This window comes from Pediococcus acidilactici DSM 20284 (assembly GCF_000146325.1).
Taxonomy (GTDB): Bacteria; Bacillota; Bacilli; order Lactobacillales; family Lactobacillaceae; genus Pediococcus; species Pediococcus acidilactici.
On record NZ_GL397067.1, the window covers coordinates 1,864,888 to 1,922,558 of the forward strand.

At 41.6% G+C, this 57,671-nt stretch carries 53 protein-coding genes (2 of these 53 only partly in view); 11 read left to right on the forward strand and 42 right to left on the reverse strand.

The window, feature by feature from the left end; genetic code table 11:
* On the forward strand, positions 1 to 482 hold the 3' portion of the coding sequence (locus tag HMPREF0623_RS08875; protein WP_004166768.1) for a GNAT family N-acetyltransferase. 40 nt of this gene lie to the left of the window's left edge; only the last 482 of its 522 coding nucleotides appear in the window; the start codon falls outside the window, past its left edge; it ends in the stop codon at positions 480 to 482.
* A gap of 204 nt (positions 483 to 686) precedes the next feature.
* Here the strand turns inward: HMPREF0623_RS08875 and HMPREF0623_RS08880 are convergent, their stop codons facing one another.
* The 11 genes from HMPREF0623_RS08880 to HMPREF0623_RS08930 form a co-directional block, all read right to left on the reverse strand.
* Positions 687 to 1,541 (reverse strand): GGDEF domain-containing protein, encoded by an 855-nt coding sequence (locus HMPREF0623_RS08880; RefSeq protein ID WP_004166769.1) that lies wholly within the window; start codon positions 1,539 to 1,541, stop codon positions 687 to 689.
* Positions 1,525 to 3,558: a cellulose biosynthesis cyclic di-GMP-binding regulatory protein BcsB gene (locus HMPREF0623_RS08885; protein WP_036671524.1), complete on the reverse strand. Its 2,034-nt coding sequence runs from the start codon at positions 3,556 to 3,558 to the stop codon at positions 1,525 to 1,527. Before HMPREF0623_RS08885 ends, HMPREF0623_RS08880 begins: the two co-directional genes overlap by 17 nt.
* Positions 3,559 to 3,589: 31 nt before the next feature.
* Positions 3,590 to 4,819 carry a glycosyltransferase family 2 protein gene (locus HMPREF0623_RS08890; RefSeq protein ID WP_004166771.1) on the reverse strand — a complete coding sequence of 410 codons (1,230 nt, stop codon included), beginning with the start codon at positions 4,817 to 4,819 and terminating at the stop codon, positions 3,590 to 3,592.
* A gap of 36 nt (positions 4,820 to 4,855) precedes the next feature.
* The gene (locus tag HMPREF0623_RS08895) at positions 4,856 to 6,406 is read right to left on the reverse strand and encodes a hypothetical protein (RefSeq protein ID WP_004166772.1); all 1,551 of its coding nucleotides are present in this window, start codon (positions 6,404 to 6,406) and stop codon (positions 4,856 to 4,858) included.
* Complete coding sequence (wsfD, locus tag HMPREF0623_RS08900; RefSeq protein WP_004166774.1) at positions 6,399 to 7,886, reverse strand: glycan biosynthesis hexose transferase WsfD; 1,488 nt, start codon at positions 7,884 to 7,886, stop codon at positions 6,399 to 6,401. Before wsfD ends, HMPREF0623_RS08895 begins: the two co-directional genes overlap by 8 nt.
* A 12-nt stretch (positions 7,887 to 7,898) precedes the next feature.
* Positions 7,899 to 9,026 (reverse strand): LptM family lipoprotein, encoded by a 1,128-nt coding sequence (locus HMPREF0623_RS08905; protein ID WP_002831001.1) that lies wholly within the window; start codon positions 9,024 to 9,026, stop codon positions 7,899 to 7,901.
* 284 nt (positions 9,027 to 9,310) lie between these two features.
* Complete coding sequence (locus HMPREF0623_RS08910; protein WP_002830999.1) at positions 9,311 to 10,069, reverse strand: ribonuclease H family protein; 759 nt, start codon at positions 10,067 to 10,069, stop codon at positions 9,311 to 9,313.
* 317 nt (positions 10,070 to 10,386) lie between these two features.
* Positions 10,387 to 11,694, reverse strand: coding sequence for an NCS2 family permease (locus HMPREF0623_RS08915; RefSeq protein ID WP_004166775.1), 1,308 nt, complete (start codon positions 11,692 to 11,694; stop codon positions 10,387 to 10,389).
* 284 nt (positions 11,695 to 11,978) lie between these two features.
* Positions 11,979 to 12,986 (reverse strand): aspartate--ammonia ligase, encoded by a 1,008-nt coding sequence (asnA, locus tag HMPREF0623_RS08920; protein WP_004166776.1) that lies wholly within the window; start codon positions 12,984 to 12,986, stop codon positions 11,979 to 11,981.
* Positions 12,987 to 13,567: 581 nt separating this feature from the next.
* On the reverse strand, positions 13,568 to 15,481 hold the full coding sequence (locus HMPREF0623_RS08925; RefSeq protein ID WP_036671458.1) for a M13 family metallopeptidase: 1,914 nt from the start codon (positions 15,479 to 15,481) through the stop codon (positions 13,568 to 13,570).
* A 51-nt stretch (positions 15,482 to 15,532) separates the two neighbouring features.
* A complete protein-coding gene (locus HMPREF0623_RS08930; protein WP_004166778.1) occupies positions 15,533 to 16,504 on the reverse strand; it encodes an asparaginase in 972 nt (323 codons plus the stop codon).
* Between the two features lie 108 nt (positions 16,505 to 16,612).
* On the opposite strand from HMPREF0623_RS08930, the gene HMPREF0623_RS08935 reads away from it, so the two are divergent.
* Positions 16,613 to 17,371 carry a potassium channel family protein gene (locus HMPREF0623_RS08935; protein WP_002830993.1) on the forward strand — a complete coding sequence of 253 codons (759 nt, stop codon included), beginning with the start codon at positions 16,613 to 16,615 and terminating at the stop codon, positions 17,369 to 17,371.
* 54 nt (positions 17,372 to 17,425) lie between these two features.
* On the opposite strand, the gene HMPREF0623_RS08940 is transcribed toward HMPREF0623_RS08935, so the two are convergent.
* Positions 17,426 to 18,079 carry an MIP/aquaporin family protein gene (locus HMPREF0623_RS08940; RefSeq protein ID WP_002830992.1) on the reverse strand — a complete coding sequence of 218 codons (654 nt, stop codon included), beginning with the start codon at positions 18,077 to 18,079 and terminating at the stop codon, positions 17,426 to 17,428.
* A 171-nt stretch (positions 18,080 to 18,250) separates the two neighbouring features.
* Between HMPREF0623_RS08940 and HMPREF0623_RS08945 the strand changes: the two genes are divergently transcribed.
* A complete protein-coding gene (locus HMPREF0623_RS08945; RefSeq protein ID WP_004166779.1) occupies positions 18,251 to 18,673 on the forward strand; it encodes a hypothetical protein in 423 nt (140 codons plus the stop codon).
* Between the two features lie 231 nt (positions 18,674 to 18,904).
* Positions 18,905 to 19,243, forward strand: a complete 339-nt coding sequence (locus tag HMPREF0623_RS08950; RefSeq protein ID WP_002830991.1) for a hypothetical protein — start codon at positions 18,905 to 18,907, stop codon at positions 19,241 to 19,243.
* A 979-nt stretch (positions 19,244 to 20,222) separates the two neighbouring features.
* On the opposite strand, the gene HMPREF0623_RS08955 is transcribed toward HMPREF0623_RS08950, so the two are convergent.
* The 8 genes from HMPREF0623_RS08955 to HMPREF0623_RS08990 all read right to left on the reverse strand — a co-directional run bounded on the left by HMPREF0623_RS08955 (position 20,223) and on the right by HMPREF0623_RS08990 (position 29,031).
* On the reverse strand, positions 20,223 to 21,311 hold the full coding sequence (locus HMPREF0623_RS08955) for a zinc ribbon domain-containing protein (protein ID WP_004166780.1): 1,089 nt from the start codon (positions 21,309 to 21,311) through the stop codon (positions 20,223 to 20,225).
* A 194-nt stretch (positions 21,312 to 21,505) separates the two neighbouring features.
* A complete protein-coding gene (locus HMPREF0623_RS08960) occupies positions 21,506 to 22,483 on the reverse strand; it encodes a ribose-phosphate diphosphokinase (RefSeq protein ID WP_002830125.1) in 978 nt (325 codons plus the stop codon).
* A 266-nt stretch (positions 22,484 to 22,749) separates the two neighbouring features.
* A complete protein-coding gene (gene fabV, locus HMPREF0623_RS08965) occupies positions 22,750 to 23,943 on the reverse strand; it encodes an enoyl-ACP reductase FabV (protein WP_004166781.1) in 1,194 nt (397 codons plus the stop codon).
* A gap of 149 nt (positions 23,944 to 24,092) precedes the next feature.
* Entirely contained in the window at positions 24,093 to 25,499 is a 1,407-nt protein-coding gene (gene glmU / locus HMPREF0623_RS08970; RefSeq protein ID WP_002830170.1) for a bifunctional UDP-N-acetylglucosamine diphosphorylase/glucosamine-1-phosphate N-acetyltransferase GlmU, read from the reverse strand.
* A gap of 8 nt (positions 25,500 to 25,507) precedes the next feature.
* Positions 25,508 to 26,344, reverse strand: coding sequence for a pur operon repressor (gene purR, locus HMPREF0623_RS08975; protein WP_002830171.1), 837 nt, complete (start codon positions 26,342 to 26,344; stop codon positions 25,508 to 25,510).
* 332 nt (positions 26,345 to 26,676) lie between these two features.
* A complete protein-coding gene (locus HMPREF0623_RS08980) occupies positions 26,677 to 27,465 on the reverse strand; it encodes a metal ABC transporter permease (RefSeq protein WP_002830987.1) in 789 nt (262 codons plus the stop codon).
* On the reverse strand, positions 27,458 to 28,138 hold the full coding sequence (locus tag HMPREF0623_RS08985; RefSeq protein WP_004166784.1) for a metal ABC transporter ATP-binding protein: 681 nt from the start codon (positions 28,136 to 28,138) through the stop codon (positions 27,458 to 27,460). Before HMPREF0623_RS08985 ends, HMPREF0623_RS08980 begins: the two co-directional genes overlap by 8 nt.
* Entirely contained in the window at positions 28,138 to 29,031 is an 894-nt protein-coding gene (locus HMPREF0623_RS08990; protein WP_002830984.1) for a metal ABC transporter solute-binding protein, Zn/Mn family, read from the reverse strand. The genes HMPREF0623_RS08985 and HMPREF0623_RS08990 overlap by 1 nt, the downstream gene beginning before the upstream one ends.
* 141 nt (positions 29,032 to 29,172) lie before the next feature.
* Between HMPREF0623_RS08990 and HMPREF0623_RS08995 the strand changes: the two genes are divergently transcribed.
* A complete protein-coding gene (locus tag HMPREF0623_RS08995) occupies positions 29,173 to 29,760 on the forward strand; it encodes a uracil-DNA glycosylase family protein (protein WP_002830175.1) in 588 nt (195 codons plus the stop codon).
* Positions 29,761 to 29,899: 139 nt separating this feature from the next.
* On the opposite strand, the gene HMPREF0623_RS09000 is transcribed toward HMPREF0623_RS08995, so the two are convergent.
* The 9 genes from HMPREF0623_RS09000 to HMPREF0623_RS09040 form a co-directional block, all read right to left on the reverse strand.
* Positions 29,900 to 31,441 carry a YfcC family protein gene (locus HMPREF0623_RS09000; protein ID WP_004166786.1) on the reverse strand — a complete coding sequence of 514 codons (1,542 nt, stop codon included), beginning with the start codon at positions 31,439 to 31,441 and terminating at the stop codon, positions 29,900 to 29,902.
* 119 nt (positions 31,442 to 31,560) lie between these two features.
* Positions 31,561 to 32,271 carry a Crp/Fnr family transcriptional regulator gene (locus tag HMPREF0623_RS09005; RefSeq protein ID WP_002830982.1) on the reverse strand — a complete coding sequence of 237 codons (711 nt, stop codon included), beginning with the start codon at positions 32,269 to 32,271 and terminating at the stop codon, positions 31,561 to 31,563.
* A gap of 68 nt (positions 32,272 to 32,339) precedes the next feature.
* Positions 32,340 to 33,767, reverse strand: coding sequence for an arginine-ornithine antiporter (gene arcD / locus HMPREF0623_RS09010; RefSeq protein WP_002830179.1), 1,428 nt, complete (start codon positions 33,765 to 33,767; stop codon positions 32,340 to 32,342).
* Positions 33,768 to 34,679: 912 nt separating this feature from the next.
* Positions 34,680 to 35,456 carry a (S)-acetoin forming diacetyl reductase gene (locus tag HMPREF0623_RS09015; RefSeq protein ID WP_004166788.1) on the reverse strand — a complete coding sequence of 259 codons (777 nt, stop codon included), beginning with the start codon at positions 35,454 to 35,456 and terminating at the stop codon, positions 34,680 to 34,682.
* A 33-nt stretch (positions 35,457 to 35,489) separates the two neighbouring features.
* Positions 35,490 to 36,833: an FAD-dependent oxidoreductase gene (locus tag HMPREF0623_RS09020; RefSeq protein ID WP_004166789.1), complete on the reverse strand. Its 1,344-nt coding sequence runs from the start codon at positions 36,831 to 36,833 to the stop codon at positions 35,490 to 35,492.
* A 243-nt stretch (positions 36,834 to 37,076) separates the two neighbouring features.
* Positions 37,077 to 37,838 carry a MurR/RpiR family transcriptional regulator gene (locus tag HMPREF0623_RS09025; RefSeq protein WP_036671463.1) on the reverse strand — a complete coding sequence of 254 codons (762 nt, stop codon included), beginning with the start codon at positions 37,836 to 37,838 and terminating at the stop codon, positions 37,077 to 37,079.
* Between the two features lie 60 nt (positions 37,839 to 37,898).
* Entirely contained in the window at positions 37,899 to 39,353 is a 1,455-nt protein-coding gene (locus HMPREF0623_RS09030; protein WP_002830976.1) for a 6-phospho-beta-glucosidase, read from the reverse strand.
* 12 nt (positions 39,354 to 39,365) lie between these two features.
* Positions 39,366 to 39,689: a PTS lactose/cellobiose transporter subunit IIA gene (locus HMPREF0623_RS09035; RefSeq protein WP_002830184.1), complete on the reverse strand. Its 324-nt coding sequence runs from the start codon at positions 39,687 to 39,689 to the stop codon at positions 39,366 to 39,368.
* Positions 39,690 to 39,762: 73 nt separating this feature from the next.
* Entirely contained in the window at positions 39,763 to 40,074 is a 312-nt protein-coding gene (locus HMPREF0623_RS09040; RefSeq protein WP_002830186.1) for a PTS sugar transporter subunit IIB, read from the reverse strand.
* A gap of 155 nt (positions 40,075 to 40,229) precedes the next feature.
* Here HMPREF0623_RS09040 and HMPREF0623_RS09045 point away from each other — a divergent pair, with 155 nt between their 5' ends.
* From HMPREF0623_RS09045 to HMPREF0623_RS09065, 5 genes are all read left to right on the forward strand, one after another.
* The gene (locus tag HMPREF0623_RS09045) at positions 40,230 to 40,925 is read left to right on the forward strand and encodes a GntR family transcriptional regulator (RefSeq protein ID WP_002830974.1); all 696 of its coding nucleotides are present in this window, start codon (positions 40,230 to 40,232) and stop codon (positions 40,923 to 40,925) included.
* Between the two features lie 317 nt (positions 40,926 to 41,242).
* Positions 41,243 to 42,238, forward strand: a complete 996-nt coding sequence (gene trpX, locus HMPREF0623_RS09050) for a tryptophan ABC transporter substrate-binding protein (protein ID WP_004166791.1) — start codon at positions 41,243 to 41,245, stop codon at positions 42,236 to 42,238.
* Positions 42,235 to 43,155 (forward strand): ABC transporter permease, encoded by a 921-nt coding sequence (locus tag HMPREF0623_RS09055; RefSeq protein WP_002830972.1) that lies wholly within the window; start codon positions 42,235 to 42,237, stop codon positions 43,153 to 43,155. The genes trpX and HMPREF0623_RS09055 overlap by 4 nt, the downstream gene beginning before the upstream one ends.
* Entirely contained in the window at positions 43,148 to 43,906 is a 759-nt protein-coding gene (locus HMPREF0623_RS09060) for an ABC transporter ATP-binding protein (protein WP_004166792.1), read from the forward strand. Before HMPREF0623_RS09055 ends, HMPREF0623_RS09060 begins: the two co-directional genes overlap by 8 nt.
* A 133-nt stretch (positions 43,907 to 44,039) precedes the next feature.
* Entirely contained in the window at positions 44,040 to 44,915 is an 876-nt protein-coding gene (locus HMPREF0623_RS09065) for an alpha/beta hydrolase (RefSeq protein WP_004166793.1), read from the forward strand.
* Between the two features lie 296 nt (positions 44,916 to 45,211).
* Here HMPREF0623_RS09065 and HMPREF0623_RS09070 read toward each other — a convergent pair whose 3' ends face one another.
* The 12 genes from HMPREF0623_RS09070 to HMPREF0623_RS09125 all read right to left on the reverse strand — a co-directional run bounded on the left by HMPREF0623_RS09070 (position 45,212) and on the right by HMPREF0623_RS09125 (position 56,332).
* Positions 45,212 to 46,648 (reverse strand): DHA2 family efflux MFS transporter permease subunit, encoded by a 1,437-nt coding sequence (locus HMPREF0623_RS09070; protein WP_004166795.1) that lies wholly within the window; start codon positions 46,646 to 46,648, stop codon positions 45,212 to 45,214.
* Between the two features lie 253 nt (positions 46,649 to 46,901).
* Complete coding sequence (locus HMPREF0623_RS09075) at positions 46,902 to 47,354, reverse strand: universal stress protein (RefSeq protein WP_002830192.1); 453 nt, start codon at positions 47,352 to 47,354, stop codon at positions 46,902 to 46,904.
* A 14-nt stretch (positions 47,355 to 47,368) separates the two neighbouring features.
* On the reverse strand, positions 47,369 to 47,848 hold the full coding sequence (locus HMPREF0623_RS09080; protein ID WP_002830967.1) for a universal stress protein: 480 nt from the start codon (positions 47,846 to 47,848) through the stop codon (positions 47,369 to 47,371).
* 138 nt (positions 47,849 to 47,986) lie between these two features.
* Positions 47,987 to 48,499, reverse strand: coding sequence for a TetR/AcrR family transcriptional regulator (locus HMPREF0623_RS09085; protein WP_002830194.1), 513 nt, complete (start codon positions 48,497 to 48,499; stop codon positions 47,987 to 47,989).
* A 9-nt stretch (positions 48,500 to 48,508) separates the two neighbouring features.
* Positions 48,509 to 49,360, reverse strand: coding sequence for a 4-(cytidine 5'-diphospho)-2-C-methyl-D-erythritol kinase (gene ispE / locus HMPREF0623_RS09090; protein WP_002830195.1), 852 nt, complete (start codon positions 49,358 to 49,360; stop codon positions 48,509 to 48,511).
* Between the two features lie 347 nt (positions 49,361 to 49,707).
* Positions 49,708 to 50,013 carry a Veg family protein gene (locus tag HMPREF0623_RS09095; protein WP_002830196.1) on the reverse strand — a complete coding sequence of 102 codons (306 nt, stop codon included), beginning with the start codon at positions 50,011 to 50,013 and terminating at the stop codon, positions 49,708 to 49,710.
* Between the two features lie 126 nt (positions 50,014 to 50,139).
* Positions 50,140 to 51,033 carry a 16S rRNA (adenine(1518)-N(6)/adenine(1519)-N(6))-dimethyltransferase RsmA gene (gene rsmA / locus HMPREF0623_RS09100; RefSeq protein ID WP_002830198.1) on the reverse strand — a complete coding sequence of 298 codons (894 nt, stop codon included), beginning with the start codon at positions 51,031 to 51,033 and terminating at the stop codon, positions 50,140 to 50,142.
* Positions 51,017 to 51,586, reverse strand: coding sequence for a ribonuclease M5 (rnmV, locus tag HMPREF0623_RS09105; RefSeq protein WP_002830966.1), 570 nt, complete (start codon positions 51,584 to 51,586; stop codon positions 51,017 to 51,019). Before rnmV ends, rsmA begins: the two co-directional genes overlap by 17 nt.
* A complete protein-coding gene (locus HMPREF0623_RS09110; protein WP_002830200.1) occupies positions 51,573 to 52,355 on the reverse strand; it encodes a TatD family hydrolase in 783 nt (260 codons plus the stop codon). Before HMPREF0623_RS09110 ends, rnmV begins: the two co-directional genes overlap by 14 nt.
* A gap of 280 nt (positions 52,356 to 52,635) precedes the next feature.
* Positions 52,636 to 54,660, reverse strand: coding sequence for a methionine--tRNA ligase (gene metG, locus HMPREF0623_RS09115; protein WP_036671466.1), 2,025 nt, complete (start codon positions 54,658 to 54,660; stop codon positions 52,636 to 52,638).
* A gap of 79 nt (positions 54,661 to 54,739) precedes the next feature.
* Positions 54,740 to 55,588 (reverse strand): DUF72 domain-containing protein, encoded by an 849-nt coding sequence (locus tag HMPREF0623_RS09120; RefSeq protein ID WP_004166800.1) that lies wholly within the window; start codon positions 55,586 to 55,588, stop codon positions 54,740 to 54,742.
* Positions 55,589 to 55,666: 78 nt separating this feature from the next.
* Complete coding sequence (locus HMPREF0623_RS09125) at positions 55,667 to 56,332, reverse strand: hypothetical protein (RefSeq protein WP_004166801.1); 666 nt, start codon at positions 56,330 to 56,332, stop codon at positions 55,667 to 55,669.
* A gap of 142 nt (positions 56,333 to 56,474) precedes the next feature.
* Between HMPREF0623_RS09125 and HMPREF0623_RS09130 the strand changes: the two genes are divergently transcribed.
* On the forward strand, positions 56,475 to 56,666 hold the full coding sequence (locus HMPREF0623_RS09130; RefSeq protein ID WP_004166802.1) for a PspC domain-containing protein: 192 nt from the start codon (positions 56,475 to 56,477) through the stop codon (positions 56,664 to 56,666).
* Positions 56,667 to 56,829: 163 nt separating this feature from the next.
* On the opposite strand, the gene HMPREF0623_RS09135 is transcribed toward HMPREF0623_RS09130, so the two are convergent.
* Positions 56,830 to 57,671: the 3' portion of a hypothetical protein gene (locus HMPREF0623_RS09135; protein ID WP_004166803.1), read on the reverse strand. It continues 115 nt past the right edge of the window; 842 of the gene's 957 nt are visible here — the last part of the coding sequence; its start codon lies beyond the right edge, outside the window; its stop codon occupies positions 56,830 to 56,832.

Genomic DNA, 57,671 nt, shown 5'->3' on the forward strand with positions numbered 1-57,671 from the left:
AATACAGTCTGGATTGGCTTACCAAAACTAAGGTAAAGGACATTTTTGCCCTCCGAAGCCATCCCCAAATTGCACAACAAGAGCACCGCCCGGCCGATCAGGAACTCACCGACACGGTTGCCTACGTTAACCAAGTAATGCGGCAAGTAATGAATAACCGCGCCTTGGTTTGGGGGATCACCCGCCGCGCCGACCAACAATTTATTGGCATCGCGGGATTAACTGAGTTTGCCGACCATCCTCAACAAGCCACCATCCAATTCACCCTGTCCAATGAAACGTTGCAGGTTGCCGCAATGACAGAGGTTTTAAAACGGCTAATTATTTTTGCATTTCAAGAATTAGAACTATCGCAAATTAACGGGGCGGTTGATCAGGAAAACGTCTCGCAAATTCAAGTGTTGAAAGAAGCTGGTTTTTCCCTTGTTAAAACGACCGGAACCATCCAGCACTACCAGTTATCTAGCACTGACAAATTCTAAACACCCTAATTACCAAAGCGCCCCGTCGCCGTTAGATTAACGTCTACTAAATAAAAAGCTCCCCATAGTTGTTAGATTTCTGTTATCCAACAACTATGGAGAGCTTTTTTAGTCAAAACTAATGCAAACTTCGTTCCAGCAAACAGAAATTTTTTACTAGTTTTAACCGTACAGTCAGTTATTTAAATGGCTCTTAATCAGTAGTTAAACATCATATTGCGTTTCTTTAATTCCATCATTCATTAAGTCATAAGGGTTGTCCATTTCTTCCGCGTCCCATTCTGAAACCCCAATAACCATGGAAATGGCTAAATCTGCCAATTCTGGACTTTTCTTAATACTTTTTTCAAATATATCTTTAGTACGTTGCGCCACAATTCTACCTCCTGCGGCATTACTATATAAAAGTACTGCCCATGTTGGATCGTTATTATCCAACAAGTAGGTAATGTCGTTACCACGGGTAGACCCCTTAATTACTTCTGAGGTAACTTTTAACAAAAGCTGGAGTTGACGTTCACTCATCATTCTTCGTAAATCATTAAAATATCTTATTTTAATAATCAAAGTGGTTACCGGAATATCAAACCGTCGACTAGTTTCAATGAATACCCCAGCATCTTCTACATATGCCACGGTTGTCCGTAAATTGGTTTGTTGATCAAAAGCACCCTTTTCTACTAATTCTGCGTATAATTCATTATTAGCCTTTTGTAAGGCGATTTGACTGCGAGCCATGGAATATAGTGCAACTGAGGCCAACATCGGTATTACTAACCAAAAAATTAGCGTCCACTGTACTTCACGATTCAACCCAAAATATTCATACAACATAACCACAGTTTGAAAGGCAATGAACACCATGTTTGCTAACAAGCTTGGAATAATCCCCATGAAGTAAGTAATAATTAAGATTCCCACTGTAATAATGAGGTAAACAATGTTTACAACTATATTCTGTGAAAGCACCATTAGGACAGCTGTAATAGCGAGCATTAATAAAAATGCAAGTAATCCAACGTCCCCGTATAAATGTTCTTTACTATTTTTGTTTCGCATCTTTAGGACCTCCGTTTAGCATTGCCTGTTTTCTAAAAACTAGGTAAACACCAAACCCGATTACCACAATTGCTAAGAAAACAATCCCGAGATAAATAATCAACTGACTGTTTTTGCTGATAATCCGTTTATGTTCTAAACCTCGATCAATGTATTTATTTTTCTTAAATCGATAACTATAATGCGCATTGTCTTGATCAACGACAATTGCATCACCCATAAATTGATCAATGTTTTTCTTAAAGTTAATTTGAGTCGAGCCTAAGTAGCTTGCCTCAGGAGTAGCTCCTGTTACTATCAGCATCCCTTTCTTATCATTTTCAGGCGAACGAATTAACTGTGCGGTACCAATGGTCTTTCCATAATCTTTTTCAATGCTGAGTTTTTCGTTAGAAACAAATCTTTTAAAATTGTCTGAATACTTAAAGTATAAGTCTTTATTTAGTGACTTAATTAGCGGATTATTAGTAGGCGTTCCCAGAACAATTAAATTATCATTGGCCATTACTTCCTTGCTAGGACGTTTAGTATAAAATTTTATTTTTCCAGTATTACTCTTGGCATAAGCTCCAATCAGATTAAATATATTCGTTAAACTTTTAAAGTCTATTGCGGTTAACTTTTTAGGCACGACTACCGCTAAATTGTCATACGTTTGATTTTTTATAAAAATCGTTGGGTAATTAGTAAATAGTAAGTCGTTACTTTTCTCTGACTTAACTCTCATTTCTGAATTCATATCTACTTCCGCCCAAGGTGTTTCAGAATTATCAGAAGCCGATTGATTTTGCATTTCCAAATCAAACGCCACCCGAACCACAAAGTTATTTCCTAAAGAAGTACCTTTGGGAACTTCTAGTGTAACTTCATCTCCGTTAGCCTTAGCAGCCGTTAATTTTTTACTTCCTAGCGTAATGTCATTGACGTATACCGTCACTAAGGAACGCTTAAAATCCAGGTTTTTGCTGTACCGAAAATGCAATTTCACCTTGGAACCATCTGCATTTGTCCGATCGTTGGGAAGGGAGACAAAGTAGCTAGTTTCGCGGTGTCCAGCCCCCTTAATTTTATCAATAACGTTTGTTAGTTTATACTTACCTTCATCTTGAATTTCGGATGTAAAGGTATCTGTCAAATACGAAACTGTCTCGATATTTTTATTCGTTTCATTCATTAATTCGGCATTAGCAAAAAATTGCGCAGCTTTTTTCAGCAATTTGTCTGTTTTAGCCGTTACAATTAGATAATCCCCGTTTTTGGTGTAATGTGTTTTGATTACCGCTTGGTTATCAACGTCTTTTTCGTTAACTTCTTTTTTCAGAGACTCAGGTAAGTGATCATATCTAGCAATATATAAAATATAATCACCCTTAGTAGCATTCATATCCGTGTCTCGAAAGACATTGATTTGGTCATTATCTGTAGTGATCACCCTTGATTCTCCCGCTAAAGCAGTCATACTAGCGGATAACTCACCTTTAGTTGGTTGATTGGGAGTAACAATTTTAGAATTCTGATACGTGATCGTATCTTGACCAGAAAAATGATCATAGAAAGAATGCAATGTGTTTTCGGGATCCTTTAATTCATATTTAAAATTCACATTGGACCCGGCTTTAATCGTTAACCAGTTAGCTGGCGTTTGCGCTAAATTGTAACTTTTAGAATCTTTCTCGTTTAAAATTTGTCCCTTAATTTCAAGCTTGTTAGTCCCCTCTAATAGTTCCAGAGGGATTTCAACTTCTTTACTCTGAAAGCCACTTCTGTGAGCAGGTCTAAAGGAGAAAAATTTAACACCGTTTAGCGAAATTGTAATGTCAGATACCTCTTTATCTGCTAATTGAGATACTTGATAATTAAAATTAAAAGTTGCCTTTTTAATGTTCCAGTAATCCATCTTGGTAAAATACATGCTAGTTGATGTAGACTTCCCAGATAACGTCATCGTGTCTTTTTGGAAGTTTTGTGTATAAGTTAAGTCCTCAGCGTGAACTTGACTCACATTAATCAACATCATCACCAACATAGTTAATGTCAAAACTACTATTTTACTTATAACGCTTGGTTTTATACCACTTTGCTTGTTTATGAAAGACTTGTTCACGAATATACCCCACCATTCCATATGCTGCAACTGCTAACCACATTTGACTATATACTAAATACATGAAAATTATATAAATAACGTTACTAAAACGCATTTCACCTTTTTCGGTCGTAATCGTTACAAAAGTGCTAATGATAAACATAATAATTCCAAATAGCCATAAAGCATTACTAAATCCTTGTAAATCTGAATGTGCTAGCCCCGCTACTGAAAGCACAAAAACTATGTCTGATAATATCAAGGCCGACATCAACAAAAAATATGTTGATAAAAAATATAGTAAATCAAACCGAATTGGACGACCTGCCTTCTTAAAAAGCAGTTTAGCGTTCTTCACAACCACGTAAATATTCCCCTTTACCCAGCGCGTACGTTGATGAAACCAAACGTCTAGGGTTTGAGGCTCCTGCTCCCAAGTAACGGCACGTGGCTGGAATTTAATTCTGTAGCCCATTTGGTAAACTCGAAAGCTAATCTCCGTATCTTCGGCTAAGGCTTTAACATCCCATCCGCCAATCTTTTCCAAAATTTCCCTTCTAATAACATAATTAGTTCCTGGGATAGTGCATAGCTTAAATAGCCTTTGTCGTCCTGCTTGAGCCATCCATTGAAACGAAAGGGTCTCAATGTTAATAAACCTGGTTAAAACAGTCGCTTCTTTATTTCTTGTTCTAAATTTTCCAATTACAGCTGCTAAACGATCACTTTGTAGAAGTTCCGCTACTAAAAGTCGCAATGCGCTTCGTTCCGGAGTATTATCTGCATCATAAACCGCAATAACACTCCCTTTCGCTTGTTTTAACCCAATATTGAGCGCGTTAGACTTCCCTTTTCCACCTGTAACATTATCCGTATTGATAACCTTCAAGCGTTCCTCACCAAAATCTTTTTGTACCTCTCTTAATAGTTCAGCTGAATTGTCACTTGAATTATCATTAATAACGATAATTTCATAACGGTCATGCGGATAATCAAAGCTAAGAAGTGATAACACCGTTTTAACAATTACAATCCCCTCATTATGGGCCGGCACCATCACCGTTACAAAAGGTATCTCTTCAGGAAGCTTTTTATCAGGTTTGGGAACTTCTTGTAGATACCAAGTATATCCAGCAACCGTTAAAATTAAGTTAATTATCAGCGTTCCCCAAATGGCAATAATTGCAACCATCAGGAAAAAATCTAAAATTGTGATTACTCTCTCCCCCTATCTCTTGAACATGTTTTTGTATATTTTTCTTCCGAACGCAATAAAAATGGTTAACACAAAAAAAATAATCGCAAAGAAAACCATGATGATTCGTCCTTGAACTCTGAAAAATCCTTTAAATAGTGCCGGTGTCTCTACTGATTTAGGTAAACTTTTCTCTTCGGCAACAGTTTTCACCTCAGTTACTTTACCATTTACTAAATATTGTCCGTTTTGATAAGCAATTAACGAACTTGCAACGTCAATCTTTGAATTAAAGTCTTCGGCTGGATTCTGCCACGTAAAATTCAATGCATGAATTTGTTCCTTTAAATTCTTTAATCTCACCTTGCTATCTGGCATATTAAAAGTTAAGGCGGTAGGCATCGCAAACCTGACATCTTCTTGATTTTTAATTTTGTTAAATCCTGAAGCCGCAAGTGCTAGGTAACTACGGCTACTCGTCTCACCCTGGTTATCCTGTTTCAAATAAACTACTTTTTTATTAGGAAATAGCATCCAATAATTTGCTTTTTTTAAAGCATTATTCCGTAAAACTTGATCCTGATCCCAAAAAACTTGCGCACTAATTCCGACTGGATAAACTTGATTTTGAGCCAAATTAAGTAAATAATTGTCGAATAACTCACTTAATTCAGTTGCGTTATTTACCGTCGCTCCTCCAATTACCGGAGCCTGCAGGAAGATTACACCACCACGGTCCTCAATTCTGCGTAAACTTCTAGTAAAGCGTTTATAAGCATCCATTTCGGTATTTTTCGCTACGGTTGTGGTGCTAACAGCAAAAGGCACCCCAAGATTTTCGCAATACGAACTTAATTCATCCAGCATTTTTAAATTACTGTAAGGTGTCACATTAGCGATTGTTAACAAAGGTTTTGTCTCTTGTTGTCGATCAAACAAAGTAGCAATCATTTTTCCAGCCGTAATCAACCCCAGCCCTCTATTATTCAAGAAGGGTAAGTATCCTTGATTGCGGTTGATAATCCCATACGCATATGACTGCTGATCTTTGTCTTGCGTTTTTAATTCACCATACCTTTGCGCTTTTTTTGGAATTCCAGTCAAAACGTCCATTCGATCCACAAACGGGATCATTTCAGTACTATTTCCATCTCTTAAAATTAATTGTTGTTGATAGATCGTTTTTAGTTTCACTTGCAGTTGTTGTTGTTCAATCGGATCAAGCCCTTCACCAATATGTAATTTAATTCCATCATATTGATCACGATCTTTAATAAAAGCCGGATTAACTAGCTGGGCTTTTTTCCAATTAATCATGGTTATTACTCCTTGATAGCCACGACTTAGTTCGCCTTTTTGATATTCACTCTCTTTGACGGTTGTGACCTTGAGACCTATTCCAGCTAATATTCTTTGCAAAGTGTCAATCTTTTTCTCACCTTGTTCAACAGTATTTTGAGAGTCATACACCAACAAAACATGATTACTGTCACGTTTGCTCCCATACACCGTTTGATTTGCTTGAATTATTCCACTGAAGGCAATCAAGAAAATAGTTAATAACGGAAAAAATATTTTACGCATCTTCGTTTTCCTCCCGTTCAGTTAGCCACAGTTGATCATTCAAGATATCAGAGATAAACATTATGAAAGTTAGGTCTAAACTAAGTGGTACCATGAACAAATGTTTTGCTAAATCTGCATCTCCATCTCCAATAATCGAAACAATTGGAACAAATACACAAATTGTCATCAATCCTAATACTAGGAAAAATCGCATAACTCCTAGAAGTCTTCCAGCCGTAAAATCGATATACGCACTAACTGCATATACGCCTATAAACGTTATCGCTAAAAGACACAAGAAAGCATACTTCCCGGGGAAAAAAGCTCCTGCTAACGAACTATAAAATGTAAAAAACGTACTCTGCTGCCCCGGCTTTTTACCTGAATCTTTGGTATAATCTCCCACAGCTTTGACCTGGGTGACCATGATATCTTTACTAGCAACATCTAGCAATCGCAAAAATTGATTAACATTTTTAGCATAATACTTAACAATCCAGGCAAAATTATATTTTGCCATTAAGTGCTTTTTAATGTATGGAGAACTTGGATCACTCGTATCAAATGTTTTTGCATAGTAGTCCTGTTCCCGCATCAAAGCGAATTGTTCGCTCAAGCCATTTTTGGCGATATTTTTGCTGGGGTCACCCGTTTCCATCAAGACGCCATGAGAAAATGCTTGATATTGATTAACATCGTTAAACTCTTTATTAATTAAACTGTACGTTAAAACTCCCGCTCCTAAAGTAGCCAGTAATCCACCGATTAATGCTAGTTTTTTGGCTTTTTTTAAACCCGGCAAGAAAAACAAACCAATTGAGATTACTCCAAAGCTTAAAGCTAAGGGAGCGTTTTGCTGTTTGCTAGTAATTAAAACTACTACGCTAGTAAAATATAGTAGTACCAGTTTCCAACGTTTGAAGTACTCTCCACGAGCCAATAATATAACTGAAGCAAATGCATACAAAAACGAGATCAACATCGCTGGTTCGGCAAAAAAGGAATTAAAGTATAAAACAAATGACGCATCCCCAAAAATAATCACCACTAAAATAGCAATGACATAGCTTCGAATACGTCGCCAAGATCCCGTAAGTGCCTTGGTTAGTAAATAAATTCCTGGCAAAAATGCTACATAATATACCACACCCAGAAAACGTATATCGAAATAACGCTGGCTATAAAATAATTTATTTAACATAATTGCAGCTTTGACAAAAAGTGCTTGAGAGGTAAAAACAGCAACATTATTTTCGTTAAAATATTTTAAAATCCCAAATTTAGTTACTACGTATCCAATATACTGACTACTTTTAGTTGGCAAACGATAAACGCCATTACTTAACATTGCACGGTAAAAATCCCCATTATCTGCGTAACCGTTAATTGGTGGCACAAAAAGAATCACAGCACAAATAACCGCTGCTAGCATAGTTGCCATTGCAGCGGGTGATACATGATTTTGAAATATCCTCCAACATCTTTTAACCGAAACCATTTTAGACCATCCCTATGATTGTGAAGCTAACAATGCTAGTAAATTATTAAATGAATAAGCATCATTATTTTTAGTATCGCCGAGTGCTCCATAAATTTCCGATTTTTTGTTTTGAACCTGATCTTCCCAGACCAATTTCATTGCCTTTTGGTAATATTTGTAGTTGCCACTTCTAGCAAAAATCATTGCAGCTAAAGCATAGTTACCCGTTGACTGGCTATGGTCAGCAATCGCTCCTGCGGTTGTATAGCTGTTGTATAACTTTTTATTATCAACCTGCATTTCTAACCAATTAGCTGTCTCAGTCTTCATCTTTCCTATCTCAGCTAAATGTAATACCGTGATTAAAGCCTCGGAAGTATTAAGATTTTCTGTACCATATTGGTTAGTCTTCCAATTGTAGTTTGGAGCATACAAAGGAAAAATATCCCCTAAATATCCTTGCTTAACTAGCTTTAACTGCTTTTGGTAATAATCACGTTCTTTCTTTGATACGGATTCAAAATACTTTAAGGTAGCTAAATCGTAGTAAGCTAGTGAACTTTTATTACTAGTTTTTTTGGTACGTACGTCATAAAAATCAAGCACTCGGTCTTTATGAATACTTGTTGTTTGAAGCATCGCAAACCGTTTTGCCGCTTCCCGGCGATATTTTTCACTATTCGTATTTTGTGCGTAGATTTGTAAAGCTCGAATGATTCTTAAATCATCTATCGTTGCGTTCACATCAGATTTCTTCTTGGTTTTATCATCGATTCGATAACTGAATTGTCGACCTTGATCAAAGTATTTCTTAGTATGCTGATAAAATTCACGAAAAGCTTTGTTTTGGTGTGTTTGGGCCAAATACTCTAACCATAGTCCTGACGACTCGGATAACATATCATGCCCGGTTGCCTTATCGGACTTCTTTTGTTCATTATTAAAGTTTGTATAAATACCAGCTTTTTGGACCATCGAATTTTCTAAAAAATTATGTAGCAATTCTACATTTTGATTATTCTGGTGGTATCGTGTCGCGATTGTTAAATTATTTGCATCTCCCTTAGGGACTTTAATTTGAGGTTGTTTTTGTCCACAACCGCTCATCGTAAAAATGCTCGCGAATATTAGCACTAAAAAAATAATCTTCTTATCCAAAATATCTCATCCTCTAAATATATTTACGCTTACGAATAAATTTTATTAAATACTTTTCTCAAATCACTTTACACTACTACGGACTATTGTACTAAATTCGGTACAACATTTCAGATGCTAATTTTTTGTACCACCACTTTTTGATCATAAAAAAAGCACCCAAATTTTAAATGGGCTGATTGTAATGCTCACTTTGTGGCTTGTTAGGAGAAAATTTTTCCTAGCAAACATGGCGAATTTTATACAATCATCCATAATTTGAGTGCTTTTTAGTCTAATTAAAATTATTTTGGAAGCTTATCATCTACGGGGACCATTCCCTTTTCTTCCATATAATCCATCATTTTATTTAATTTATGGTCAACAAAAATATTTCCTTGATTAGTGGCGTGACCTTTTGTCCATAAAAATTGTAAATCAGTGAATTGGGGTAGCAGCTTAGCAATCTGTTGCCACAGTTCCTGGTTAGCTACCGGGTCGCCGGTGGATTTTTTCCAGCCGCGGCGTTGCCATCCCGCAAGCCATTTCTTAGTGATGGCGTTTAAAATATACTTAGAATCAGAAATCACCGTGATTGGTGCGTCCTTGCCGACTTTAGCCAACGCCGTTTCCAACCCGCGCCAAAGGGCCGTTAACTCCATTCGGTTATTAGTGGCACCAAACTCACCACCCGATTGAGAATATTCTTGGTCATCTTTTTTCAACAAGTACGCCCACGCTGCTAAATCCGCTTGCCGCACGTGACCACCTTTTACGGTACCCGTATTGCGGGATCCGCCGTCCGTATATAAAAGGATCCGATCGGTTGGAACCTGAGGATCTTTTTGGGGGATTTGCGGCTGCTTTTGCGGGGTAGCTTTCTTAGCTGATTTAGCCTCCGTAACTTCCTTACCAGCTTGCCATTGTTCAGCTTCTTCTAACGTTCCAAAGCTTTTATAGCTTGCACCAGAAAATCCCTTAACCTGCGCTTCAGTTTCGGCCCAAGTCCGGTAAATTCCGGGCTGTTTACCAATTTTTACTACGTAATACTTCTGTTTTGCCATTTGCCACCTCAAAAATTAATTTTCAATAAAACCGAGTGCTCAGCACTATTGACGAATCTCCAATACCAGATTCTAATCTACCAAAGATTTTTCAATAATCCGTTATTAATTATGACTTTTTAACTTATGTTAGTCAAAAACGTTTTGCCGTTTGATTAAAAAAGGAGAGTGGGACAAAAGTCGCTAAACAAAAAACGATCCATGAGGTGAAGCTCCCTCATGAATCGTCTTTATTTTGGTTTTTTGACTTCAATAGCACCAAAACGTGTGCCAAAAGTCAGTTTGTTCCACTTTCCAAAACTGATTAATTAATTTTTTTAAACGTTAAGAATTGCGATAAACCCAATAAAAACGAAGAACAATCCGTACATCAACGGATGCACTTCCTTACCGCGCTTAGCAGCAATCATGGCAATTGGGTAACTGATAATCCCTAAGGCCATCCCATCTGAAATACTGTACGTCAACGGCATTCCAATAATAATTAAAAATGCAGGAATGGCAATTTCTAGACGATCCCAGTTAATTTCACGTGTCTGCTGTGCCATCAAAACTCCAACAATAATGAGTGCCGGCGCCGTTACTTGGGAAGTGACCACCGTTAGCAACGGGGAGAAGAAGATTCCCAAGATGAACATAATTCCGGTAATTACCACCGTGAAACCTGACCGGCCGCCTACCGCGATCCCAGCTGAGGATTCCACAAACGCACCCACAGGCGAAGTCCCTAATAACGAACCCGTTAGCATGGCGGTCGAATCCGACATCAAAGCCTTACCGACCCGGGGCATTTTATTATCCTTCATAAATCCTGCCTGAGTAGCCAGTCCTACTAAAGTTCCCGCCGTGTCAAAGAAAGTTACCAATAAGAAGGTAAGGACTACCACCCAGAGTTGGAGGGTGTTAATGTCACCAACGTGTGAAACCGCGGTTAGAAAAGTTGGCTTTAAACTTGGCGCGGCAGCTAGCAGGTGGGTCGGCGCGTGAATTACTCCAGTTACCATCCCGAATAGCGTGGTCAGAACCATCCCGAAGAAAATTGCCCCTGGGACCCGGCGAACCATTAGGATAATGGTAATCACCAAGCCAAACACTGTGATCCAGGTGGTTGGCGTGGTGAAGGACCCTAAGCCAACCATGGTGTCTGGATTAGCAACCACCAGACCACCTTGGCTCAATCCTAGAAAGGCAACGAACATCCCGATCCCCGCTGAAATGGCATGTTTTAAATCAGCTGGAATGGCGTTGATAATTAATTCCCGTAATTTAAAAATTGTAATCAACAAGAAAATCATTGAAGCCACGAATACTCCAGCCAAAGCGGTTTGCCAAGGCACCTTCATCCCAATAACTACTGAGTAAGCAAAAAAGGCGTTGATTCCTAGAGCCGGTGCGGAGGCAATCGGATAGTTTGCCAAAATTCCCATTAAGAAACATCCAATTGCACTAGCTAAGGCCGTGGCGGTAAAAATAGCTCCCTTATCCATCCCCGAAGCGCCTAAAACGTTTGGATTAACAAACATAATGTAGACCATCGAGATGTAAGTAGTGATTCCCGCAATAATCTCGGTTTTAAAATTCGTCTTCAATTGTTCAAATTGAAAATACTTAGCGATATTCTTCAAAACTCTTTCTCCTTTTAGTTCGATTTAAACAAAAAATCACGTTGATATAGTCTACTCTAATCCTTAAAATAAGTAAAGTACGATATAGCATAAAATTATTTACAGATAAAGTTCGTGTTTTGCCAAAAATGTGCCAATTGCTAATCACCTTACTAATCCCCTCAGCAAATAATTCCTACACAAAAAGCACTCTTCCAAGTTTTAAGTCTTGGAAAAGTGCCCTTGCTTTGCAAGCCTACAATCCTTGTTTCGTTACCTTAATAAATCTACGCCCTTCGCCGCATTTATAAAAGTTGAATTCTCGCATTTTTGCATTGTTCAACCATTGCTTGCGGCCAAATGCTGGCTTGTACTTCGCCAACGTGCGCCTTCCCCAACAGCAACAAACATAGTCGCGATTGACCGATTCCGCCGCCAATTGTATACGGTAGTTCTTCGTTCAACAACGCCTTATGAAAAGGCAATTGACTACGGTCTTCGGCGTTAGCCATTTTTAATTGTCTGCGGAGCGCGTCTTCGTCAACCCTAATTCCCATACTAGAAAGCTCCAAAACACACTGCAAAGGAGCGTACCAAAACAGAATATCACCGTTCAAGTTCCAATCGTCGTAATCGGGAGCCCGACCATCATGTCTTTTTCCAGACTTAAGGGGTCCACCGATTTTCATCAAAAAAACGCATCCTAACTCCTGCGTAATCGCCTTTTCCCGTTCCTCAGGACTTTTTTCAGGCCAGCGGTCTTCCAACTCCTGCGTCGTGACAAAATGGATTTTATCAGGTAGATGATAAACAGCCTGGGGATATTTATACCAAACTTCATGCTCCATATGCTTAATCACTTTAAAAATTTTACGGACGTGCTCCTTTAAAACTGCCGTAGTCCGTTCTTCTTTGGCAATAATTTTTTCCCAATCCCATTGATCAACGTAGATGGAATGCAAATTATCTAAATCTTCGTCTTTACGAATGGCGTTCATATTGGTATAAATGCCCTCATGTAAGTCAAAATCGTTGCGCGATAAAGTCATTCTTTTCCATTTGGCTAGTGAATGAACAATTTCAATTTTATGGTTTGGCAAGTCTTGCATTGTAAAAGAAACCGGACTCTCCGTCCCGTTAAGATCATCATTAAGCCCCGTGGAGTGGTCGACAAACATTGGTGCCGAAACTCTTGATAAGTTCATCTCCTTACCAAATTCGTCTTGAAAGGTTTCGCGGATAAATCTAATCGCCCTTTGAGTTTCGCGTACGGACAATTTTGGTTCATATTTTTCTGGAATTATTAAATGCATCTTCCTCACTCCTTTTGAGATTAATTACAAAATAAAAAGCCTTCCGCCCCTAGAATACTAGGGACGAAAGACTTTCGCGGTACCACCCAAGTTACCCATTCATCAGAACGGATCACCTCAAAACACGTACTAACATACGCTCCGGTGGTAACGGACCGGCAACGTCCAAGCCTAATCTGTGCGCGCTACATTTCAGCCTGGAGCTTACGGGAGTGTTATTCAACTAAATCGCCACTAATCAAGTTTCCACTATTTCTTGACTCACTGTTAGCGCAAAATAATTTACTCGTCTCCCACGCTTTTTTTATTTTGTGGCACAATGATAACACAATTAGAAATCTAATCAAACATTTAGTTTTAAAATAGCTAAATTTTACTTAGTCGCAGTTTTTTGCTGGCCCTCCTAAGCTAACCCGACCATCCGCCAATAATATTGCTATCGTTAGTCCCACTAATGCAGTATTCAAGCCTATTTTCCCAAGCTGCTAACCTAAAAAGCCGCTTAGCGAAGTTAACACTTCACCAAACGGCTTTTTAATCAACTAAATTATTCAGTAATTTTCCTGCACTAAGTCCTGAAATTACCAGATTTGCACCCGTTTTTCTGGAGCCATGTACATTCCATCACCGGGTTCTACGTCAAAGGTGTCGTAGAATTCTTGGAAATTTTGAACTTGAACGTTTGCCCGCAGTTTGGATGGGGCGTGAACGTCAATAGCTAGCAGTAGCTGTTCCCGTTCTGGGGTTGCCTTAGTCCGCCAAATCCGCGCCCAATTTGTAAAGAATTCCTCTAAGTTAGCATCGTCAGTATCCTTAGTCGCCTCTAATGCCGCACTAAGTCCGCCATCATCAGCAACGTTTTCCGTTACCACCAACTTACCGTTAACTTTGCCGCCCGCAAATGGCAGTCCATCAAATTCTTGAACCATGGCTTCGGATAGTTCATGGAAGTGATCTAAATCAGCTTGCGTCCACCAGTTGTCCATATTGCCATATTCGTCAAAGAGGGCCCCGTTAGGATCAAAGGCGTGCGAAATTTCGTGAGCCATTACCGCACCAATTCCACCGTAATTTTGGCTAGCAGTTTGTTTCAAGCTGTAGAACGGCGCTTGCAAAATCGCTGCTGGGAAACAGATTAAATTGCCTTCCGGAGAGTAATAAGCATTCACCGTATCCGCACTCATGTGCCATTCACTGCGGTCAACCTTTTTACCGTACTTGGCTAACTGGTCTTCAAGGAAAATCCGCGAGAAGTTTTGTACGTTTTCAACTAAACTGCCACCCTGAGCTGCAGTTTTCGTTTTTAATTTCTTATAAACTGGTTTCAGTTCATCTGGATAACCCACCAAGATCTTCAAAGAACGTAACTTAGTAATCGCCTTTTGTTTGGTGGCTTCCCCTAGCCAGTCGTTGTTTGCCAAGCGCTTTTCGTAAACGTTTATCATGGCAACCACCATTTCGTGAACGTCTTTTTTAGCTGCTTCCCCGAAGTAACGGTGGCCGTAGTATTCGCCTACCACTTGGCTAAACGTCCGGCGTGCTAGATAAAAGGCACTCTTTTCTTGCGGCATGGAAACTTTCTGTCCGGACAACGCTCGTCCGTACATTCCGCCAATTTGTCGGAACTCTTCGCTAAGATACCCCGTCAATGAACGGACCATGTTAACGTACGCCCAGCTCTTAAAGTCGGCAAAAGTCTCGTCATTAGCCACTTGGTTGAGGTTTTCATAGAAACGAGGTTCGGTAACAATAATTTGTTCTGGTTGCGTACCTAACAATTCTTGAACTAATTTTTTAACATCAATACTTTGAACTTTATCCGCAAACTGCGTAAATTCCATTGGATTATAGAGTTTCGCAACGTCACTAAGTTCTTCCGAGTTTTTACGGTATGGTGCTAAGCTAGCGTCAAACCGTTTGGCTTGTTCAACAATCTCGTGCGCCTCTTCAGGTGACTTACCAATCTTTACCAAGAGCTGGTTCATCATTTCGGTAAAGATTTTCATTAGTTGTGGTCCATTGGGGTTATCGGCGTCGTAATAAGTTTTATCTGGCAAAATCAAGCTAACGCCCCCAGCCCACAAAACGTTACGTTTGTCAGCACCGTCACCCTTTAAATCGGGTTCAATTCCGATATCCACCGGTAAATCAACCCCGTTATAGAATAATTCCTTTAGGTTAGCGTTGACGTCATCCCAATTTTGCAGTTTTTCAATTTGTGCAAGGTATGGCAATAACGGAGCCACTCTATCCGCATCCCGTTGTTGAAAGTCCGCCGCCATTTCATAAAACTTAATAAATTCGGCCAACTCGGGAGTATCTGGTTCAACTTCGTGATTCCGCATTTCGGCAAAATCCTTCATTAACTGTTTATCAACTCCGTCAACGAGGTCCATAAAACCTCCGGTCGAGGAATGGTCGTCTGGAATTTTAGCCGTTTTTAGCCATTCTCCGTTGACTGCATCATAAAAATCTTCTTTAACTGAACTTGTCATTTTCTTTCCTCCCATTCTGTTTTTCCACAGTTCTATTATACACGGGCTTCATTAAGAAACGGCGTCATGCATGTAGCGGGCAATTTCTTCGCCGTTCATGTGATTGCTTAACCCCACTTGGAGTTTGATCCGCGCCTTTTGTCCGTTAAGTCCCTGGCAGAAGATCACTCCCATCCGTTCTAAGTCAATGCCGCCGCCAACGTAATCGTAAATTGGTTCAGCAAGCCCGTTGTAGCATCGGGAAACCATTACTACTGGAATTCCCTTTTTAATCAATTTTTGAATGGGTTCTACCACTTCAACTGGCAAATTTCCCGCACCAAGTCCTTCAATAACGATCCCCTTAGTTTCTGGGCGATCTAGCGTCTCAAAAATGGCTCCTGGAATTCCTGCGTAAGCCTTAACTAAGTAAACACCAGAAACTAGCTCGTCAATATCACAAACTTGTTGGCTAATTAAGGCTTGGAAGAAACGAATATCCCGTTTGTATACAATTCCTAACGGTCCAAACGTTGGCGTCCGGAAAGTATCTACGTTAGTTGTGTGGGTTTTAGTAACAAACCGGGCGGTGTGAATTTCATCATTCATGACTACTAACACGCCCTTGCCCGTAGCTTCGTCGGAAGCCGCCGTTAAAATCGCACTTTGGAAATTATAAACACCATCAGAACCAAGCTCGTTAGAAGAACGCATTGCGCCCGTTAAAACAATTGGAATCACGCTTGGAATCGTAAGATCAAGGAAATAAGCCGTTTCTTCGAGCGTATCGGTACCGTGGGTAATTACGATTCCGTCACATTCATCATTGTCGATTGCCTTTTTGACTCGTTTTTTAATTACCAGCATATCTTCTGGGGTAATGTGTTCTGAAGGCTTATTTAATACGACTTCGTTTGCCAAATCAATATTTTCGTTAATAAATTGGGTATCCAATAACGGATTTTCTTCGTTAGTCTTTACCTTATCATTACTAGCCGACATCGAAATTGTTCCGCCAGTGTGTAATGCCAATATTTTTTTCATCTGCTTTACCTCTTCTAGGATTAATTAGTCCTATCATATCATTTCTAAACTATTTACACCGGTCAGAAATGCGTTAAAATAATTCTATTAATTTAGGAGATTTTACTCATGACGAAAACAAAAATCAATTGGCAGCTAAGCTACGACATTGGAATTGCGGGCATCGCCCTCTTTTCATTCCTAATCGTCGTGGGCTCGTTTTTGGATCCCCATGCCATCCGTTTAAGCGCTCCACCATTAGCCCATTTATTAAATGTTTTACTGCTCCTTTATACGATCGATTTTTTCTATCGCCTAGCCATCAGTAGGCACTGGCAAAGATTTCTCTTTGATAACACTTTTGATTTATTATCGTTAATTCCGCTGCATCCGGCCTTCGCTATTTTTCGAATTGGCCGGGTTTGGCGACTAATTCGGCACCACCACTTACTCTGGCGATTTGGTTTGGATGGTAAACTTTCCAAAACTGTGCACCGTTTTGTTTACTCATCAGGATTTTTGAACCTTTTTACCGCTAGTATGTTCATCTTAGTATTGAGCTCCTTGATGTATTCCATAGTGGAGAAGGTCCCGTACCCATCCGCGCTTTGGTGGGCAATTACCACGGCAACGACGGTTGGATATGGCGATATTTCTCCCGCCACCAACGTCGGTAAGTTTATCGCCGCCTTCTTAATGATCGCCGGGGTTGGTTTTATCGGTTTGTTAACCAGTACAATTACGGGATTTTTCACGAGTCAAACTACCGACGCTAATAAAGATGATTTTAGTCGGCTATTTGAAAAAATCGACCAGTTGGATCATAAGGTCGACCACTTGCAACGCGAACTTAATTTAGAACGTAAAAAAAATCGGCATAAAAAATAGGCTGAGGAAATTGGGCATTATCCCAATCCTCAGCCTGTTTTATTACTCAGCTAATTATTCAGCTTCACTACCTAGAGCCTTAGCTACAACGGCAGCAACTGCACCACCAACTAGTGGAGCAACCACGTAAACCCAGAAGTGGGATAACGCACTGCCACCCACTAAAATAGCAGGTCCAAAACTCCGTGCGGGGTTCAATGAACCACCAGTTAAGTTTAAGGTTGCGATGATCATCAATGCCAAAGTTAGGCCAATAATCAATCCAGCAAAGCTAGCATTGCCGTATTGCTTGCTAGTAACGAACAGAATTACTAATACAAACAAGAACGTAACCAATGCTTCGGTAACTAACGCAGGGAACGCCGAAATTTTAGTGAAATCAGTTTGACCCAAGTTAGCTGTGGAAGCACCCATTGCGGAAAGGAAGTACTTCACCATTCCGGAAGCCAAAACCGCTCCGATAAATTGGGAAATCACGTAATAAACGGCATCTGCACCGCTAATCCGTTTGTTAATCCACATTCCAAGAGTAACTGCGGGGTTAAAGTGTCCCCCTGAAATTGCTCCTACTGAATAAGCCATAATGGTTACGGCTAACCCAAAGGCTAATCCAATTCCAACTACGTTTGCATGAGCAATTGTTACTGCTGCCGTTCCTACAAAGACCAATACAAAAGTACCAATAAGTTCTGAAATATACTTACGCATATAAATGGTCTCCTTTCTATATAGTAAATAATAAAAAATAATGCAAATAGCATTGTATACCAATTTAGAAGCATTCTCAAATTAAGAGATTTATAAAGTAGGGGTTTGTTAGAACGGTTGGTTAATATTTATGCTAAAATATTACTAGAAATATAATCAGGAGGAGTTTACATGGCAAATTTTGACGTAAATATTATCGACCAACCCACCGCGAAGGCAATGCTTGTAGAATTTAAGAGCCAACGGCAGGATAACGTCCCCGTTTTAAAGCACCCTGGGCACTATATTCTTCCTGATTACAAGCTAACTCGGCAACGAAAAGCCTTCAAGATTCGCAAACATACTTACCTGACTAAAAAGTTTCGTTCTTACGTCGCTTTAGATTCCGCAAACGGACACACCCTTTGGATGCGCAACTTTGGTAGTTTATCGGAAGCAGTTTTTTGGCTTGAAACCGGAATGAAAATTGGGGATACGGATACCGATGCTCGCTTTTCATACAAGAAATGGAAAGTTGCTCACGAAGAAGATATTGAAAAGCTAAAGGATGAATTACGAGCTAAAAGTAAGGCTAAGGAAGCCAAAAAAGGGTAATTACTTAACGATGTTTTAAGCAATTTTTAAACGGTATTGCACTTTTATTTGGTAATTTATATACTATCGGGGCGAGAATTTTTTCGAGCCCCTATTTTTATCAATTAATAATCTTACAAAGATAAAACAATTTTTACCGCAGAATTTAACGTCTTACAAAAACAACCTTTTTGTCACCTTTTCAATTGAAAACTGATCTATTGCCTAAACTAATTTAAGGAGAGCAGATTTATGTCTACCGAAAATAAATTTTTAAGTTCACTTTCATATTTCAGCATCTTTTTTCTACCAATTATTTTTCCAATTATCGTGATGGTACTTACCAGTAATGTCCAGTATGCACCTGCTCATCGACACGCAATTACGGCGTTTTGGCTTCACCTCATTCCCGTCATTTTGTTGCCGTTAGGTTTTGGGTTGGGAATTCTCGCTACTGCGCACAGCTTTACGGGAAATCATTTTCCAACCACCTCTTTGGTACTGTTCTTAATTGTGGGATTAATGGGAATTGTGGCTTTGGCCCTCTTCATTTATAACATCTATAAAGGTGTGAAGATTTGGGTGGAATAGTTTAGAGCGCTCCAGAACCCGGGTAAATCTTGAGGCTTAACAGAATTAAGGTATTAATCGTGAATTGCGATTAATACCTTAATTTAGTTATCTGGAGAGATTTGGGTTCTGGAATGCATTTCGCCTATATCACATTAACGTGTTGAAATTAAATATAACTATCAAAACTCGCTAATCGCCTCCACGACGCTTAGTAAGTTTTAATTTAGCATTGAAATTTACTACCAAAAAATATTTTTTGGTAGTTTCGAGTCTTTATATTGCAACCGCTTACAACTTGTGATAATATTCTAATTGAGGAAAGGAAATAGTTCCTCTTCAATCAAAAACTTCTCAGATTGCCTTGGTTCTCAGATTGCCAGAACCGACGAAAAGGCAAGAATATTAGCTCTATTCGCTAATCAGTTGCATCATGAGCGTACCGTGAAAAAGTTTTGACGTTTAGAGACGTCGTAATGATTAAGTGTTTACGCACGATGGATTGATGAATGGAGTGGCAATCATCTTTTTAAAGAGTAATGTTCAACGTCATCTCCAAGCATTGAATCAAGTAGGTGTGTCCAATGACATAAATACTTCGCTTAGGTAATTATCCTAGGCACTGTTCCAAATAAAAACCCAATAGTTCACTGGAGGTCTATCGTTTCGAAGAATATCTTAATGAAACTCCAAGACCGTCTATTTCACCGTTAGCCTGAACGAGTGTATCCTTCGTCAAACCCTTTGTTTGATTAGACATGCAGCAGCAGACGTAATAACAAAACCTCAGGTAGGTTAGAAGCACGACGGCTGAACAATTGAATATGTAATTGAAGTTGAAGGTGTAAAGATCGATAAATTTTCCAATAAAGAGATCACGATTGATTGGGAACGCCTTTCCTCTTAGTGGGATTCTAGTGTGAGAAGTCTAGAATCCTTTTTTGTTGCATAAAAAAGCATATTACCATCGACCTAGGCTAGGTAGCGGTGGTAATATGCTTTATTTTCGAGTACGCGTTCTTGAATGCATTAATAATAAGATAATACTGCAAGCAACAATTAAATAGCCGCCCCATCCCCAACGAACTCCGTTGAACATGTTACCTAGGCCAACTAATTGGGCTTCATTTTGGTAAATCAAAAAGAACATCATTCCGTACCACAGCAAGTTTAGGTAACTCGCCCATTTGGTCAGCCAATGGAATTGCAAAAGCGCTCCAAGTAAGAGCAATGCGGGAATCACCCATAAAAAGTGAGCAAGCTGATCGTCTCCTAACGTCTTCAAAATACTCATAAGGGAAGTTTTAACGTTATACCCGGCAGTGGGTGCCGAAGCAAACGGTGCCCAGTAAGCAGCCATTCCGGTAATAATGGCAATCCCCATAATGAACTTGTTTTTCAACGTCCAGCGTTGCTTCCCTTTACGTACGTCAGTGCCATTAGTTGGTTTAGGATTATTTACCCCTGACGAAGCCCCTTCTTTCATAGATTTCGGCTCCGCAGTCGCTTCCGCTGCCTCTGCTTCCGTTGGATCGGAATTTTGTTCGGCAGTTGGAGTGGTGAAATCCTTTTTACCACGTTTTTTTAGTAACGCCGTTTGCAATTTTTGCCAAACCTGACGACCTGCTTCGCCCCCCTTTTGAAGGGTTGCTTTCACAGCCTGGTCTGCACTACGGTCACCAGCGCCCACTCGTTGAGCGTAGAAAAATGCAGCAACAACTGCCACTACCAGTAAAACTACCCCAACCATTTTACTTAGCCAGTAAAAAATTGTTCCAATTACTAACAAAACTAGCAGAGCCGTTAACCAATTGCCTCCGATCCATTGCAACGTAGTTAATGCACCCTCCTTGAGGTCCGTAGAAGCACTGCTTTTTCTGCGAGCGCGACTAATCGTTGGTTCTTCTTTCGGTTTGGTATCCGCGCTTTCTTTCAAATCGTCTAATGGTGTTTCTTGCCAATTTTTATGCAACTCTGCACGAGAAAGCCGGGAGCTTTCACTTGATGCTGTTTCGATTTTAGCCCCACAATTAGGGCAAAAATGTGCCTTTTCAGGTAATTCTTCGCCACAGTTCAAACAAAATTTCATAATTCACTTCTCCAATTAAAATTATTAATTCTATTGTAAATGATTTAGGGTCCAAAAATCGGCTTGTTTACCAAGTTTTAAAAATTGAATGAGTTTTATCTTTCAAAGTAGCCGGTACATAAAAAAAGAGGCTAAGAAATTCATTCTTGCCTCTACATTCATTTATTCTTTTGCTATCGGTACGCCAACCCGTATTAGTGTTCTGTACTAAAACGATTGTTAAATAATGGACTAACCGGTTTGTCTTCGTGAATTAAACGAATTGCTTCCCCGATCAAAGGTCCTACCGAAATGCTTGTGATCTTATCAATTTTCTTTTCTTCTGGAAGTTGAATAGAATCCGTCACAATCAATTCCTTGATTGGCGAGTTTTGAATTCTTTCGATCGCTGGACCCGATAAAACTGGGTGTGTACAACTAGCATATACTTCAGTTGCGCCCGCATCGATCAAAGCTTGTGCTCCCAAAGTAATCGTTCCGGCCGTATCAATCATATCGTCAATCATGATACAACGTTTGCCCTTAACTTCACCAATAATGTTCATTACTTCTGCAACGTTTGCGCGTGGACGACGTTTGTCAATAATTGCAATTGGTGCTTTCAAAAATTCTGCCAACTTACGTGCGCGCGTAACTCCACCGTGGTCAGGAGAAACTACTACCGCATTTTCATTCAAGCCCCGTTCAATGAAATGATCAGCTAACAATGGTGCACCCATCAAGTGATCGAGCGGAATATCAAAGAAACCTTGGATTTGTGCTGCGTGCAAGTCAAGTGCGATAATCCGGGTTGCACCCGCACGTTCAATCATGTTTGCTACTAACTTAGCAGTAATCGGTTCCCGCGAACGGGCCTTACGATCTTGCCGAGCATATCCATAATATGGAATTACGATGTTGATTGTCTTGGCACTAGCACGTTTCAAAGCATCAATCATGATCAACATTTCCATCAAATTATCATTAACCGGCGCAGAGGTGGATTGAATAATGTAAACTTCATCCCCACGAATACTTTCTTCAATATTAATACGAATCTCACCATCACGGAAACGATCAACCGATGTTTTCCCGAGTTCTACACCAACTGCCTTGGCGATTTTTTCCGCTAAGGGCTTGTTCGAATTCAAAGCGAAAATTTTAAGCTTTGGATCGGAATAATGTTCAGACATGTTTGCCTCCAAAAGATTATAAGATATTGAGTTTATTCAATTTTTCCATATAATATCATAATTCATTTACGACTATAAAAGCAAGTTACTTCCGGGGAGTTTCTAAGTTTTCTTCCTTAAAAAAACGTTTTTTTCTTTGTTGCAGGGTGTTTTTTGCAATTATCTTAAAAAGTTTCCTGAAATGAAAATTCATGAACATTTATCCAGATTCATTTAACACATATACTTTTATTAAACTAAACTCTAAAATTTGAGTACCTCTTTTATTATGGTTTTAGATTTAATAAGTCAGAAAATTCAAACTCATCATTCTCTAAACCATCAACCGCAAATCCCGCCGTATTAAGAAATTCTTTTCTAAATTGAGCATAACCTGTCATCGGACTTTTAAAATTATCTGCATTAATTTGTTGGTATAGGGCTGCCGTTTTTGCCTGCGTCGAAGGCCGTAATTCATAATGGTCTGCGCGTAGTCGTCCTTTTGGATCGTAAATTGGATGTTTCCCATAGATCATTTCCCGGTAAACCCGATCTTTATGCATAATTGGTGTTTCATGCGTAGCCTCATCGGTCATCACTTTGTACAAAGCAATCATGTACTTTGGCATGATTGGAATGACCACGCTTGCCTTAGTAGTCACTACGGTTGATACGCAAACTAGCGCTCGACCTTGGAGTGGCTTCAATTCCTGATTAATCCGCTCGGCGGATCTTTCAGCTTGCGTTTTTGCCACCCCTAAGGTTCCTTCATGATAAAACGGATACGTCATTTGTGGGCCAATGTAAGAATACAGCACCGTTTTAAAGTCATCTGCTAATACATGGGCTTCCTTTAACGCTTGGATCCACCATTCCCAGTCTTCACCGCCCATTACTTTAGCAGTTCCTTGGATTTCTTCTGGAGTCGCTGGTGCAATCGTTTCGGTGAATAACCGTTCGTGTTCTAAATCAATATTTTCGCCAGTCATGCTTTGGTCGATTGGTTTTAAGACCGACCGCCATACTTTCTCGGACCGGGGGTCGTTGCGCTTCGGCGCTGCTAAACTATATACAAGCAGATCAATTTTTCCGCCAAATTCATTTTTAATGTACTCAATCACCCGTTGTTTCATGGTGTCACTGTACGCATCGCCGATAAAGTTTTGCGCAATCAACCCAGCTTGCTCAGCAAATTGTTTGAAAAAGATACTGTTATACCACCCTGCAGAACCTAATTGTTCAGGACTTTTTGGCCCCCGTTCATAAGCTACGTTAATGGTATCTGCACCGCTGCCAAACGCCGTGGTAATTCGGGTAGCTAGGCCATAACTTGATGAACCGCCCAAAATTAACACTTTTTTAGGTCCCGCATATTTCCCCTTAGACTTTACGTAATTAATTTGATTTAAAACTGCTTGCCGGCAACCATAAGGATTAACCGATTTAATAACGTTTCCAACGATTTTTGGCTTCACTTTCATTTTGATTTCCTTCTTTAGTTTTTTCCGTTGCCTTAGCTACTTAAATTATAGAAAACTTTTTCTAAACATAGAAGTCACACCGCTTAAAATTTCCACCACAAAAAATCCCCCAAGCAACCTGCGTGCTTGAGGGATCAACTTAGTAATGATTAGTCACGTTGATTTTCTTTTTCAGCTTCTAAAGCTGCTTCGTAAACCGGAAGTTTTTTGAAATAACCTTCCTTGTTAACTTGCCGGCCCCGGGCAATGCCCATTTCGTATTGGTTAACGTCGCCAGTAATGGTTGAACCAGCAGCTACGTAGCTGTGGTCCGCTAATTTAACTGGGGCCACGATGTTGGCGTTGCTACCAATGAACGAGTAGTCACCCACCGTAGTGTGATGCTTGTTGATGCCATCGTAGTTAACGAATACCACGCCACAACCGATGTTGATATCCGTACCTACATCTGCATCCCCAACGTAGCTTAAGTGGCCCATTTTAGTCCGGGCCCCCAATTTAGCATTCTTAACTTCACAGTAATTACCGACGTGGACAAATTCGCCAATTTCAGCTTTCGGGCGCAAATGGCTATTTGGTCCAATATTGCTGTCGTGGTGCATGATGGCCTGTTCAATTTGCGAAGAGGTGACCGTAACCCGGTCTTCAATAGTCGAATCCACAATCTTAGAATGTGCGCCAATCACGCAATCCGAACCAATCTTGGTTTGACCTTGTAGTTGAACTCCTGGTTCAATTACGGTGTCAGCGCCAATTTCAATCCCGTAATCAATGTATGTATTTTCCGGATCCACAATGGTTACTCCATTACGCATGTGCACTTCGTTGATGCGTTGTTGCATTACCTTAGTTGCCTTCGAAAGGGCCACCCGGTCGTTAACTCCCATTGATTCGCTAAAGTCATCCATCTCGTAAGCTGCGACAATTTCGCCAGCCGCCTTCATAATTCCAATTACGTCAGGAAGGTAGTATTCTCCTTGAGCATTGTCATTTTTAACTTGGTGCAAAGCCTTGAACAATTTCTGATTGTCAAAACAGTAAACTCCGGTATTAATTTCCGTGATTTCTGCTTCTTCACGAGTGGCATCCTTTTGTTCAACAATCTTATCCACCACCCCAAGGTCGTTACGCACAATCCGGCCATATGAGAAAGGATTATCGGTCCGCGCAGTGAGAATTGTAGCCGCAGCGCCCTTTTGACGATGATATTCAAATAAGTTTTCAAAAGTTTTAGCGGTAAACAACGGCGTATCGCCACTAACAATCATTGTAATCCCGTCTTTGTCGCCTAAAATGTCTTCAGCTTGTAAAACGGCGTGCCCCGTACCAAGTTGTTCCTTTTGAACCGCGTATTCCGTCCGGTCCCCAAGCAATTCCCGAACCTTTTCTGCACCGTGACCAATTACGGTAACCACGTGGTCCATATCCGTTTTTTCAACTTGAGTTAAAACATGATCCACCATCGCTTTACCGCAAACGGGATGTAATACCTTATATAATTTTGACTTCATCCGGGTTCCTTGACCCGCTGCTAAAATAATCGTACTTTTCACCATTGCTACAATTACTCCTTAGTGTCTTCTTTAAAATTTCTTTCAAAATAGTTTCCGGCCTTGATTTGAACTTGTCCGGCTTGGGAAGTGTCCACGTTCAACAATGAAGTGAAGTCCTCAATTGCCCGTTGTCCTTTGTAAGTTCCTTCAGCTAGTACCGAAATTCCAATCAATTCTGCTTCGAATTCTTTCAGCAGATCGACCATTGCATGAACGGTGCCGCCACCCTTCATGAAGTCATCCACAATCAAAACCTTCATTCCGCGCTGTAAACTGCGTTTAGAAAGCTCCATTTTTTGGATACGTTCCGAAGAACGGGATACGTAGTTGACCGAAATTGTCGAGCCTTCCGTAATCACCGATTCGTGCCGCACAATGATGAACGGAACGTTTAAATAGTTGGCTACTGCTTGGGCTAGCGGGATTCCTTTAGTTTCCACGGTCATTACCGCATCGACGTCGGAAAATACGTACTCACTAGCTAGCATCCGTCCAATTGCACGCAAGGTGTCCGGGTGCCCCAATAAATCGGACATATACAGATACCCACCAGGCAGCTTACGATCCGGATCCGAAAGTTGTTCCGTGAGATCCTGAATAACCTTTTGGGCTTCTGCTTTCCCAATTCCCGGTAAATATTTAATTCCACCAGCCGCTCCATTAGTAATTTCAATGGTTCCTAACTGTCTTTTTGCTAAAGTTGATTTCATAATTGATAAATCTTCACTAATCGAAGATTTAGCGGATGAATATCGCTTAACGAAAAATCCAGAAGTTATTAGTGTGCGGGGATGATTAATAAGGTAGTTAGTCATATCAATCAGCCGTTCACTACGCTTCAGTTTCATTGCTTTCACTCCACTTCGTTTGTCTATTAGATATTTGTTCTCATTAACCAATATCATACCACAGTTCAAGGATAATGTTCGGGTTTAGGCGAAAACCTTAATATAATTTATTGCAAAAATTCATAAATGTAAAAAGAACCGGAAAACAGCCCTTTTCAATCGTTAAATTACTATGTATTGGGTGGTAACTGCCATTTACTGCTTGCGTAGCCCCATCACACTTAGGCACCCCAATTCCTCCATCCAATTAAATAAGGGAATCAATCGCTAAACTTGCGACCAATCCCCTTAGCTGGTTAATTTTTAAATTTCGTCCCCAATTTTGAGGTATTCTAATCTTTTCTCCCCAGCAACATCGCTGAAAAGTACACCGTGCATTCAATTAAGGCGATGAAGAAACTTACCGGCCAACTCGTTACGTAGCCCAAGTATAGTCCTAGCCAAACGCCTACCAAAGCTGCGCCTACCGCAAACAGCATCATGCCACTCACCGTTTTAGCCACAATTTTTGCGGCCGCTGCCGGTAACGTTAGTAACACAAAAATTAACAGTGAACCCACAATTTGGGCTGCCGTACTAACGCTCAACGCTAATACTACTAAAAAGATAATTGAAATAAAATTTGTGTGAATCCCCTTTACAGAAGCACCCACGTGGTCAAACGAATCAAACTTAAGCGGTCGGTACATCAACAAGATGAAGGCTAAGGCCACGATGGTGAGCAACAATACTTGGCGAACTTCTGACCGACCAATTCCAATTACGCTCCCAAACAAAATGTTAGTAGCGTAACTAACGTTTTTGTTAGAAATTGAAAGAAATAAGATTCCAAGCCCCAAAAACAAACTTGAAACTGCTGAAATTGCCGATTCTCGTCGTGATGCTTGTACACTCATTTTACCAATCAAAATTGAGCTCACAATGGTAAACAGCAACATCCCCGTTAAGGCTTGCCATCCCATAAAAATTCCGAACGCCGCCCCAGAAAAGCCAATTTCTGAGAGCATGTGGGACAAGAACGACATGTTGCGCCCCACTACGTAGACTCCCATAATCCCACAAATAATGGCGATAAAAGTTCCGGCGATGTAGGCATTTTGCATAAATTCAAAACTAAACATTGGGCAAATCCTCCTCACTGTGAATATCGCTGACTTCGCCCAACGCGTACCGGTCTTCTTTCAACAATAAGTACTTGTCGGAATATTTTTTCATTAAATCGAAATCGTGCGTAATTGATAATACCGTTAATCCGTGCCGCCGATTAAAATGTTGCACCAAGTCGAAAAGTTCGTATTTACGAACACTATCCAAACTTGCAGTTGACTCGTCCAAGATTAACAAATCCGGCTGATCGACCAGTGCCTGAGCTAAATACGCCCGTTGCTTTTGTCCACCGGACGCCCGACCCATCCGGGTATTTTGAATTTCTACCAAACCCGTTTCTTGCAAAATTTTGTCTAGTTGTTGGCGTTCTTTCTTGGGTAACCACGGTAACCGACTTTCTTGCAAATTTAGGGCTACAAAGTCCCGAATGGATAATGGGTAATCTCGGTCAATATTTCTAAACTGAGGCACGTAACCAATGTTCACTGCCGACCGAAATTTAATCTCCCCGTGAGTCGGCTTAACTTGGTGTAACAACGTCCTAATTAAAGTGGTCTTCCCCACCCCGTTTTCACCAATTACACTTAAAAATTCGCCCCGGTCAATGTTGAAGCTTAAATGATTGAAAAGTTTTTGTCCCGGGAACTCGACCGTTAAGTCGTGTACTTGTACCAATGTCTCCGTCATTAATCTTTCCCTCTTATTATTTTACTGATTTGATTTAGTTGGCTAACCATCCACTCTTGATACGACTTACCGTCCGGCATCGTCTCCGTAACGTTGATAACGGGAACGTGATGTTTTTTAGCCATTTTTAAAACTTCATCAATTACCTTATTACCAGTCTGTTGGTTGTTAACGATGAATTCCACTCGGCGCTGCTTAAGATCTTGTTGCAGGCTTTCAACCGTTTTTGGTGAAGGATCGGTCTCGTTTTCGATTGCAAGCGCAAATTTCCGGTCGCTAATTTGGTAGCCTAACTCCCGCAAGGTGTAATCATAAACCGGTTCGGTTACCGCAACTTTTTTCCCCGAACTTTGTTGTTTAATTTCGTCAATCTTCTTCTGGATTGGCTGCAGCGATTTAACGTATTTTTGGGCGTTTCGCTGATAAAATTCGCGATGTTGCGGGTCTTTCTTACTTAACTGTTTAGCCACCTGGTTTGCTAGACGTTCCATAGTTGCCAAATCGTACCACAAATGAGGGTTCTCGCCATTCTTTTTGTTCATCAAATGTCCAAGATTAATCACCTGAAGTCCCTTTTTATGCGGGGTGATCCGTTGCATCCAGGCATCCGTTCCCATCCCATTTTCAATTACTAAATCAGCATCCACCATGAGTTTAGCCGTCTTGGTCGTTGGCTCAAAATCATGCGGATCAGTCGCCGCATTTTGAATAATATTCGTCACCTTGACGTACTTACCGCCAACTTTCTTGGCCACGTCTCCATAAAAATTAAGCGAACTAACTACTTGAACCTTATCCGAATGTTTTGGCTTAGTTACCGTACATCCCCCAAGCAAAAATACTCCCGCTAGTAACAAAACTAAACCTGCTAACCAACTTCGCCTTCCGCGCATCTTCTTCCTCCTAAAGAGTAATCATTACTATTTACTCTGACAATTATAACAAAGAATGCGCTAGTTGCTAGCGTTATTCTCAAGATAACGTTTTCAATGATGTATACTGGAGGTAGTTTCCTAATAGAAAGGAGAATTTGTTTGGATTATCAAATGCCGTTTTTCAAAGAAATCATGCAGGATCCGCAAAATGCCATCTTTACTGAAAAGGGTTGGCACCCCATTTACATGCTCAATCCCCAGGCGCGAATTCTCATCGTCGGCCAAGCACCCGGCAAACGCGTGCAGGATACAGAAATTATCTGGAATGATAAAAGCGGCGATCGGCTTCGGGATTGGATGGGCATTTCGCGCGAGACCTTTTACAATTCTGGAAAAATTGCCGTTCTGCCAATGGACTTTTACTATCCCGGAAAAGGCAAAAGCGGGGATATCCCTCCTCGTAAGGCCGTCGCTGAAAAATGGCACCCCCAAATGGTGGCTGCCATGCCTAACATCCAATTAACCTTGTTGATTGGCGCTTACTCGCAACGTTATTACTTAAAAACCACTCCGAAGACAACCACCACGGAATTGGTAAAAAATTACCAATCATTCTTACCAAAGTATTTTCCACTAGTCCATCCTTCACCCAGAAATAATATCTGGCTGGCAAGAAATCCGTGGTTTGAAGAACAAGTGGTTCCCGATTTAAAACGCCGAGTCGCGGCTATTTTACAAGATTCCTAGCGTCTGACCACCCTTTACTAATTTTTACTGTAAACAATCTCTGCAACTAAAATAAGCATTCTAAACCCAACACCGTTATCTTTACAAAGCATTAAAAAACAGGAGCTAACTAAGCTCCTGTTTTTATATCGATACGTTTTTAATACATCAAGACTTGGGCCACTAAAATTCCCCCACCAAAAACAAGTAAGAAAACCACTACCGGCCAAACAAACTTGAACCAGTGGGAATATTTCATGTCGAGCATTTGGAGGGTAGCCATTACCAACCCGGTTGGGGCAAGGAACAACATTGCATATTGCCCGAATTGATAGGCCGTAACCACAACAAAACGTGGAATCTGTACCGTATCTGCTAACGGCGCCAAAATTGGCATTGAAAGTACCGCTAGACCAGAAGACGATGGCACGATGAAGCCCAGGACGAAGTAAATAAATAACATCACGATAATAAATACCGGCCCGCTCATGTGGGCAACTAACGACGAGGAAAAGTCTAGGATTGTATCGGAAATCATTCCTTGGTTTAAAATCAAGTTAATTCCTCGAGCTAACCCAATAATCAACGATACCCCGACTAAGCTCGAAGCACCGTTGACAAACGCGTCAACGACACCTTTTTCCCCAATTCCATTTTTACCAGTCGCCGTTAAAATCATGATCAAAATGGCAAAGGCCAAGAACGAAGCCGCCATCTTAGGGAACCACCAGCCCTGGGTCATTACTCCCCAAACCATCAAAGGAAAACCAGCTACGAATAGCGCTAAAACAATTTTCTTTCGTAAGGTAAACGCTGCTTGTTGTTCATCATTATTTATTACCGACCATTTTTGGTTAAATTCATTCCGGTCTTCGTAAGAGTACGAAGCTGCCGGATTTTGTTTAACCTTCTTACTGTACCAGTAGAGGTAGCCAATTACGAACAACGCCGCCACTACACAGCCAAAGGCCCGCCATGGTAAACCTTCCGTGAAGCTAATCCCCGCCGCGTTGGAGGCAATTACTACGGAAAACGGGTTAATTGTTGAAAAGGCCGTCCCAATTGAACTAGCTAAGAAAATGGCTCCCACACAGACAATCGAATCGTAGCCCATCGCAATGAAGACGGGCACGAGGATTGGATAAAAAGCCACCGCTTCTTCTTCAATTCCGCATAACGTTCCGCCTAGAACCATTAACGTCGCTACTAAGAAAATTAACAGAAACTCATGCCCCTTCGTCTTCTTCGTCAGCGCTAGCAAACCGGATTCGAAGGCTCCGCTTGCCCTTACCACACCAATTAAGCCGCCTAACACAAAGATAAATACCATAATGTCGACAGCTTCGATAGTTCCGTTAACCATGCTAGAAGTAATTTGATCAACTCCTGCAGGATGCTGCTTCAAGCGCTGGTAGGTGTTGGGAATTGAAATTTCTTGGTTAATGCTTCCCGACGTGAACTTCTGAATGTTAATCTTAACACCCAGTTTATCCAATTCTTTTTGGGTAGCTGGTACCTTTTCAACCTGTCCGTTAGGCTGTTTTACCTGTAGAGACGAGTTTGCTTGGTTGTACGCCAATTTTGCGTAACTCCCTGAAGGAACTACCCACGTAGCGATTACCGCCACAATCGTCAAAATGAATAAAATTACAAACGCTCCCGGCATTTTAAGCTTAAAACGCTGTTTTCCCCTTGTTAACATAATGGCACACTCCCTTACCAAAAAATGGTCAACCTCGCAAAAGTTCTTTAAAAATAAGTCCCACGCCAGTTGACCACCTTTTTTAGTTGTATTTAATTGTGTGCCTTCAATTTTGTTAGTTAGTCGTCATCTTCATCCTGAAAAAATTCAGGTTTAAAAACAAACCGTTTATGTTCATAATCAATTAAGTTTTGTTCCACCAAGTATTTGACAATCTGTCCGGCAGTCTCCCGGCTGGTTCCGCTCATCACTGCTAATTCCTTAATGCGGAGGGGATACGGAATTTTAGAACTACCATCCGGCTGGAGCTGTCCTAAATCAGCTTCAAAAGTTTTCAACGCTTGAACAATTCGTTGTCGTGCGCTTGGGGTAACTAACTGCTGAATCTGATCTTCTGATTCGCTAATGATTGAACTCATTTCCTTAACCACCTTGACCAATGCCGCGTTATTTTGTCGTAACAACGATTCAAAAACTGACATTGGAAAATAGACAATTTCAATATCGGTCATTGCCTGGGCTGTGTACGGATAATAACATTCCGTAAACATTCCCCGATAAGGAAAAGCAAGATCGGCCTTAATGTATGTATAAAAAGTGAATTTATCGTTTGCATCGGTTCGCTCCGCTCGTACCAAACCTTTAATCACAAAGTACAAATTTTCTCGATCATCGCTTTGATCAAATAAAACCTGTCCCTTGGGAAATTGCTTTACGTGCATTTGGTTAATAAGCTGTTGCAACTCTGCATCGGTAAAATCACTAAATTCCGGTTTAGTTTTTAAATACTTTTTCGGATTATCCCGAATGGAATCCTGCTCGTTTGTCATATCATTACTCCTAGCTGATGATTCTTAGCTCTTAAATCAAGTAACCAAAGTTCTAATATAACACATTCCTAAAGCGAGATTCCGCCCGTAAACATTAGACCCACACTCAATAGCGCACCCGCGGTAAGCAATCCGGTCACTAATTTTTCTTTGTGCGACAAGCGGACTGCGCAGCCATTTTCCTGACGAGCCTTCCCGTAGAAGTAAATACCTGGTAAGTAGGCAATTAAACAGAGTAATAAGTACTCAATCCCTGCCATCCAAATCCCCACGACTTCAAATACTAACGCGAAAACTCCAATCATTAGTTGCGCCCGATTTCCCTTTACGTTTAGGTGTTGATAGGAATACTTGATTTGGTACGCTGCTACTAGGATATAACAGACGATAATCGAAGCCGTACAAAGCGAATAAGCAAAGTTATACGCACGCGAGGTAAACAACAAGGTAAACAGAAAGCCCTGGACTAAAAACGCAGTCATTACTAACGCAAATGTTGGTGCATTATGCCGGTTGACCTTACCAAAATACTTTGGCAATAGCTTTTGCTTAGCCATTAGCAAAATGGTTTCTGCTGGTAGCATTGTCCACGACAACCACGCACCTAAGATGGAAACGATTAGGCCGATGCCAATCAGGTAACCGCCCCAAGGACCTACCATCTGGGCAAAGACGTATAATAGCGCTGGCTGATGAAGGTCCGCCAACTGCGTCCGGGTTAGGTAGCCATATGGCAAGATTGAGATTAGCATGTAAATTGCTAATAGACTAATCAAACCAAACATGGTTGCCTTTCCGGCAGTTGACTTCTTCTGCGCCCGTGCGGAGAGGGTGGAAGCCCCTTCGATCCCAACGAAGACCCACATCATCACCATCGTGCAGTTTTTAATTTGCTGCATTACGTCACTGACTACAAAGTGGCTTCCTACGTTATCCCAGAAAGCTTGGGTAAAAAGATGCCCATCAAATAAAATAATTGCAGTTACGATAAAAACGAACAACGGGACTAGCTTACCAATGGTAACCACCATGTTAATAATCGCAGCGCCTTCAATTCCCTGACTGACAAAGTAGGTTAAACACCACAGCAAGACGCTTGCTAACAAAATTGAAGGTAAGTTTTGTCCTGATTTAAAGACGGGGAAGAAATACCCCAAAGCACTCATCATCATGGTTGCAAACGCCACGTTGCCAAGCCAGGCGGACAACCAGTATCCCCAGCCACTAATAAAACCTGCAAACGGTCCGAATCCCTTTTGCGCATAGGAAAACATGCCTTCCAGCTTCGGTTCCTTGAGCAGTAAGTTATTTAATGACAAAGCTAACATTAAAATTCCAAAACCGACAATTAACCATGCGATTATCACCGGTCCCGGAGCCGCTGCACGTGCTAGATCGGATGGTAGGCCAAACACCCCACCCCCGATCGATGAACTAATCACTAGCGCACATAATGGCAATAAACCAATTTTTTTGGGCGGCTTTTTTTCTGACAAGTTGATCACCTCTAAAAAGTTTGTGTCCGTGAGCAGAACATTCAGCTCACTTAATAATTTGACTGTTTACTTAAAATTTAGTTGTTTAGCGGCGATCATTAATCACGATTGATGAAGCAATCCGAATCGATCTCACTAGTAGCAACGTTTTAGCTAGTACTCTTAAATACGCGTAAAAATATCTAACTAGTTAAATACGACAAATGCTTTCGGTAACCCCTCAATCAGGACACTGAGCAAATTTTTTATTGTTTTAAACTAACCGTATCGAAATAATTGGCGTGATAATTCATCCGAGCCCGGGCTACGACACATAGTTAAAACAATAAAAATAGTTTCACTCCATGGGTCTATTTTACCGATTAATAAAACCGCTTTCAGTGGAGATTTAACGTTCTAAATGTTAGCAATTTATCATTTTTATTAAAGTAATTGTACAAAACAAAGGAAAAAAAGGCGAGGATGGTGCTCAATTGAGAGCGTGGAAAAGCCCGGTTAAATCTTGAGGATTAATGAAATTAAAAAATTAAGCGTTTACGCTTATTTTTTTAATTTCATTAACCGGAGAGATTTGGGCTTGGGAACGCATTTTGACTATCTTCCATAAAAACACAGACTTAGTTTAATTATGCAATTAATCGCAGGTTTGGCGATTGATTGCATAATTTTACTAACCGGAAAAGATTGGAAACTGGAGCACGTTTAGTCTGCATTGCAAATTAAACTTTTGTTCACCGGAGAAATTTGGGCTTGGGAACGCATTTTGACTATCTCGCAAGCCCACCATTAATTAAATAACAATCGCTAAAATTTCATCCGTCACCATTGTTTTACAATTCTCCGTCACAATAAAAAAGTCCAGAACGATATAATTCTCGTTCTGAACTAGTTCAAAGCTAAATTAAAACTGACTTACTGAAACTGCATTCCGCCATCCACAATGATGGTTTGTCCGGTAACGTAATTGGAATCCGGACCAGCTAAGAACGCAACGGTCGCAGCTACGTCTTCCGGTTCCGAAAGTCGTTTTAAGGTGATGTCCTTTGCAAACTGTTGCATCCCCCACTCGTCATCTTTGCCAGCGTTTTGACCGACTTGATGAGCGATGTCCATCATCATTGGGGTTTTTACAATTCCAGGTGCGTAAGCATTCACGGTAATTCCCTTGTCTGCCAAATCTCGCGCAGCTACTTGCGTAATTCCCCGGATCGCGAATTTAGTACCCGAGTAGAGTGCCAAATTAGGGTTTCCCACTACTCCGGCCTGCGAAGTCGCGTTAATAATTTTGCCACCGTGGCTTAACTTTTCAAACTGTGCAACTGCAGCTTGAATGCCCCACAATGGGCCAGCAACGTTAACATGATATACCTTATCAAATTGCTCAGGAGTGATGGTTTCAATTGGTGTTGTGGGACCTAACCCAGCGTTGTTAACTAACACGTCAAACCCGCCTAGTTGGTCACTAACCTGAGAAGCCGCCTTAAACACGTCATCTCGATTAGCAACGTCAACTTCAACAGCAATGGCAGTTTGTCCGCGGTCGTTGATCTCATCCGCTACTTGTTGGGCGGCTGCGGCCTTTAAATCCGCAACTCCCACTGCGAAACCATCCTGTGCTAAACGCAACGCAATCGCTTTACCGATCCCTTGCGCAGCTCCCGTAACCATCGCTACTTTTGATTTGTTCATGCTCAGGATTCCCTTCTGCTTAAAATCAGTCTACTATTTCTTAGAATCTGCCTTGGCAACGGCCGCCATTGCTAACGCATTAATGTAGTTAAGCGGTTGGTCGTAATTTGGTTGGAAGAACATGTCCACCATCGACAAGTCGTCAATGGTCATCTTGTTTTGAATTGCCAACGAAATCGTGTTTGCAGATTGTGCACAGTCATAATCGCTGTAGAACGCTCCTCCGAGGACAACCCGGGTCTTTGGATCCCAAACCAAGCGCATTAAGATTGGGGTAGTGGTAAGCATGAATTCTGGACGATAATCCTGTTCAAGGGTTACCGAATCAACTTCCACGCCCCGTGCTTGTGCGCCACCTTCGGTCAAACCGGTACTTGCCAAAGTCTTACCAAAAAGTGCTACCGCAGAACTTGCTTGAGTACCCAAGTATTTTACGGTTGGTTTTTCAATGTTATGTCCAATTAGGATTCCTTGACGAACCGCGTTAGTTGCCAACGGAATGTAATCGTCTTTGCCAGTAGGATTGTAGTGCACTACTGAAGCATCACCTGCGGCAAAAATATCCGGGTTCGAAGTTTGCATATATTCATCAGTGATGATTGCACCGTTTTTGAGCATATCAACCTTGTTCTTTAGCAAACTAGTATGTGGTCGGAAACCAACGCAGAGAATTGCGTAATCTGCTGTATAACTACCCTTATCAGTCTTAACGGTAATTTGATCAGTTCCGCTAAAGCCTTGAACCATTTCGTTCATTGCTAATTTAACACCGTGGTCAGTGTAGTCTTTGGCAACCCGGTCAGAAATTTCAGGGTCAAAGTTCTTTGCCAATACGTTTGGTAAACCATCAATCAAGGTAACTTCACGGCCAGTGATTGCATATTGTTCAGCTAATTCAGCGCCAATGTAGCCTGCACCAATTACCACTACGGACTTAACGTCGTCGTCAATCCGTTTTAATTCTGCCGCGTCGTTCCAGTTCTTGCAAAGCTTGATTCGTTCGTTATCAATTCCATCAATTGGCGGAATTACAGGCGATGAACCAGTCGTCATAACTAGCTTATCGTATGTATCGGTAAACTCTTCATTTGTTGCGAGATTTTTAACTTTTAAAGTTTTTGTATCGGGGTCGATATCTAAAACATCATGCTTCATTTTCATGGTTGCACCAAGTTCAGTCAACGCTTCTGGCGATGAATAGAACATTTTCTTTGGATCAGAAACGTGGTTCCCTACCCAAAGCGCAATCCCACATGATAAGAATGACAAATTATCATTACGTTCGTAAACCGTCACGTCGTAATCGGGATGTTCTGTTAAGATTTGTTGTGCCGCAAAGGTTCCAGCGTGTGTACAACCAACTATAGCAATTTTCATAAGTAACCAACCTCCTAGTTGTTTATAACTAAATAGTAACCGTTTTCAACCGTTTGTCAACTACTACACAAGTCTTGGAAACGCCCGCTTTATCCCGGCTATTGAACCTAATAGTTAACACTGTTGATTTATTGGGAATAAATTAGCACATTCGCTTTTGAAAGCATAAAAAAGTTGGGACTAAAATTCACAAAAAATTTTCATTCCCAACTCTTTTACTTAAAATTAACCGTTCTCATAACACTATTTTTTAACCTTGGTAGTCACCTTATTATTTTTCATCAGCTCGCCACACCGCTGACCAATTTGTTCTAAAACGTAAACTACCGGCACTTGGGAAGTGAAGTCTAGCGTTCCCACTTTCTTTTCCGGAATGTCGTATGCCAGACAATGGTCGCAAACCCGTGCAAGGGTTGAAAGGTGGTTGGCCGTTACCGCAACGGTAGTCGCCCCATTTTGTCGGTAATAATTAGCTTGTCGCAAAATTGCATCGGACTCGCCCGAAACGGACAAAAACATGATCAAAGTTTTAGTATAGTCCCGGCCCTCAATCGGTTGCGGCTGATACGGATCCATAATTGCCAAAGAAAACAATCCATAATTAGATAACACTCGGGCACCGTACTGTGCGAGACTGCTACTCGATCCCATCCCTAAAAAGAGGCGGGTATGCGCCTTTAAAAATAACTGCGCTATCGCGGAAATTTTTTGCCGGTACTTAGGCAAATTAGCCTGCGTTAAAAATTGGGCAATTGGCCCCCATTCTTGTTCTACCTGTCCAAACCGGTCGGGTTTATCATGATGTCGCAACGCATATTTGAAATCAGAAAATCCTTCGTAACCCATTTTCTTCAAAAAACGCAAAACCGTAGTGGACGATACGTGACTTTTAGCTGATAAATCTCGAATCGTCATCGTTTTACATTCTTCAAGATGACCCGCAACGTACTTATAAACAAACATTTCTAATTGATTGAGGGTCTGAATTCGTTCGTAACTAAACACCTTGATCACCTCCTTAAAACGGTATTAACCTTATGGCCTACGGGACGTCAGCGGCTTTAATTAATTAGTAGTTAAATTCGCCCCGTTTGAAGCAATTACCTTCTGATACCAAGCAAATGAATCCTTCTTAGAACGCGCTAGGCTTCCATGACCCGCATCATCTTGGTCGACATAAATGAAGCCATAGCGCTTGGCCATTTCACCCGTGCTAGCTGAGATTAAATCGATGCAGCCCCACGGAGTGTAGCCAATCAAATCAACTCCGTCTAACACGACGGCCTTTTCCATCTCGAGAATGTGGTCATGGAAATATTTAATCCGGTAGTCGTCATGAACCTGGCCATCGGCGGTCTTTTGATCGTAAGCGCCAAAACCGTTTTCCACGATGAATTGTGGTTTATGCCAACGGTCTTGCATCCAATTCATGGAATAACGCAAACCGATTGGATCAATTTGCCAGCCCCAATCTGATTTTGCTACGTACGGATTATCTACTAAATCAGTAGACTCGCGGTAGGCGTAGTCGGAATCGTCATCGTTAGCTTTTGTCGTAAATGACATGTAGTAACTAAAGCCAATGTAATCCACCGTGCCCTGCGCTAAAATTTTGCGGTCTTCATCACTGATTTCCACGGAAATACCACGCCGTTGCCAGTACTTCAACAACCATGCGGGATATTCACCATTCGCTTGAACATCACCGTAGTAATAGCGGGTCTGCATTGCCCGTTCAGCCTTCATAATATCCGCTGGTTTAGCAGTAAGCGGGTAAATTGGACACATGGCAATCATTGCCCCGACTTGATAATCTGGGTCAATTTCGTGAGCCAACTTGACCACCTTCGCGCTTGCAACCATTTCGTTATGGGCCGCCTGGTACATTAACGCTTCTTTATCTGGAGTAGTTTTCGTAACTAGCAACCCCGAGTTTTGGAGAAGCGGGTGCGGATCGTCATAATCAGCTTGATTATTAATTTCATTAAAAGTCATCCAATATTTAACTTTACCGCGATAACGTTCCATTACCGTCTTGGCAAACCGGACGAAAAAGTCGATTAGTTTTCGATTAGTCCAACCGCCATATTCCTTTACTAGGTGATAAGGCATTTCAAAATGGGACAGGGTGATAATTGGCTGAATATCATGTTTTAAAAGTTCATCAAAAACGTCATCGTAAAACTTTAATCCGGCCTCGTTAGGTTCCGTTTCGTCGCCGTTAGGGAAAATCCGCGTCCAAGCGATCGAAGTCCGAAAGCACTTAAAGCCCATCTCAGCAAAAAGAGCGATATCTTCGCGATAGTGATGGTAGAAATCAATTCCCCAATGGTTAGGATAAATCTCCCCATCCACCACTCCATCGGTAACTTTACGCGGAGTGTCTTTATTACCTGCCGTCATGACGTCCGCAATGCTAACGCCCTTCCCATCGGCTTGCCATCCGCCTTCAAACTGATGGGCTGCAACTGCGCCGCCCCATAAGAAACCAGCGGGCATCCGATAATTTTTTTCCGTCATCAAATCTCCACCTTACTTTTCAGCTAATTTCTTATATAAGTCCACAATTTCTCCGGCTAAATCCCGGAAAGTGATGGCATTCATGATGTGGTCTTGGGAATGAACCGTTAATAAAGTTACCTTGGCATGGTTGCCGTTGGCTTCTTCAGTCAACATCCCGGTTTGGGCGTTATGTGCTTCAGTTAAAAAGCCGTCGGATTCCTTCAATTTTTCATCAGCACGCTTAAAATCGCCTTCCTTAGCAGCGTTAATTGCTTCAAAAGCAGAACTCTTTGCGTTCCCTCCGTTAATAATTAATCCCATAATTGCTTGCATATCTTGTTCTTGTTCAGCCATTTAATTTACCCCTTTCGATACAAAAAAGCGCTCCAGTTAAGTGAAAGCGCTTTTAAAAAATTCACAAAGTTACTTAGTTCCCCATTGCTGATAAAGCTTCTTTGAGAACTTTTTCGCCGTTCATCATGCCGTAGTCTTGCATATCAATAACTTCTACTGGAATATCTAATTTCTTTTTGAAGTTGTCTTCTAGATAACGAACTTGCGGTCCAAGCATCAAAATGTCTGGTGATTTTTCGGATAATTTGTTATCCGCATCGGATGCCGCCGTTGCGAAGATTTCTGCGTCAACGCCTTCAGCTTCCGCAGCTTTTTGCATCTTGGAAACTAGTAAACTAGTCGACATTCCTGCCGCACATACTAACATAATTGTTTTTTCAGCCATATGAATCACTCCTGTAATAAATTTAATTTAGGCGGTTGACTATGAAACCGCTTACGTTACAATTGAATTATAAAACGTAGGTACAAATTTTACAAGTGCCAAACATTTAAATTTGTCACCAGGTTATTAAGACCAGATAAAGAAGGTGTCACTAATTGTATACATTTATTGCAAATGATTTGATTTATAAAATTAATCACCATCAGTTCAAGGTAAAATTGCCTACCGAATACGAATTAATGAAAAAGTATAACGTTAGCCGGAACACAATTCGTAAGGCCATCGACATCATTAGCCAAAAGGGACTTGTGCGCCGGGTTCAAGGCAGCGGATACTACATTAATAATATCGGCGCGGACACCGATCGGATCGTTAACCTCACCATGGGGGTTTCCGAGGGGTTTAACCATCAAAAGCTAACTTCTCGGGTAGTTACTTTTGACCGGATGATTGCCGACCGGGCCATGGCGAATGAGTTTGGTTGTGAAGATGGCGATGAACTATACCGAATCATCCGGTATCGTTACCGTAAAAATCAGCCTTATATATTGGAATACGCTTACTACGAACGTAATGAAGTCCCTTTTCTACCAGTCGACGTCCTGCATGAATCAATCCTCGAGTTTATCAAAGCCGAATACGATGTCACCGTTGATTCGAGCGACCAATACGTTGGCATTGAACCGTTATCGCCAGAAGCTGCGTCCATTACCGGCTTTCCTCAAGGCGATCGCTATATCACCCTTTACCAGTCGCATTACCGGAAGAATAACGTTTTATTCAACTTCTCGAAAACTTATTACTTAGATCGCGGAACCCGTTTCTACTTCCATGCCATTAACCAGAGCTAGGTAATTTTTAAATCGTCGTTGACAAACTAAAAAGTCTTCCGTTATACTCATGGAAGATTAACTTGTAAGGTAGGAATAAACAAATGAGCATTTTAAAACGAAAAAATGTCAATAATGGTTGGCAAAGCCGGTAACTAGGTTGTGTTTTGCAAAGGCAAGATACGACCTGTATACAGATCGTATCTGTGCCGGCTCATTTGTGTTGAATAACGCTGATAATCGCCCGCATGGATCATTAACCGCCATGCGGGCCTTTTTTGGACAGGCCCTCTGGGTTTGTCCTTTTTTATTACTTTATTTTAAGGAGCTTTGCTTGTATGAAAAGAATGTTAAGTTTTATCGTCATCATTTTTGCGTTTCTGGGATTTGCCTTTTTCAAAGAAGGAAATTCTACCAACCAGGCTAGCCAAACCACTAAAAAGATTGGCATCCTACAACTAATGGACCAACCAGCTTTAAAACAAATTCAGCGCGGGGTTTACGCTGGCTTAAAGCAAACCGGATTTACCGAAGGAAAGAACCTAAAGGTGGACTACCAAAATGCTCAAGGAAATCAGAGTAACCTCAAGACCATGAGCGAGAAGTTTGAAAATGAAGGGGTCGACCTATCGATTGGAATTACCACCCCAGCCGCCCTTGCTTTGGCAAATACTACCAGTACGACGCCGGTCATTATGAGCGGGATTACCGATCCCAAAGGTGCTCGTCTAATGACTAACCTAAAGCATCCGACTACGAACGTTACCGGCGTCTCCGACCAAGCGCCGTTAGCCCAACAGTTGCAATTAATTCAGCAGCTTATGCCACATTTGCACACTTTGGGGATTATTTATACTTCTAGTGACAACTCGGCCGTGACCCAGTACCACCAATTTAAAAAACTGGCCCAGAAGGCGGGCATTAATCTTAAGGCGTATTCCATCGCGAATTCCAACGACCTTAACCAGGTTTCGCAATCCATGGTCCAGGCGGTGGACGCGGTTTACGTTCCAACCGACAACACCATTGCCGGAGCGATGTCAACGTTGGTCAAAAACACCAACGCGGCTAACGTGCCCGTTTTCCCAGCAGTCGATTCCATGGTCAAAAATGGCGGAATTGCCACTTACAGCGTGAACCAGTATAAACTTGGCGTGTTGACTGGAAAAATGGCCGGGCGGATTTTAAAGGGGGAAAAAGTTCGGGAAAATCCGGTCGAATATCTTAAACGCGGCGACCTAACCATTAACTTAAAACAAGCGCAACAAATGGGAATTAAAATTCCTAATAACTTACTACAAAAAGCACAAAAGGAAGGGGGTATTTACAAATGAATCTAATTACTTCTGCTATCGGCCAGGGGTTGCTGTGGGGGCTCCTTGGCGTAGGATTATTTTTAACTTTTCGGATTTTAGACTTTCCTGACATGACCGTGGAAGGGACCTTTCCGTTAGGAGCAGCCGTGAGCGTGACCGCAATTACTCACGGAGTAGACCCGCTTTTGGCAACCGTACTAGCATTTGGCGTAGGTATGTTAGCAGGTCTGACCACCGGCTTACTGTACACTAAGGGAAAGATTCCAATTTTATTGGCCGGAATCTTAGTGATGACCGCCTGCTACTCCATCAACTTACGAATTATGGGGACTTCGAACGTATCCTTATTAGGACATCACACCTTGTTTAGCGGTGCGTTCCTAACTGCATTACCGCCCTTCTTCGATAGCGTACTGTTAGGCTTGTTAATTATCACCGTGGTGGTTGCCCTTCTAGCGCTTTTCTTGCAAACTGAGCTTGGCCAAGCCTTCATTGCAACCGGGGACAACGAAAAAATGGCAAAATCTTTAGGCATTCATACCGACCAAATGAAAAACTTAGGCCTCATGGTTTCCAACGGTTTAATTGCCGTTTCTGGTGCCTTAATTGCCCAAAGCGACGGTTATTCCGACGTTAACATGGGAATTGGAATCATCGTAATCGGTCTTGCTTCAATCATTATCGGCGAAGTAGTTTTTGGAGAGTTGACCATGAACCAGCGTCTCGTTGCCGTGGTTTGCGGTAGCATCATCTACCGGTTCGTACTTCTCTTAGTCCTCAAGGCCGGCTTTAACACCAATGATTTAAACTTAATTTCTTCATTAGTACTGGCCCTTTGCCTAATGTTGCCAACCTTACGCCAAAAGCTGCGTTTATCCAACATTGTCCGTCGCGGCCTTTCACCAATTAGTCAGGAGCGTGATTCAAATGAATAACCAAGTAATTTTAGAATTAAAAAACGTGTCCGTCTACGCCAACCGGCACACTGGCGAAGAAATCCAAATTTTAAAAAACATTAACTTAAAGGTCTACCAAAACGACTTTATCACCCTGTTAGGTTCTAACGGAGCTGGTAAATCAACCCTTTTTAACGTGATCGCTGGAAACTTAGCCGTTGACGAAGGCCAGATTTTGCTTGCGGGAAAAGACATTACCCACCTTTCCGAAGAAAAACGGACTCGCTACATTAGTCGGGTTTTCCAAGACCCTAAGTTGGGAACCGCCCCCCGCATGACCGTTGCGGAAAACCTATTATTAGCTACGAAACGCGGACAACGTCGCGGATTGCGGCCCCGCCGCCTAAACCAACATACTGCCGAATTCAAACAAATTACCGCAAGCATGCCTAACCAACTTAGCGACCGGCTTAAAACCCCAACCGGAAGCCTATCTGGCGGACAACGCCAAGCTTTAAGCTTCTTGATGGCAACCATCAAGCGACCGGAAATTCTTTTACTAGATGAGCACACGGCGGCCCTCGACCCCAAAACCAGCACCGAGTTAATGGTGGCTACCCAAGAACGGATTACTGCGGATCATTTAACCGCCCTGATGATCACCCACCAACTTAGCGACGCGGTCAAATACGGTAACCGGCTTTTAGTCTTACGAAACGGGCAAATCACCCAAGATTTAAACGCCGAAGAAAAGGCTCAGGCGGATTTACGAGAACTTTCAATTTATTAAGATTACACTGCCTTATATAACGAATCATTATCCTTAACGATTAAAAATAAATATTTTTCATTATCCACAATTACGGATATAATGTGAACAATTCCAAATCCATTGAGAATTTCACAATGTTAAGGAGAATTTGATGAAAAAAATATTATTAGTTTTATTGGGATTGCTGATTATCGCAACTGGAATAGTCTACTTGACGGGTCCGCATCGTTCATCAACTACCGCAAAATACGTTCAGTCCACCACTCCAACGTTATTTGTCCACGGATGGGGAAGCAGCTTTCACGCCGAAGAAAAAATGGTGGACGCAGCTCGCCAAGCCGGAGTAACTAATACCGTAGTCCGCGCAGACGTTGCTAAAAATGGCCAAGTTACGTTTAATCATTCCATTCCCGCGGACGCAATTAACCCCATTGTGGAAGTTAACTTAGCGGATAACAAACTGACGGCAAATAATCACCACGAAGATTACGTTAGCGGATATCATCGTGGCGGCGAATACATTAAACAAGTTGTCGTTGCTTTAGAAAAACAGCATCATTATCACTCAATCAACCTAGTTGGACATTCGATGGGAAACCTTGAAATCATCAATTATCTCAATGATAATTTGCACAATGCCAAGCTTCCTCAGGTTGCTCACTTGGTAGCAATTGCGGGACATTACAACGGGCTGATGGGTGAAAAGAAGAGTGAGCAAGCCACCGTTAACCAGGCTACTGGTAAGCCAAGCTGGATGGCCCCTGCTTACCGAGAATTGCTTAACCTGCGCAAAAATTTTCCTACTTCAACTGCCGTACTTAATATTTATGGCGATTTAGACGATGGCAGTCATTCTGACGAAGCCGTGCCGGTAAATTCTGCTAAGTCGCTAAAATATTTAGTAAGTCCTCGAGCTAAGTCATACACGGAGCTTGAAATCCATGGAAAAAACGCGCAACACAGCAAGTTGCATAACAATGCCCGGGTTAACCGCGCGTTGATCAAGTTTTTATGGCAAAAGAAGTAGTGGTCATTTTTAAGCACCCTGACCCACTAATCTAAGAAATCGGCTAACGCAAAAAATGAGAGTGGGACAAAAGTCTCTAAACAAAAAAACGGTTCATGAGGTAAAACTTCCTCATGAATCGTTTTTATTTTGGTGTTTTGACTTCAATAGAGCCACAACGTGTGCCAAAAGTCAGTTTGTTCCGCTTAACCAAAAATTGGCCATCATGCCCAATTCAGGCATCATGGTCAATTTTCAGTTAATGCTCGCAAACTACCCGACTTTTGTCCCACTCTCATTTTTAGTGGCTCAATTACTTATTTTTCAGCATCCTTAGCCGTAGTAATTCTCAATGAAGCTAATAAGCCAACCACAATTAAAGCAATTGTAAAGTAAAATCCGTAATGAGTACCGTTCGTAAATGCTGCACTCAAGTGGCCGCTGCCATGGTGATTTTGATATACCGTTTGGCCAATTCCCAACAAACTAGTTGCCAAGGCCGTCGCAATCGCACCTACAATTTGTTGCATAGTGTTCATGATGGTACTTCCATCACCAGATTGTGCTCCCTGTAATGAATTCAACGCGTACGTTTGCGCAGGTGACATTGCTAACGGAGCGCCGACCATCAAAATTACGTGTGCTGCAATTAAATAAGCAATTGACGTATGGGTGGTGGTGAATATTAGCATTACCGCACCTACCAAGGCAATGATCAAGCCTAAGCGTACCGGAGTCTTTGCGCCTACTTTATCATAAAGCCGACCAGCGACCGCAGATACCAACGCGTTGATGATACCACCAGGTAACATAATAATCCCTGTTAAGGCAACTGGTAGTAACAACCCCCGTTGAATGTACATTGGCAACAAGTACATTGCCGACAAAATAATGCCAAAATCTAACATTACTAAGACTGCGCCAGTCCGGAAAGCCGGAATGGCAAAAATCTTTAAGTTAAGGACTGGTTCAGCAAGGGCAAGTTGCCGCTTAACGTAAAGTGCTAAGACGATAATTCCGACAATTAACGAGCCTAACACTAGCGGAGAAGCCCAACCTTGTTCACTGGCAAAGCTGACTCCCATTACGATCCCAGAAAAACCAATAATTGATTCTAGTAGGGAAAGGACGTCGACCTTAGGCTTCGTCAATTCACCGACGTTCTTCAAACCAAAAATCGCAAATAGTAACGCAATTACTAGGAATGGCACAAATGCCCAGAAAATCCAATTCCAAGACAACTTAGCTAAAATCAACCCGGTTAACGTTGGACCAATTGCTGGTGCAAACATAATCACCAAGGCACACATTCCCATTGCCGCACCCAGTTTGTAAGGTGGGAAAACTTGCATTGCCACGGTAAACATCATTGGCAAGATCAAACCGGTCGCGATTCCTTGAATCATGCGCCCAACCAATAACATTGGAAAGGCTGTTGATAACGCAGAAACTACCGCTCCGACGATAAACGCCAACAATCCAAATATAATAATCTGGCGGGTAGTAAACCATTTCGAAATTAAACTCGAAAATGGTAATACGATTCCGATTACCAACATGTAACCCGTTACTAACCACTGGATCGTACCAGCAGCGACGTTTAAATGGTTCATTAATTGTGGTAAGGCAATGTTTAACGAAGTTTCGCTAAACATTCCTACGAACGCGCCAATCATCATGCTTGCCATGACTATCATGGGATGAGCAACTGGAACTCTAGCTTGCATCATGCCATTGTTTTCATTTTGTTTCATTTAAAATCAAACCCTCTTTCTTTCACGTACTCTAGTTGTTTTAAGTACCCTATCTAATGACGCAACTAGATTACTATAGCAGAAAGAAAATTTTTTCGTAAGTTTTTTCTTGAAACTTTGTGAAAACCACGCCTCATTGTTCTTAAAACACAAAAAGAGTCTGCAGAGAACATCTCGCAGACCCTTTATTTACTCATTTAATTAGTTATTCATCGGTTTCAGAAATCGCTAGCACCTTATTGAAAATAATGGTTTAACGGACCACCAGTACTGAAATCGGCGCGTATTTAGCCATGTATGACGCTTGCGAGCCAAAATATTTGGCCATGCCCGTCTTAGAAGAGGAGCCAATCACTAATAAATCCGGGTTAACTCGCGGAATTACGTTTTTGACAATCGTTTCGCCGGCTTCTCCTTCGGCAATGTAAGTTTGGACCTTCTTGATTCCAAATTCAAGCGCAATTTTTCGGTAGTCTTGCAAATGTTTTTCTAGCTCGGCCCGTTTTTGGGTAATAAAGTTTTTATCCAACGCCTGGTAAATATTAATGTCGTTTTCTTCAATAACCGTTACCAAGTCCAATTCAGCATCATCTTGTTTAGCCCGGTTCATTGCAAACCGAAAAGCTAATTGCGCGTCCGGGGAATCGTCTACCCCGACTAAAATTTGACTGAATCTTCTTGGGTTCAATTCCCGCGTACTACTCATCTCAATTCCTCCTGTTATACTTCCTTAGCAATCGTGAAATTATCCATTTTGGTGCGAACCAGCAAAACATCAACTGGCGCAATGCGAACTACGTAATCAGCTACCGAACCGAGCAGCGTTCGTTGCAAAGCGTTCAGGCCGGTCGACCCGATCATAATCAGGTCGGTTCCTAACTTCTCTGGCAAATCAGTGGCCACAACGGTTTTCGGATCGCCGGCTTCCACGTATACGTCAATATCAGTAAAGTGGTACTTTTGCTGAATTTGTTCCTTAATGTTATCGACATATTCCTTAGCTCGGAGGAGGGATACTTCGACGTAATTCATGTTAGTACCCATATGCCCATAAATATCCATAAAACGTGAGGACTGAATAACGGTAACCACGTCTAAATGTCCATGGTTCCGCTGAGCCACCGAAATTGCTTTTTTCAGGGCCCATTCACTATTAGCAGAGCCATCAATTGGTACTAAGATCTTTTTATACTCGAGCATGTCCATCACTCCCATAATTTATGTTTCTATTATAGTAGATTTCCTACGATAGCGCTACCAATCCCCCATAGCAGAACGAGTTCCGTTCCTTATACCGTTGCCATGTTCTTCAACCAGTTTGGCAACTATGTAAATACGCTACCTTAAGAAGCGATGGGCAACCATTACCATTTCTTGGTTTGTCTGCACGAGTCCATCCTTCACCCATTGCACAACCATTTGACTTAAGCCGCCAGCCGCAAAATTAACCCACATTACGGGGATGTCCGTCCGTAGTTTGAAAATTCCCTTTTCAATTAGATCGGTTAGGTAAAAATGCAATTTATTATACAAGCGGTCGTTTAAATCAGCATCGATTAAAATTCCGATATAATAAGCATTTTTCCGACAAACTGCAAAGTAAGCCTCCAAGAAGGCACTAATATCGTGATTAGGACGGGTCATTAAGTAGTTAAAAAATTCCGTAAATATTTGGTCAATTTTATAATCAATGATTTGGTCCTTAGATTTAAAACTTCGGTAGTACGACATCCGCGAAACTGACGCAGTTTGGCAAATGTTACTAACTGATATGCTGGCTAACTCATTATCCTTTAACAACTCAAATAACCCGTCGACAATTTTCTTTTTTGTTGCTTCATGATTAGCCATTTCTATCCCTCACAAAATTCTCACTAAATATACTTCATGACAAAAACCCTTTAAGCTGTTAACAATATGTTTAGCCCGGGTCGACTTGGAACAAATTCCAAACACGGTCGGGCCGGTACCGCTCATTTGCGCTGCGTCCGCCCCGAATTGTTTAATTTTATCCTTAATTTTTAGTACTTCCGGATGTTCTTTTCCGGTTACTTGTTCTAAAACGTTCCCCATATAACGACAAATACTATCATAATCCTCGTGTTCAATCGCGTCGAGCATTAATTTAATATTTGAGTGTTGTAAAGTTTGGTGTTCAATTTTACTAATAATATGGGGCGTGGAAACGCTAAGCTTGGGCTTGGCAATTACCACCCACATTGGGGGCAGCTTTTTTAAGGGAATCACCTTTTCACCTTTTCCCAAAACGTGTGCCGTATGCCCATAGACGCAAAAAGGAACGTCCGAATCGATGGTCAACCCAATTTTAGCCAACTCTTCGTTATTTAATTTTAAATCCCACAGCTGGTTCAAACCGCGCAATACCGCTGCTGCATCTGAAGAACCGCCACCTAAACCGGCCGCTACCGGAATGTGTTTTCGAATCTCAATGTTCACTCGCGCGCGGATTTGATACTTTTCTTGCAAAACTCGGGCTGCTTGATACGCTAAGTTCCGACTATCGTTAGGTAAAAAACCAGTATTCGTTCGCACCTTAATTCCCGTGCGCCCTGGAATACTTTCAATCTTGACATAGTCCGCTAAATCAACCGACGTCATAATCATGTTCCATTCTGGTAAACCATCGGGATGATTGAATGGCGTGTCTAAAAAAAGGTTCAATTTAGCAGGAGCTTTCTCGGTGATTTCCATTTACTCCACCCGCTTTGTTTACTTTTAATACTGATTATACTAGAAAATTAAACAAAATAAAAAAGGGTGTTTAACACAAAGTGAAACTTTACCCTAATTATTAGCAAAACACGATAACTAAATAGTTACAAACCAAGCCGTCATGTGTAACTTGGAAAAGCCGCGCCCCCAAAGTTCTGGGAAGTAATTTATTCTCTAATGTCTACTACATAAAAAAACGCAAAGTCATTAATGACTTTGCGTCCGCTACTGTTTTGGTTAACAGCCCGTTTCCACGCTTAAGAACCGCGTGATTTAGCTTTAATTAGCTCCTTCACCACGGTTCACCAAGTTTTATTAGCTAGAAGTTACTCTGCATCAAATTCTGCTTCGTCTTCTTCATCCTCGATGTCTTCGGCGGCTTCTTCACCATCAGTTTCATCGTCAAAGTTTAGTTTGATGTTTCTAGTTAAAATGTCTGTGTAACTGTACGACACACGTTCGAAGGAGTTCTCGTCTTGATCCAAATCAACTACGAAAACGGCTGGGTATGTCATGTGCAATCGTCCACGCCGTTTGGTAACTTTCTTGCGGCCAGCCTGAGCGACTACCAATAATTCTTCCCCGATACGATTATCGAGTTTATCTTTTATTGTAGCTAGTGTGATTGGCATTAACTTCACCTTCCCATGTGAAACATTCTATCATAGTTTCACAAAAGATGCAATTTTACCACACCAACAATTGAATATCAACGCTTTACATTTAGTTTTTTTGTGCTTTATTTCAATTAAAACGGTTTATTTACGCTTTAGTCCGACAGTTTGAATTTGGTTGTGTAAGTTGATGAAGTCAACCACCGTTAAACGTTCTGGCCGAATGTGCGGGTCAATTTCCAACTCGTCTAATACGGACTGAATTTTTTCTTTAGTTTCCGGTGCCTTGCCGTACAACCCCTGCATGTTATTCCACAAGTTCTTTCGGCGGTGCATAAAGCATCCGTGCACCGTTTTGAAGAAGTCACGGTCGTCTGCAGGATAAACTGGCCAATCTTTGCGAGGCGTTAAACTAACAATCGCAGAATCCACCTTAGGCTGGGGGACAAACACCCGGGCAGGAACCGTGAACTCTACCTGAGTTTGCATGCGGTATTGCACCACGACGGATAACGAACCGTATTCCTTATCCCCAGGCTGCGCGGTAAGCCGGTCGGCAACTTCTTTTTGCATCATCACCACCATTTTTGCGATTGGCAAGGAGCTTGCCATAAACGATTTTAAGATGGGGGTGGTGATATAGTACGGCAAATTAGCCACTAACTTAATCGGATGCTGTCCGTCGAAATGCTCCGCAACCACTTCGTTAACGTTAACTTTAAGTACGTCTTCGTTGATAATCGTAATGTTATCGTACGGAGCCAGCGTTTCATCTAGAACCGGAATTAAATTTTGATCAATTTCAAAGGCTAAAACTTGGTGGGCCCGTTTAGCAATTTGTTCCGTAAGGCTCCCAATTCCCGGTCCCACTTCGATCACGTCGTCGCCATCGTTAATTTCGGCCGCATCCACAATGTTAACCAACACGTTGGGGTCGGTTAAAAAGTTTTGCCCTAAGCTTTTTTTAGCGGATAGGCCATATTTTTCTAAAATCGCCCGTGTCCGAGTGGGATTCCCAATCTCAATCTGATTCTTCATACTTTCCTCCGTCAATTTGTTGAACTGCTTGTTCAAAATCACTTTTAGCTACCTGAAATAATTGCAACCTTTTTGGTAGTTGCTTTGCGTTTACGTATCCAATTCCTAATATTTCGCCCAACTTAATTCGGCGTTTTTTAGCCTCTTTTCCCACAATTAATCCAGCTTCCATTAAGTCGTCCTGAGAAATTTGAGGCAACGCTTCGTCATCTTCCGTATAAAGATGCTCTAATGCATGCCGAATTGCTTCTGGACTAGCGTGTTCGACCCCTAGACTACCCTTGTGGTCGGGAACGGCATCACTGCGCTTTAAGAAAGCATGTTTAACGTTAGGTACTTCGGCCGCGATGGTTTTACGAATTTTTTCACCTGAAAAATCAGGGTCGGTAAACACAATTACTCCCCGCGTTTCTTGCAACTGCTGAATTTGTTCAATCGTTTCCTCAGACAGCGCCGAACCCCGGGTTTCCAAAGTATCCGCGTTGACCGCTAAACTAATTCGTTTGGTATCGTCTTTTCCTTCTACTACAATTACTTCTTTAATTTTCTTCATTTTCAATCCCATAAAGTTTACATGTATTTTCAAAAGTTGCCTTTGCTAATTCGTCTGGATCCATGTCCCGATGGCGGGCCAAAGCTTCTAGGACGTATAGCGCGTAGGCCGGCTCGTTTTGCTTGCCGCGTAAAGGCTCCGGAGCTAAGTACGGTGCGTCGGTTTCCACCATGATCCGCTCCAACGGTACTTGGCGAACGGCTTCGTGCACTTCCTTAGTCTTCTTAAAACTCGCCACTCCGCTAAACGAGATGTTTAATCCGAGTTCCAAAAATTTTTCCATCCAAGCAACGTTCCCATTGAAACTGTGCATCACACCCTTGATTGGGTGCGTGCTGGCATTCTTTAAAATTTCGTAGGTATCTTCCATCGCATCTCGGTTATGGATGGCAATCGGTAAATTACGTTCTTGGGCGATTTGGATTTGTTCCGTAAAAACCCGCCGTTGTGTTTTTTGGGGCGACGTATCCCAATGATAGTCTAATCCAATCTCTCCCAAGGCCACTACCTTAGGATTTTTCAACTGTTCCAATAACGTTGCTCGCTCGGATTCATGGAAATCTTTTGCGTCTTCCGGATGCCATCCCACAATCGCGTAGGTGTGGGGATATTTTTCGGCTAATTCTAGAGCCCGTTGGTTTAAAACTGTGTTGGACCCGACTTGGGCCGTAGCTTTAACCCCTAACTTACGCGCGTGATCCAGGTACGTTTGCTCGTTTCCCCAAAAAGCTTCGTCATTTAAATGAGTATGTGAATCAAAAATTTTCATCTTGATTGCCTCCCCAACTTATCAAATCGGGCTTAACGCCCCGTTACTTAATAGCAAAAAAGCTGGGGTGAACAACGTTTTTCCCAGCTTCTTCGCATTTCACTTATCAATTCCAGATTCTTAGGATAAACACAGCGGAAGTGGCTGCCTTGTCGAAATCGGCTCCAGTCCCCTAGCTTCTTCCGGTTAACCAAATTATCTAATCAATCGCTTAACCCGCGATTAATTAGATAATTCCGTTAATCCTCAAGAGCTACCCGGGTTACTCCGCCCTCTGGTTTTATCCCAACACATCTCCATTTTCGTGTTTTTCGTCCACCATTACCACGTTTACTTGGCCATCGCGTTCCGTCGACAAAATCATTCCTTGACTAATTTCGCCGCGCATCTTTCTTGGCTTCAAGTTGGCAACGATCACTACCTTTTTACCCACTAATTCTTCTGGGTTTGGATACCATTGTGCAATTCCGGACAAAATTTGGCGTGGTTCTTCATCGCCCGCATCTAATTTGAACTTCAATAACCTGTCAGCGCCCTCTACGTGGCCCGCTTCCAGAATTTCTGCTACCCGTAGTTCAACCTTATCGAATGCTTCAATGCGAATTTCTTTTTTAGCTTCGTTTACGTTTTCTTCCGTAGCCTTTGCTTGATTTGCTTCTGCCATTGCTGCCCGTCCCTTCTTTTTGTCTGATTGGGTCATTTGACCCTTCAAAAATGCCGCTTCTTTTTCAATATCTAACCGAGGAAAAATTGGCGTTCCCTTTTCTACCACCTTAGTGCCGGCTGGAATTTCGCCAAAGTGTAAACCTTGAAGTTCCATCGTTGCCGGATCCAAACCTAGTTGGCCGAAAATCTTCGCTGGTGATTGCGTCATCACCGGTTGAATCAAAATTGCGATAATCCGTAAGCTTTCCGCAAGGTGGTTCATTACGCTAGCTAATTTTTGTTTTGATGCTTCATCATCGTTACGCGCTAGAATCCATGGCGTAGTTTCATCAATGTACTTGTTTGAACGAGAAACTAACTTCCAAACTTCAGCCAATGCGTCACTAAAGTGCATGCTTTCCATTAATTCTTGATAATTTTTAATGGTTTCTGCAGCAACCTTTTCGAGGTCCGCATCGACTTCGTTAACCCCGCTTTGGAACGTAGGAATTACGCCGCCTTCGTACTTGTTAATCATGGCAACGGTCCGGTTCAATAAGTTCCCTAGGTCGTTTGCCAAATCAAAATTAATTTTAGAAACAAAGTCTTCTGGTGTGAAGTTTCCGTCGTTACTGTAAGGCATTGCCTTCAATAGGTAATAACGAAGTGCGTCTAACCCGTATTTCTCCACGATGGTTTCGGGATAAATCACGTTTCCCTTTGACTTGGACATCTTGTCATCCTTCATCAATAACCAACCGTGGCCGTAAATTTGTTTTGGCATTTCTAATCCCAACGCGTGCAACATGATTGGCCAGTAAATAGTGTGGAACCGTACGATTTCCTTACCAACCATGTGTACGTTAGCCGGCCAGTAACGTTTAAACAAGCTGTCATCGTCACTACCGTAACCTAACGCGGTGATATAGTTAGAAAGTGCGTCGATCCAAACGTAAATTACGTGTTTAGGATCATTTTTAACGGGAACTCCCCACTTGAAGCTCGTCCGGGTCACCGCTAAATCTTCAAGACCTGGCTTAATGAAGTTGTTGATCATTTCGTGCATCCGGCTTGCTGGTTGAATGAAGTCGGGATGTTTTTCGTAATAATCCAGCAACCAGTCCGCGTACTTACTCATCTTGAAAAAGTACGATTCTTCCTTAACTAATTCAACTTCGTTACCAGAAGGTGCTTTACCACCAATTACCTTGCCATTTTCGTCACGGTAAACCTCAGCTAATTGGGATTCAGTGAAGTACTCTTCGTCAGAAACGGAGTACCAGCCTTCGTACTCGCCGAGGTAAATGTCGCCTTGGTCAAGCAGCTTCTGGAAGATGTATTGAACGGACTTTTCATGAGCTTCATCGGTAGTCCGAATGAACTTGTCGTTGGAAATTTCGAGTAATTTCCAAAGTTCTTTAATCCCCTTGGCCATGTCGTCTACATAAGCTTGGGGGGTGGTGTGTAGAGCTTCCGCCTTTTGTTCAATCTTCAAGCCATGTTCATCAGTACCGGTTAAAAAGAAGACGTCCTTGCCTTGTAACCGTTGAAAACGGGCTTCTGCATCGCAAGCAATCGTGGTATAGGAATTACCAATGTGCAATTTGCCGGATGGATAATAAATCGGTGTTGTAATGTAATAAGTATTATTTTCTGCCATCATGGTTCCTCAATTCTAGTCTAAAGATAATTACTGTTATTGTACCATATAGCACGCGGAAAAATGGGCGCTTCCCGGGCTAAAATAAGTCTAACTGCATTGGACCAAGCCCCGTAAAATGAATTCCCAGGAGCTGTTGCAATTCTTTGGCGTTGGCTACCGCATCGTGATTACCATTGTTGTTAAAAATCACCATAACGTCTTGAACTGATTCCGCAACCGCCTTGATGGATTCTGCCAACTCTTTTAGTTCCGCAGACGAATACCGGTAGTTAGTCCGTTCTCGTCGCCAGTTCTTGCCGCTGCTAAACCAACCACTAGCGTTACGCCCGTGTAGCCGGAAAAACGCCTGTTTTGCGCTGGTGACTTGTAAAACAAACGGCATCCCTTGGTTCCCATCAAAAGGCTCGTCCACCGTCACGTTAATCATTTTTAAGCGTTGTAAATAAGATAAGGTATCTTCAGTCACCGCATCGGTAAACCAACTAGCATTACGGAATTCCACGGCAATTGGCAGTTGCCCCATCATTTGACGAACCTCGAATAAATAACGAATATTTTTCAGTTCGCAACGAAACGACGGTGGAAACTGAAAAAGTACCGCAGCTAATTGATTAGCTTTCACTAAGGGTTGCATGACCTTATAAAAATCGGTGAACACCATCCGCCGCTCGGTAGTTAAGTAGTCTTCGTCAACTACCCCATCATGAAGCGTCATCGCTTGGTTAGCCTTAAAAATGAACCGAAACTGTTCTGGAACTTGATGCTGCCAGTTAACCACGTTGGATAAGGAAGGGGGCGCGTAAAAGGAGCTGTCCACTTCCACCAATGGAAAGTGTCCCGCGTATTCCGTTAACGTGGCTTTATCCTTTCCTTCCGTTGACAACGTCGGATGGTCCGTCCACGTACTTAAACCAATTTCTATCATTTAAATTCCTTTCTAAATAAAAAACTGAAATTCAAATCCAAAAGTTCACGGTTAGTTTGATTTCAGTTTTATTAATATTTATTTAAAAACCACCAAAAGTGTCGATAAAAGCACCATTACTAAATTAATTGTCATTAAAAGCACGTCCAGCCACCGGCCTTCCACGCGGTGACGAATTGGCTTGATCAAAAAAATTAATAGTCCGGCGTAACTAATCGCTACTAATGGGGCCCACAGCCACATCCCCAAAATACCAATTAAGAAAAGACCGCACCCAATTTTTTCAGCTTGTGACAGGGGCCAAATTGGATCGTGTCCAACCATTTGCCGCCCTTGTGTTTTTGCGTTCGTTAATCGCCAGATGTCATAAATCTTGGCAACGATCGTGATTAAAGTTGCTCCAAACAAAATCGTTCCCGCTGTTTCACCAGCTGCCGTTTTGCTAAAAAAACTAAAGCCGATTGCACAAGCAAAAACTACTAAAATGCTCATAAAGAGTCCCACGAATTCCCTAGTCTCCGAAACCTGCTCGGTAACCGATTCTTTGCTCGGGGTTAACCACCGGATTTTTAAAATCATATGGATCAATGCGTACGCGACTGCTCCGACCACAATTAACGAAAAAAACAGGATGGTCCAAAAATCAATCTTACCTACTAACATGCGAAACATGAACAAGAATACCGCCAATAACGAAAGTATTCCAGCAATGTTTGCCGTAATTCTCCAACCTTTTTCACTCATTTTTAAATGTCTCCAATTTTACACATGGAATCAGTACCTAATAATTCTACCATTTAATTTTCTGCCTAGCTATCGGGATTCATCTTTCGCGTTTTTCTTACCTAAATGTTATATAATGTAAGAAACGAAATGAGGTGAGCACATGAATAAACGGCTGTATAAATCATCCACCGATCGGGTAATCAGCGGCGTAATTGGTGGCTTTGCGGAAACATATAACGTGGATGCCAACCTATTACGGATTATTTACACTGCAATCACCGTCTTTTCCGGTTTCTTCCCGGGTCTCATCATCTACCTGGTGGCTATGGTAGTAGTTCCCGAAAAACCATAATTTATTAACTTGAAGTAAACCCAGAAAAACTTAAAAGTTTTTCTGAGTTTTTATTATGCCGCTATTCTTGCACTGCACTGCGTGACGTTTAAAAACTGCTCTCCACTTAAAAACTCTGGTTAACGTCAACGACCGCAACCAGAGTTTTGAGTTAATGATTAAATTAGCGAGTGGTGTACGGCATCTTAATTTCGTCAAAGAAATCCTTTACGTTTTTTGCGTACAATTCCCGGAAATACTCGTCACTAGGCTTATCCTTTGGCGTAGGGACTACGAAGGCGTTTTGTTGGTCGCCAATTCCTAATCCTACAAAGGCCCGGGTGTCCTGAGCTTTTTCGTGCAATTCCGAATGGTAAATTTGGAATAATTGTTTAACGGATAACCGTAATTGCCGTTCGCTAAACACGCTGCCCAGCGTAGCAAATTCTAGAGCATGAAGTTCTGGCAAGCCCCAGTCTTGAAGTTGTTGATCCACCATCGTAAATGCCTTAACTACTTTTCGGTGCAAGTCAAACGGGCTAGTGATGCTGCGCTGGTTTAGTTCCGCCATCATTTTTTGGGCCTTTGCAAACGTGGTTGGATAATCCGCGGTTAACTGTGCTTCATAATCGCTAAGATGGTCGCCATAAAAATTAATTGCGTCCATCATCATGATCAAGCGAATGGCGCTAAAGCCATCTACTTTGCCATCCGTTTCGGGTTCCACCGCGTCTTGAATTCCCTTCAAGAATTCAGCTTCCACTTGTTCATCAATCAAGTCGTGACGCCGCTGCTCATCAACCACCACTTCGTGGGCAATTACGTCGTAAAGCTCCGTAATTAAAAACATTAATTGCTGGTCGGTTTCCTTTTCCCCAGTCGTTAAACCAAAGTATAGTTGCGGAAATCCTTTTAATACCATCAATAAGTGAATAAGCTCGTGAGAAGCCGTGTAGTTAGGCGCGGTAATGTCGTCTACCTTAATTAACATTTTTCCCGGCTCGTGGAATTGTTGGGCTTGGTCGT

Coding starts and splice junctions, on each gene's coding strand:
- HMPREF0623_RS08880 (WP_004166769.1), bottom strand. CDS start 1,541: ATGCGAAACAAAAATAGTAAAGAACATTTATACGGGGACGTTGGATTA.
- HMPREF0623_RS08885 (WP_036671524.1), bottom strand. CDS start 3,558: ATGATGTTGATTAATGTGAGTCAAGTTCACGCTGAGGACTTAACTTAT.
- HMPREF0623_RS08890 (WP_004166771.1), bottom strand. CDS start 4,819: ATGGTTGCAATTATTGCCATTTGGGGAACGCTGATAATTAACTTAATT.
- HMPREF0623_RS08895 (WP_004166772.1), bottom strand. CDS start 6,406: ATGCGTAAAATATTTTTTCCGTTATTAACTATTTTCTTGATTGCCTTC.
- wsfD (WP_004166774.1), bottom strand. CDS start 7,886: ATGGTTTCGGTTAAAAGATGTTGGAGGATATTTCAAAATCATGTATCA.
- HMPREF0623_RS08910 (WP_002830999.1), bottom strand. CDS start 10,069: ATGGCAAAACAGAAGTATTACGTAGTAAAAATTGGTAAACAGCCCGGA.
- asnA (WP_004166776.1), bottom strand. CDS start 12,986: ATGCATTTAATAATTCCAGAAAAATATGAACCAAAATTGTCCGTACGC.
- HMPREF0623_RS08925 (WP_036671458.1), bottom strand. CDS start 15,481: ATGACAAGTTCAGTTAAAGAAGATTTTTATGATGCAGTCAACGGAGAA.
- HMPREF0623_RS08930 (WP_004166778.1), bottom strand. CDS start 16,504: ATGAAAAAAATATTGGCATTACACACTGGCGGAACAATTTCGATGTCG.
- HMPREF0623_RS08935 (WP_002830993.1), top strand. CDS start 16,613: ATGACGAAAACAAAAATCAATTGGCAGCTAAGCTACGACATTGGAATT.
- HMPREF0623_RS08940 (WP_002830992.1), bottom strand. CDS start 18,079: ATGCGTAAGTATATTTCAGAACTTATTGGTACTTTTGTATTGGTCTTT.
- HMPREF0623_RS08945 (WP_004166779.1), top strand. CDS start 18,251: ATGGCAAATTTTGACGTAAATATTATCGACCAACCCACCGCGAAGGCA.
- HMPREF0623_RS08950 (WP_002830991.1), top strand. CDS start 18,905: ATGTCTACCGAAAATAAATTTTTAAGTTCACTTTCATATTTCAGCATC.
- HMPREF0623_RS08955 (WP_004166780.1), bottom strand. CDS start 21,311: ATGAAATTTTGTTTGAACTGTGGCGAAGAATTACCTGAAAAGGCACAT.
- HMPREF0623_RS08960 (WP_002830125.1), bottom strand. CDS start 22,483: ATGTCTGAACATTATTCCGATCCAAAGCTTAAAATTTTCGCTTTGAAT.
- fabV (WP_004166781.1), bottom strand. CDS start 23,943: ATGAAAGTGAAGCCAAAAATCGTTGGAAACGTTATTAAATCGGTTAAT.
- glmU (WP_002830170.1), bottom strand. CDS start 25,499: ATGGTGAAAAGTACGATTATTTTAGCAGCGGGTCAAGGAACCCGGATG.
- purR (WP_002830171.1), bottom strand. CDS start 26,344: ATGAAACTGAAGCGTAGTGAACGGCTGATTGATATGACTAACTACCTT.
- HMPREF0623_RS08980 (WP_002830987.1), bottom strand. CDS start 27,465: ATGTTTAGTTTTGAATTTATGCAAAATGCCTACATCGCCGGAACTTTT.
- HMPREF0623_RS08985 (WP_004166784.1), bottom strand. CDS start 28,138: ATGACGGAGACATTGGTACAAGTACACGACTTAACGGTCGAGTTCCCG.
- HMPREF0623_RS08990 (WP_002830984.1), bottom strand. CDS start 29,031: ATGCGCGGAAGGCGAAGTTGGTTAGCAGGTTTAGTTTTGTTACTAGCG.
- HMPREF0623_RS09000 (WP_004166786.1), bottom strand. CDS start 31,441: ATGTTAACAAGGGGAAAACAGCGTTTTAAGCTTAAAATGCCGGGAGCG.
- HMPREF0623_RS09005 (WP_002830982.1), bottom strand. CDS start 32,271: ATGACAAACGAGCAGGATTCCATTCGGGATAATCCGAAAAAGTATTTA.
- HMPREF0623_RS09015 (WP_004166788.1), bottom strand. CDS start 35,456: ATGAACAAATCAAAAGTAGCGATGGTTACGGGAGCTGCGCAAGGGATC.
- HMPREF0623_RS09020 (WP_004166789.1), bottom strand. CDS start 36,833: ATGAAAATTGCTATAGTTGGTTGTACACACGCTGGAACCTTTGCGGCA.
- HMPREF0623_RS09030 (WP_002830976.1), bottom strand. CDS start 39,353: ATGACGGAAAAAAATTATCGGATGCCCGCTGGTTTCTTATGGGGCGGC.
- HMPREF0623_RS09035 (WP_002830184.1), bottom strand. CDS start 39,689: ATGGCTGAACAAGAACAAGATATGCAAGCAATTATGGGATTAATTATT.
- HMPREF0623_RS09040 (WP_002830186.1), bottom strand. CDS start 40,074: ATGGCTGAAAAAACAATTATGTTAGTATGTGCGGCAGGAATGTCGACT.
- trpX (WP_004166791.1), top strand. CDS start 41,243: ATGAAAAGAATGTTAAGTTTTATCGTCATCATTTTTGCGTTTCTGGGA.
- HMPREF0623_RS09055 (WP_002830972.1), top strand. CDS start 42,235: ATGAATCTAATTACTTCTGCTATCGGCCAGGGGTTGCTGTGGGGGCTC.
- HMPREF0623_RS09060 (WP_004166792.1), top strand. CDS start 43,148: ATGAATAACCAAGTAATTTTAGAATTAAAAAACGTGTCCGTCTACGCC.
- HMPREF0623_RS09065 (WP_004166793.1), top strand. CDS start 44,040: ATGAAAAAAATATTATTAGTTTTATTGGGATTGCTGATTATCGCAACT.
- HMPREF0623_RS09070 (WP_004166795.1), bottom strand. CDS start 46,648: ATGAAACAAAATGAAAACAATGGCATGATGCAAGCTAGAGTTCCAGTT.
- HMPREF0623_RS09075 (WP_002830192.1), bottom strand. CDS start 47,354: ATGAGTAGTACGCGGGAATTGAACCCAAGAAGATTCAGTCAAATTTTA.
- HMPREF0623_RS09080 (WP_002830967.1), bottom strand. CDS start 47,848: ATGCTCGAGTATAAAAAGATCTTAGTACCAATTGATGGCTCTGCTAAT.
- HMPREF0623_RS09085 (WP_002830194.1), bottom strand. CDS start 48,499: ATGGCTAATCATGAAGCAACAAAAAAGAAAATTGTCGACGGGTTATTT.
- ispE (WP_002830195.1), bottom strand. CDS start 49,360: ATGGAAATCACCGAGAAAGCTCCTGCTAAATTGAACCTTTTTTTAGAC.
- HMPREF0623_RS09095 (WP_002830196.1), bottom strand. CDS start 50,013: ATGCCAATCACACTAGCTACAATAAAAGATAAACTCGATAATCGTATC.
- rsmA (WP_002830198.1), bottom strand. CDS start 51,033: ATGAAGAATCAGATTGAGATTGGGAATCCCACTCGGACACGGGCGATT.
- rnmV (WP_002830966.1), bottom strand. CDS start 51,586: ATGAAGAAAATTAAAGAAGTAATTGTAGTAGAAGGAAAAGACGATACC.
- HMPREF0623_RS09110 (WP_002830200.1), bottom strand. CDS start 52,355: ATGAAAATTTTTGATTCACATACTCATTTAAATGACGAAGCTTTTTGG.
- metG (WP_036671466.1), bottom strand. CDS start 54,660: ATGGCAGAAAATAATACTTATTACATTACAACACCGATTTATTATCCA.
- HMPREF0623_RS09120 (WP_004166800.1), bottom strand. CDS start 55,588: ATGATAGAAATTGGTTTAAGTACGTGGACGGACCATCCGACGTTGTCA.
- HMPREF0623_RS09125 (WP_004166801.1), bottom strand. CDS start 56,332: ATGAGTGAAAAAGGTTGGAGAATTACGGCAAACATTGCTGGAATACTT.
- HMPREF0623_RS09130 (WP_004166802.1), top strand. CDS start 56,475: ATGAATAAACGGCTGTATAAATCATCCACCGATCGGGTAATCAGCGGC.